Here is a 55,219-nt window from a genome sequence, read left to right as displayed (position 1 = left end):
CCGGGCCCGGCGGCCTCGGCGGACGGGGCGGGGACCGCCGCCCCCGTCCAGGCGCAAGCGCACACGCAGGCGCGGATCCACGCGCCGGCAGCGCAGCGTCCCACCCCGCCCGCGCCCGAGAAGGAGCCCAACGCGTGGGCCCAGGCCGTCGCCGCCGTGGCGGTGTTCGCGGCGCTCGGTGCCGCGGTGTGGCTGGGCCCGCGTCTGCAGCCCTCCGAGAACGACAGCACACCGCGGGCCGCCTCGTGTCCGAGCGGGGAGGGGGAGGAACTGCCGGGCGCCTACGCGAAGAACCCCGAGGCGGTGACCGGCGACGAGCTGTGCAAGGCGCTCAACACGCCCGACCTCGCCCAGCTCCTGGGCACACCCGCCGAGACCGCCACCGTGGCGTCCGGCACGAGCAACACCGCGCCCCTGACCGACGGGAGGGTCGCCCAGCCGGAGGCCGAGGTCCAGTTCGACACCTACACCGTGAACGTCTCGGCCACGTACAACAAGCTGTCGATCGCCCAGTACGTGAACCTGATGAAGTACGGGCAGGAGACGGACGTCAGAAGGGTCGTGGTCCTCGGCCGGCCCGCGGTCCTCGCCTCGGACCACACCATGAGGATCGAGATCGATCTCGGGAGCGGCGGATCCGGTGGACCGGTCGAGCAGGGCCCACTGGCCAGAACGCTGTCGGTGGCCTTCGACGCGACGGACCGGGGAGGCTACTTCGACGTCACGGTGTGGAGCACGACCGGAGCCCTCCCGGACGACAGCGCCCTCCTCGACATCGCCGAGAAGATCCTCCCGACGATCCCCGGACGGAGCGTGTGAGAGCCGGCACCCGGAAGGCGAGTGTTCTGCGTCCTCGGCCGGGCCTCACCGGGCTCCTCAGTCCACCCTGCCTGCCCGAACCTCATGTGTGAGAAAAACCTGACAGTGTCAGGTAAATCTCGCACTGCCAAAGCTCCTTGCCGCCTGGATACCTTCAGGGCCACATCCCCACCACCCGCGCGGGCCCAGGGTTCACGCCGTCAGAATGCAAGGAGAGAGTGCGTGTTTGAACGCATAGCCGAATGGGCGATCCGCCGGTCCCGGCTGGTACTCGTCATCACCGCCGTGGCCGTGGTCCTCATGGGAGTTCTGGGCGCCGGCGCGTTCGGCAAGCTCCTGCCCGGTGGCTTCGACGACCCGTCCTCCCAGTCCAGCAAGGCCAAGACGGTCATCAGCGACAAGTTCGGCGGGGAGTCCAACCTGGTCCTGTTGGTCCGGGCCCCCGAGGGCGGCGTCGACGCCGAGGCCGTCAAGCGGCAGGGCACGGAACTGGCGGCCGGCCTCAGGAAGGAGGACACGGTCGCGAACGTCGTCTCGTACTGGGACACCGGCAACCCGGACCTCCGTTCCGAGGACGGCAACCAGGCGATGGTGCTCGCCCATGTGAAGGGCGGTGACACCGAGGAGCGGGCGAACGCCAAGGAGATCATCGACGAGTACACCGGTGCGAAGGGCGCCGGGCTCACCGTCGAGGCCGGCGGCACCGCTGCCGTGGGTGACGACATGGGGACCTACTCCTCCGAGGACCTCGTCCTTGCCGAGGCGATCGCGCTGCCCCTGACCCTCCTGCTGCTCCTCTTCGTCTTCGGCAGTGTGGTCTCGGCCCTGCTGCCGCTGGTCATCGGGCTCATCGCGATCGTGGGTACGTTCGCGGAACTCTTCCTCCTCGGCAGCGCCACCAGCATCTCCATCACCGCCACCAACCTGACCACCGCCCTGGGACTCGGCCTCGGCATCGACTACGCGCTGCTGATGGTCAGCCGGTTCCGCGAACAGCTCGCGAAGGGCGCGAGCGTGGACGACGCCGTCCGGCACACCGTGCACACCGCGGGCCGTACCGTCGCCTTCTCCGCCGCCACGGTAGCGGTCGCGCTCGCCGCTCTGCTGGTGTTCCCCCAGTACTTCCTGCGCTCGTTCGGGTACGCCGGGGTCGGTGTCGTCGCCATCGCCGCCATCAGCACCCTGTTCGTGATGCCGGCCCTGCTCAAGGTCCTGGGGCACCGGGTCAACGAGGGGCAGCTGCCGTGGGCGAAGAAGGCGGAGCGGGACGACGGCTCCAGGGTCCCCTTCTGGGGTCGGCTGGCCCGTACGGCCATGCGGCGTCCCGGCCTCACCGCGCTGCCGGTGCTCGCGGTGCTGCTGCTGGCGGCGAGCCCACTGCTGGGCATCACCATCGGTATCGCCGACGAGCGCTCCCTGCCCGAGGACGCCAAGAGCCGCCAGGTCTCGGCCGAACTGGAGAAGAACTTCAACGGCAGCGACGCGGCGGCCATCCACGTGGTCATGGACAAGGCGGTCGACAGGGCACCGCTGGACTCGTACGCGGGCAAGCTCTCGGAGCTCGACGGCGTGGTCCGCGTCGAGGCGTCCACCGGGACCTACACCGACGGCCGGGCCGCGGCGCCCGGTCCGCGCAACGCCGCGCTCGGCCGCCCCGAGGCGCAGCGGATCAACGTGGTGAGCGACCTGACACCGATGTCGGACGCCGCCCAGGACCTGGTCAAGGACGTGCGAGCGGTCGAAGCGCCCGAGGGGACGGACGCCTTGGCCGGCGGCCGGGACGCCGCACTGGTCGACTCCAAGGACTCCATCATCAGCCTGATTCCGCTGGCCGGCGGCCTGATCGCCCTCACCACCTTCATCCTGCTGTTCCTGTTCACCGGCAGCGTGGTGCAGCCGCTGCGGGCGCTGGTGCTCAACATCGTCAGCCTGGGAGCGGCCCTCGGCGTCATGACGTGGATGTTCCAGGACGGCCACCTCTCCGATCTGTTCGGCTTCACGCCGCAGCCGATGGAGGTGTCCATGACGCTGCTGATGTTCTGCATCGCCTTCGGCCTCTCGATGGACTACGAGGTGTTCGTCACCAGCCGGATCAAGGAGCTGCACGACGAGGGCGCGGACAACGAGACCGCGGTGGTCAACGGGCTCGGGCACACGGGACGCATCGTCAGCGCGGCGGCCTGTCTGCTGGCGGTGAGCTTCTTCGCCTTCGGGACGGCCGGCATCAGCTACATGCAGATGTTCGGTCTGGGCAGCGGACTGGCCATCCTCATCGACGCCGTCGCCGTCCGCGGCGTGCTCGTGCCCGCCGCGATGCGCGTGCTCGGCCGCTCGGCCTGGTACGCGCCACCCCTCCTGCGCAAGGCGCACGACCGCTTCGGCCTCAGCGAGGGCGGCCACGAGCCGGCGCCCCTGGCACAGCGGACGTCCGAGAAGGACCCCACGGGAGTCTGATCCCGGCGACGGTGATCACCCCAGCGGTGCCCGGTCCCGGCGGTGACAGTCGTGTCACCGCCGGGACCTTCGCCGTCCGCGTCCGCGGGGCGTGTGCGGGCAGCGGATGCGTACCCCGGGTGTCTGCAGGAACCTGGAAACATGACAGAACCGCTCGTGCCCCCCGGGGAGACCCCTCCCGTCGAAGGCTCCACGGCCGAGGCCCACGAGGAGCGCCCCGACGGCGGCATCTGGGAGCACCCCCGCATCTGGACGTGGATCATCCTCATCGGTGCGGCGATCGTCGCCTGTTTCTTCGTCGCCCGCGCCGTGTCACTGATGTGACCGGCTCCGTCCGTCAGCCGAAGTCGTCGGGGACGATCTGGAGCTTCTGCGCGATGCGTGCGAGGGCCTTCTGGTCCGTGGCGTTGAGCGAGTCGAGGACGGTCCGGCGTACGGAGCGCAGGTGGGTGGGGGCTGCCTGGTGCACGGTGTCGAAGCCGGTGTCGGTGAGTTCGGCGAGCGTGTAGCGGCCGTCGGCCGGGTCGGGGGTCCGTACGATCCAGCCCCGCTGTTCACAGCGTTTGACGACGTTGGACAGGCGGGAGAGCGACCCGCTGGCGAGGAAGGCGAGCTCTCCCATGCGCAGCGTGCGCTGCGGAGCCTCGGAGAGGTGGCTGAGTACGAGGTACTCGAACAGGGTGAGGCCGTGCTCCTGCCGCAGCGGTGACTCCAGCTTGCCGGGCAGCAGCAGGACGAGGGAGATCAGCCCCGTCCACGCCGCCTTCTCCTGCTCGTCGAGCCATCGCGGCTCCTGATCGTCCTCGTGTTCTCCGGTGCCGCTCACGGGCCCTCCCGTCATCACTTTGCGCTTGAAGTCATCACTTGCTACTCTCACTTTACGCGTGAAGTCATGTAACGGGAAGCGCGGCCCTGCGGACAGGAAGAGGGACCACCATGAGCACCGTCACTTTCGGCGTCACTCCGGGCTTCGGTGAGAGGCTCCACGAGGCCCTCGGCTACAGCGGAGCCGTCCGCGTCGGCGACCGGGTGGAGATCTCCGGCCAGGCCGGGGTGGACGACGAGCTGGTCATCCCCGACTCGCTGGAGGACGAGATCGTCCAGGCCTTCGACAATGTGGAGCGCACGCTCGCCACGGTGGGCGCCACGTGGAAGGACGTCATCCACGTCAACTCGTACCACAAGGTCGCACCGGGGGACGACGCCATCGGCGACGACCACAACAGGGTCATGGCCGAGCAGTTCCGCCGTCGCCTCGACGGCCGCGCGCCGATCTGGACCGAGACCGGCGTCACGGTCCTCGGTCTCGCCGCCATGCGCGTGGAGATCCGCGTCACCGCCATCGTCGGATCCGGCAGCTGAACGGTGAGGCACCGCATCAAGCGTGCTGCTCGGTGTAGTGCCTCCGGAGCAGGTCCGCTCCCCAGTCGTGGCGGATGTGGCGCCAGACCGAGTGGGCGTGGTTGCCGTCGTCCTGGGTGTTGTCGTACTCGATGAGGAAATCCGGGGCCCGGACACAGTAGTAGTGCCGGTCTCCGGGGACGAGGCCGCCGGCCCAGGCGAAGGAGACCGAACCCAGTCCGCGGGTCACCGCGTCCGACCAGCACTCCTGTGCGTACGCCGCGGGCGCGCGGTCGAGGTAGCGGCGCACCAGGGCCTCCAGGAGGCGCTGCTGACCGGGCGTCATGCGGTCGTGGGCCAGGCCGTCCGGCAGGACGGCCGGATCGGCGAACGGATCGTCCCGGGTCAGGATGTCGTCCGGCGGCGTGGCGGCGAAGACCGCCTCGGCCCGCGCACCGCCGTCCAGGCCCGTGACCAGCTCCCTGGCCAGGTCCTCCTCCGGGCCCAGGAGCCGGAGGCCCGCTTGGGGGCCGCTGCCGATGCGAGCCGGTTCCGAGCCGACGAAGTGCGGCGTCACCCGGATCCCGGCCGCCGTGACCAGGACGTGCACCGCGAGGTGGTGGCCGTTCATCCGCCAGCCCCACGGTTCGTCGCCGCCCGGGTCGCCCAGCAGTCGCACCCAGTAGCGGTCCGCGCCCACGGACCCCTGCTGGGCGCGGCGATGCCGTTCCACCTCGATCGCCCCGCGCGCCAACTCCGCTCCCGGCACGCTGTGCGCCGTGGCCAGGAGCGCGTCGACCGCCTCACGCTGCCGGGCGTCGAGCCCCTCGGTGGAGAGTCCGGGGCGGGGGCCGGGCAGGTAGGTCCACTCGCGCAGCTCCGGCGCGTCCAACCGGTCGGGCGCTGAGCGCAGTTCACGCACCTGCTCCGGCTCCAGGGCGGCCAGCAGCGCATGTGCCGCCTCCCGCATCCCGGCGGCGATGTGCTTCGACGGAATCTCGCCCACGCTTCTCCTCCCGCTGACGGCCACTCGGCCGGCAGCGGGTTTCATTCTGCGCGCGGAATCCCGTACCCGCGTGGCTTCGCGGAGGGCCGGACGCGTTTCCGTCCACCTATTGCACATATAGTGCAGATGCAGAGTCTTCGCAGAAGGAGATGGGCCCGATGGGCGGACCAGTGGTACTCGGGATCGAGTCCTCGTGCGACGAGACCGGAGCCGGGATCGTCCAGGACGGAAGGCTGCTCGCCCACGTCGTGGCGTCGAGCATGGACGAGCACGCCCGCTTCGGCGGGGTCGTGCCCGAGATCGCCGCCCGGGCGCATCTCGAGGCGTTCACCCCGGTCGTGCGTGAGGCCCTCGACCAGGCAGGGCTGGGACTCGGCCGGATCGACGCCGTCGCCGTCACGACCGGCCCCGGGCTCTCCGGCGCCCTCCAGGTCGGCCTGGCCGGAGCCAAGTCGCTCGCCTACGGGGCGGGGGTGCCGCTGTACGGGGTCCATCACCTGGCCGGACACGTCGCCGCGGACACACTGGAGCACGGGCCGCTGCCCACTCCGTGCGTCGTGCTGATCGTCTCCGGCGGACACACCTCGCTGCTCCTCGTGCGAGACCTGGTGCGTGAGCCGATCCTGCACCTCGGGGACACCCTCGACGACGCGGCGGGGGAGTGCTTCGACAAGGTCGCCCGCATCCTCGGCCTGCCCTATCCGGGCGGGCCCGCGATCGACCGCGCGGCACGGGAGGGCGACCCCCGCGCCGTCGACTTCCCCCGCCCCCTCACGCGCCCCGGCGACGATCCGTACGCCTTCTCCTTCTCGGGGCTCAAGACGGCCGCGGCCCGATGGGTGGAGAGGCAGCGGCTGCGCGGCGAGGAGGTGTCGGTGGCCGACGGCGCCGCCGCCCTGCAGGAGGCCGTCGCGGACGTGCTGACCCGCAAGGCGCTCGCCGCCTGCCGTGCCCACGACGTGCGGACACTGATCGTGGTCGGCGGTGTGGCCGCGAACTCCCGGGTCCGGGGCCTGGCCGAGGAACGCTGCGCCGCGGCCGGGATCGAGCTGCGAGTGCCGCCCATGACGCTGTGCACGGACAACGGCGCCATGATCGCGGCCGTCGGTGACCTCCTCGTCCGTGCCGGCGCCGAGCCCGCGCCACTGGAGGTGTCCATCGATCCATCGGCGCCGCTGGAGTACGCCTCCCTGACGCCGCTCCCGGCCCTCGCACCGCAGATCGCCTGATGCCGGCCGGCGCCGCACCCGACACCCGGCGCGCACACCCGGCCGGCGCCCCTTTCTCACCCTCGACCGGAGGCATGGTCCATGGGGGGCGCCCGGACGGGCGCGTCCAGGGCGCGCTTCCCGGCGGCGAGGGCGCGGGGCGGGCGGCGGCCAGGATGTGGTCGTAGCGGCCCGGGAGATGTGCCTGCCGGCCTCGTACGACGGCCCTGGCCGACGCAGGGTGCCGGGCACCCGCCCAGCCCCCTGCCGGTTGGGGTGAGCGCTGAACCGGGCCGGGTGTCAGTGCCTTCGGCCATACTCGTGCCGCGGCGCCACCCGGGCACCGCGGCACGAGGGGAGTGACATGGCTGAGGTGCTGGTCTTCCACCACGGACACGGTCTGACCGCCGGCGTCCGCGAGTTCGCGGAGCGGTTGCGACAGGCCGGACACACCGTCCACGCCCCGGACCTGTACGAGGGACAGGTGTTCGGCACCCTTGAGGAGGGCATCGCCTACGCCGGAAGCACCGGCTTCTCCACGATCACCGCGCGCGGAATCGCCGCCGCCGAACAGCTGCCGCCTGAGCTGGTCCATGTCGGCTTCTCACTCGGCGTCCTGCCGGCACAGAAGCTGGCCCAGACCCGCCCCGGCGCGAAGGGCGCGCTGCTGCTCGAGTCGTGCGTCCCGGTCGCCGAGTTCGGCGGCGCCTGGCCCCAGGACGTCCCGGTCCAGATCCACGGCATGGACGCGGATCCCTACTTCGCCGGGGAGGGCGACGTGGACGCCGCCCGCGCGCTCGTGGAGACGGCGACGGACGGCGAGCTGTTCCTCTATCCGGGCGACAGGCACCTGTTCACCGACAGCAGCCTGCCCTCCTACGACGAACGGGCCGCGGAGCAGGTCGTCCACCGGGTGCTCGGCTTCCTCGACCGCGTCAAGTAGGGGACACCTCGCGGACCGCGTGTGCGGCGTCGAGCTTGCCGTCGAGGTGCAGGAACGCGAGACCGTGGACCAGGACCCGGACCGTGGTCGACAGGGCGTCCGCGTCCCCGTGTCGAGGGCGAACCGGACGTAGGCGAGGTGACCGCGGACCCGGGACGGCATCGACGTCGCGCTCCATAAGCGCTTTCCGCACAGCCCGCCGGCGGTGATCATGGGTGGCATGAACCGCCCTGCGCACATCAGTAGGTTCGCCCTGAGACACGCGATACCGCATCCCCTGGCGATGGAGCAGTGGGCGGAGGTGCGCCCACTGATCGACGGCCGGGACGTGCTCGCCGCGATCCATCCCGCAGGGGTGGCGAGTTGCTCGCGCCGCGCGTGGTTCGGGTCGGCCGAGGAATGGCCACTGGCGGCGCTGGAGGAGCCTCGCCGGATCGAGTTGTCCAACAACGACTGTTACACGGGCTGTTGCGGGGGAGTCTTCGTCACCATCCACCGCCAGGGTGACCTGGTGGTGTGGTCGGCCTGGCAGAACACCCACGACAACCGGGTGCCGGTGCCTGCGGACGTCCGTTTCGATGCGGCTCAGTACGACGCCGAATTGGCGCGTGCCGTTGCCGACACCAGCTGGGAAGAGCCCGTGGACACGGTCGCGCGCCTGCTGACCCGGGAGTTCGGGAAGAGCGGATGGTTCGAACGCTGGGATTGCGCAGTGGAACAGGTGGAGCTCCGGCGGGAAGTGCCCGAAGGGGTGGAGGTGTACTTCGGCCGTCGCAGGGACGACGGGGCGTACGGCGCTGAGTTCACCTTCGACCTGCCTGTCACCCGGCACGAACCGCCGGGAGAACAGGCCCGGCGATTCATCGATCTGATCACATCCGACGACCCCCGCAAGACCGCCGGACCTCTGTGAGGCAGTGCCGCTCCCGGAGCCCGATGCGGCCGGTCGATGAGTTCCGGGCCCTGTCGGGGTCAGGATTCGCAGGACCGCTGACAGACTTGCGCGCCCGTACCGAAGGAGAGGCATGGCAAAGCTCATCTACTCGATGGTCACCTCGCTCGACGGCTACGCCGAGGCGGCCGAGGGCGATCTCGGTACAGGGGCCGAGGACCCGGAGGTGCACACGTTCATCAACGACCTCTTCCGACCCGTCGGCACCTACCTGTACGGCCGGCGGATGTACGAGACGATGGTCTACTGGGAGACCGCGCACACCGAGCCCGGCCAGCCGCCGCACATCCTGCAGTACGCCCGCGACTGGCAGGCCGCCGAGAAGGTCGTGTACTCCACGACGCTCGAGTCGGTGTCCAGCGCGAAGACCAGGATCGAGCGGACCTTCGATCCGGAGGCGGTGCGCCGGCTCAAGGCCGAGGCCGAGGCCGACCTCACCGTCGACGGCCCCAACCTCGCGGCCCAGGCGATCGCGGCCGGACTGGTGGACGAGTACCACCTGTTCATCACCACTAGCGTGGTCGGCGGCGGCAAGCGGTTCTTCCCCGACGGCGTACGCCTCGATCTGGACATGGTCGAGGAGCGTGCCTTCGACAGCGGACTGATCTACGCGCGCTACCGGACCCGCTGAATCGAGGAAGCGGTCGCACGGTGCGCCGGTGCCGCGGTCTGATCCTGTGCCTGGCCTACCGCCAGGCGTGGGCGCCCACGAGTTCCTCGGAGATCCGCCAGACGCGCCGCGCGTCCTGCGTACCGCGCAGGCGGCCGTACAGCTGCTGCTCCGCCGGCGGGCCGCCCAGGTGTCCGGGCCCGCTCGGTCCGTAGAAGCCGCCGCCCGTGGCCTCGGGTTCGGGGGCCGTGGCGGCGTGCAGAGCGGGCAGCTGTGCCGTGTGCACCGTTCCGACGACGACGCCGCGGGCGGACAGGGCGCGGATCAGGCGGACGCCCAGCGTGTCCTGGGCGCGGCCGACCTCGGGTCGGGCGGCGAGCAGGCTCGTCGGTGCGACTCCCGGATGGGAGAGGTTGCTGGTGATGCCCCAGCCCGCCGCTTCGCTGCGCCGGTGGAGTTCGAGGCCGAAGAGGCCGAAGGCGATCTTCGACTGGCTGTAGGCGCGCATGCCGTCGTAGGAACGCTCCCAGTTCAGGTCGTCCCAGTTGATGGCGTTGCGGTTCGCCGCGACGCTGATCTGGGACGTCACACGGGCCCGCCCGGCCCGTAGCAGGGGGAGGAGGTGGTTGACCAGGGCGAAGTGCCCCAGGTGGTTGGTGCCGAACTGCAGCTCGAAGCCGTCGGCCGTCGTCCGCCGGTCGGGCGGGGTCATGACGCCGGCGTTGTTGACGAGGAGGTGGATGGGGCGGTCCTCGTCCAGCAGCGTCCTGCCCAGCTCCGCGACGGAGGCGAGCGAGGAGAGGTCGAGGGCGCGCAGCGACACGTCCGCGCCGGGGATCCGCTCCCGGATTCCGGCGGCCGCCCGTTCGCCCTTGCGTGGATTGCGGACCGGCATGACGACCTGCGCGCCGGCGGCGGCCAGACGCGTCGCGATGCCGAGCCCGATCCCGTCACTCGCTCCGGTGACGACGGCGCGCTTCCCGGTCAGGTCGGGAACGGTGATGTCGATGTCCTTGCGTGGCATGTCTGCTCCCCACGATGTCGTTGGCTCCAGCGTCACCCCGGCGACCGGGCCCATCCAGGGACTCCCGATCCACCGATGCGCGCGGTCGCGCGGCGTCGGAGGAGAGGGGGATCGGCGGACCGTGGATAGGCGCGGAGGGGCGCGCTAGAAAGGGACCGGCACGAGAGGGAGACAGCGCATGGAGATCGACCGGGCCGGGCTCGCGGCGTTCCTGCGGCGCCGCCGGGAACTGCTGCAACCCGAGGACGTCGGCCTCCCGCGCGGACGGCGGCGCAGGACCGGCGGGTTGCGCCGCGAGGAGGTCGCCGAGCTGTGTCACATGTCGACCGACTACTACGCCCGGCTGGAGCGCGGGCGCGGCCCACGGCCGTCCGAGTCGATGATCGCCTCGATCGCGCAGGGGCTGCACCTCTCCCTCGACGAGCGGGACCACCTGTTCCGCCTCGGTGGCCACGCTCCGCCCGTCCGGGGCACGGGCGCCGTCGACGAGCACATCAGCCCCGGCCTGCTGCGCATCCTCGACCGGCTGGACGACACGCCCGCGGAGGTCGTCACCGAACTGGGGGAGACGCTGCGCCAGACACCGCTCGGCATCGCCCTCACCGGCGACACGACCCGCTACACCGGCCCCGCGCGCAGCATCGGCTACCGCTGGTTCACCGACCCGGCCACCCGCGGGCTCCACGCGCCGGAGGATCACGCGTTTCTCTCCCGGATGTTCGCGTCCGGGCTGCGTGAAGTCACCGCCTTGCGCGGCCCCGGCTCCCGGGCCGCCCACTACGCCGAGCTGCTCCTCGCCCGGAGCGACGAGTTCCGCGCTCTGTGGGACAAGCAGGAGGTCGGCGTCCGGCCCCACCACGTCAAGCGCTTCAGCCATCCGGAGGTCGGCGCCCTCGAACTGAGCTGCCAGACCCTTCTCGACCCGTACCAGTCACACCGCCTGCTCGTCTACACGGCGGTCCCGGGCAGCGAGAGCCACGACCGGCTGCGCCTCCTCGCGGTCATCGGGCCGCAGGCGCGGGCACTGCGCTGATCGGCGCACGGCCCGTGTCGGCTGCCGTGGCGACGGTCACCGTCACAGGAACCGGCGCAGGGGCTGGACGGCCGCCTCGCGGGCGCGCTGGAGCACCGAACGCCGCTTCCAGACACCCTTGCGGATCGGCTCGGCCGTCGCCTTGTCGGCGTCGAAGTGGGCGTCCAGGGCGGCGGTGAACTCCTCGTCCAGGACGGCCAGCATGACTTCCTCGTCGTGGTCGAGGGAGCGCCGGTTGAAGTTGGTCGACCCGACGAGGGCGGCCGTGCGGTCCACGGTGATGACCTTGGCGTGCATCATGGTCGGCTGGTACTCGTAGACCCTCACCCCGCAGGCGAGGAGATCGTCGTAGTAGTGCTGCCCGGCCAGCCGGCAGACGCGCTTGTCGGTGTGCGGGCCGGGCAGCAGGATCTCCACCTCCACGCCGCGCCGTGCGGCGGCGCACAGGAGTTCGATGAAGTAGCTGTCCGGGGAGAAGTAGGCGGTGGTCAGGCGGAATCGCTCCTCGGCGGACTCGATCATGACCCGGATCAGGGTCTGCATGTCCTGCCAGCCGAAGCTGGCCGAGCCGCGCACCACCTGCACCACCGCGTCGCCGTGGGGACGGTGGGGGGTGAAGCGGTCGCGGTCGTCGAAGAGCTCGTCGTGGCACTCGGCCCAGTTCTGCGCGAACGCGGCCGCGATGCCGTCCACGGCCGGTCCCCGCACCTGGACGTGCGTGTCCCGCCACTCACCGGGGTTGCGGGCGTCGCCGCACCACTCCTCGGCGATGCCCACGCCGCCGGTGAAGGCCACCTGCTCGTCCACGACCAGGACCTTGCGGTGGCAGCGGTGATTCTGCTTGAGCGGCGACAGGTGCGCGGGCTTGCGGAACCAGGCCACCTGGACGCCGACCCGGTCCATCTCGGCGAGCAGGTCGGAGTCGATGAGCCGGCTGCCGAAGCCGTCGAGGAGCAGCCGCACGCGCACCCCGGCCCGGGCCCGCTCCGCGAGGGCGTGCGCGAATTCGCGCGCGATCTCGCCCTTCCAGTACACGAACGTCATCATGTCCACGGTGTGCTCGGCGGAGCGGATGGCGTCGAGCATGGCCGGGAAGATCTCGTCCCCGTTGCGCAGCGGAAGCAGCGCGTTGCCCTCGGTCGCCGCGATGCCGATCAGACGCTCCAGGCGGCGCCGTATCCGCACGGCTCGTTCCGTCACACCACCGTCGTCCGCCGCGCGGGCGGAGGCCGACGGGACCTCCTGGACACTCGTCATCCCTGTTTCCTTTCGAAGCGCGCAAGGGGAAGCGACAGTTCCCGGTGAACCCGCCCCTGAGCCGTCGGCCGACGCCGACGACGCTGCGTCTGCCCTGTCCGCCGCCGTGCATGCGCGTCGTCTTGTGTGAGGCGTCGCCGCCGACCGGGCCGCCGCAATAACCGGAGGCGTGGCGACCGCGGCACGGCTAGCATCCGCTGTCGGACTCCCGCCGCCGACCGATCAAGGAAACCAACCGCCCATGTCGCGCCGCCCGACCGTGTCGATCACGGAGTTCTCCGTCTCCGGCCCCGACGCAGGTCCCTACGGGATCACCGCCGGACCCGACGGCGCCGTGTGGTTCACCATGGTCCACCACGGGCGGATCGGGCGCCTCACCCCCGACGGCGCCACCGACTCCCACGCCCTGGAACCGGACTCCGGGGGACCGTCGACCATCACGGCGGGGCCCGACGGCGCGCTGTGGTTCACCGAGTTCCGCGGCCACCGGATCGGCCGTGTCACCACGGCCGGGGAGGTCACGTCGTTCCCGCTGCCCACGCCGGACGCCGGGCCGTTCGGGATCGTGGCGGGCCCGGACGGCGCGCTGTGGTTCACGGAGGCGAGCGCCGACCGCATCGGCCGGATCACGACCGGCGGTCGGGTCACCGAGTTCCCGCTCCCCGTCTCGGGTGCCTTCCCCTCGGGCATCGCCGTCGGCCGGGACGACCGGCTGTGGTTCACCATGAACCGGGCGAACGCGATCGGCGCCATCTCCCTCGACGGCGCCGTCGACGTCCACCCGCTGCCGACACCGGACGCCGCGCCCGTCGGCATCGCGGCCGGGGCCGACGGCGCCATGTGGTTCGTCGAGATCGGTGCCGGGCGGATCGGGCGGATCACCCCGGACGGCACGATCGACGCATTCGCCCTGCCCGACTCCGGGTCGCGCCCGCACGCCATCGCCGCCGCCACCGACGGCGGCTGCTGGTTCACCGAGTGGGGAGCCAACCGGGTCGGGCGGATCACCCCCGACGGCGAGATCGACGAGTACGACCTCCCCACCCCGGACTCGGAACCCCACGGCATCGTCCAGGGACCGGACGGCGCGATCTGGACCGCCCTGGAGAACGGGACGATCGCCCGCCTGACGACACTCTGACCAAAGGGCCCCAGAGACGCGCCTCGTGGACCGCCGCGGCGCCGATGACTTTCCGTCCCGCCGCCGGTCACCACTCTTACGTACACGTGTGGCAAGGAGGAGAGACCGATGTCAAGCCTCATGGTGGACTTCATCATCTCGCTCGACGGCTACGGGGCCGCGGAGGGATGGCCGGGCTTCTGGGGCATGGAGGGGCCCGAGTACCTCGCCTGGCTGGAGGAGGACTCGCACAAGGAGTACACGACCCTCATGGGCGCCACGACGTACCGGCTCATGTCCGGGTTCGCCGCCCAGATGCCCGACGACCCGGGGATGACCCTCCTGGCCGCGACGCCCAAGGTGGTGTTCTCCTCGACCCTTCAGGCGCCGCTGTCGTGGTCCGCTACGGAGCTGAACCGCGAGGAGCCCGTGGCGGCCGTGCGGGAGATGAAGCGCGACGGGCGCCCGCTGCGCACCCTCGGCAGCCTCACCCTGTGCCGGTCGCTCATCGCGGCGGGCGTGGTCGACCGCTTCCGCGTGGTCGTCTTCCCGGTCATCACCGGCGCCACCGGGAAGGACCGCATCTTCGACGGCTACCCCGACCTCGCCCTCGACATGGTCGAACACCGCACGTTCGACGGCGGGCTCCAGTTGCTCGAGTACGTTCCCAGGGTCCTCGACGGGCCGCCCGGCACCGGCGACTAGGACCGGCCCGGGCCGAGCGCGAGCATCGCCCCGGCGACCTCGTCGGCCGACGCGTCGGGGATCGCGGTCGCCGCGTCCTCCAGGACGAGCAGCCGGGCGCCGGGGATCTCGCGCGCGATCGCCTCGGCGTTGCCGACGGGGAAGAACGGGTCGCGGCGGCCGTGGACGACGAGCGTGGGGACCGTGATCCCGGGCAGCCGCTCCCGCCAGCGGGGCGCGCAGTCGAGCGCGGAGAAGACCATGCCGAGCTGGTTGGCCAGCTGCACGGGAGGTGCGGTGCCGGGCGTGCGGTCCCAGACGCGCGCCGCCGTCGTGCGCGCGGCGTCGGGGTCGTCGCCGAGGATCGCCGCGCCGGCGGCGGCGAACTCCGCCACCGCCTCCCGGTCGGTCCAGTCCGGCATGGGATGCGCGAACAGGCGGCTCATCGTCGCCGCGTCGTGGTCGGGGAGGTCGTCGTCGGGCGGGCCGGGGGCGACCGCGCGGGTACCGGCCAGGGTGAGCGCGGAGAACTCCTCCGGATGGTCGAGGGCGGCCACCTGGGCGACCATCCCGCCGACGCCGATCCCCGCGAGATGCGCGGGCCCGCCGCCCAGGGCGTGCGCGAGCGCCGCCGCGTCGGAGGCGAGGTCCCGCAGGGTGTAGGCGGGCGCCTCCGGATCCGCCGTCGTCGACTCGCCGCTGTCGCGCAGGTCGTAGCGGACCACGCGCCGACCGCCGGCGGCCAGTCGCTCGCAGAGCGCGTCGGGCCAGGACAGCATCGTCGTCCCGCCCGCGAGCAGGACGAGGGGCGCGTCGTCGGCACCGAACGACTCGACGCCCAGGGTCACTCCGTTGGCGTTGACGGTACTCATCGGACCACCGTATCCGGCGTTGGGCGAGCGGGCCGGTCCGACCGGCGAGGGGGAGGGGCCTACACGGTCGCGTCGTCCCGCGCAGGCCGAGGGAGGGCCATAATCCGTGCGTGACCCTCACCCCGCGACGCCTCGCCCTGGCCACCCTGGACCGGCAACTCCTGCTCGAACGCGAGCGCCTGGACGTGGCGGAGGCGGTGCGCCGGGTCTGCGCGCTGCAGGCGCAGTCACCGGCGTCGCCGTACCTGGCGCTGTGGAACCGGGTGCGGGACTTCGCGCCGGAGGACCTCGACGCGGCGTTCGCGGAGCGCCGGATCGTCAAGGCGAGCCTGATGCGGATCACCCTGCACGCCGTGCACGCCGAGGACTACGCGCCCTACCGCGCGGCCATGCTGAGCACCCTGCGCGCCTCCCGGCTGTACGACCGCCGCTTCACCTCGACCTCGCTGACCCCCGCCGACGCCGACGGACTGCTCCCGGAACTCGCCGGGTTCCTGGACCGGCCCCGCACCGGCGCCGAGGTGGAGAGGGAGGTCACCGCGCGCTTCGGCGAGGACGCGCACCGCGTGTGGTGGGCGCTGCGCACCTACGCGCCGATACATCACGGGCCGACCGGCGGGCCCTGGTCGTTCACCGCGCGCAACGCCTACCTGGCCGCCCCGGCCGACGCCGAGAACGGTCCGGGAGAGGCGGCCGCGGGGGTACGGCGGCTGCTGCTCTCCTACCTGCGGGCGTTCGGGCCCGCCACGGCCCAGGACTTCGCCCGTTTCACCCTGCTGACGCGCGGCGCCGTCGACGGGGCGCTGCGCGGACTCGGCGACCGGGTGGTGCCGGTGGCGGGCCGGGGCCGCGCCGCCCTGTTCGACCTGGCGGACGCCACCGTGCCGGCCGAGGACACCGAGGCCCCGCCCCGGCTGCTGCCGATGTGGGACAGCACCCTGCTCGCGCACGTCGTACCGGGACGGTTCCTGCCTCCCGAGTACCGCCCGGCGGTCGTCCGCCGCAACGGTGACGTGCTGCCCTGCCTGCTGGTCGACGGCCGGGTCGCCGGGGTGTGGCGCGCGGTCGACGGCGGACTGGAACTGACCGCCTTCCACAGACTCGGCAAGGCCGCGTGGCGCGGGGTGACCGAGGAGGCGGAGAAACTGTCGGCGCTTCTCGCCGACCGTGATCCGGCCGTTTACCGACGCTACGGACACTGGTGGGAAAAAGGGCTCCCGGGTGCCGAACACGTGACCGTGAAGGGCTGATCCCGGGCGGGGTCGGATTTTCCGGGAAGCAGGTAAAATTACTCCAAAGGCGCCTGTGTGGGTGCCTTGATCACTACTTGATCAACAGACCGCTCTTTTCGCATCGTCCGGGAGGGGTCGCCATGGATCCTTGGCTGATCTGGTTGATCGTTTCGGCGGTCCTGATCGTGGCGGAGATCTTCACGCTGACCGCCGCGCTCGGAATGCTGGGCGCGGCCGCGCTGATCACGGCGGGATCCGCCGCGGCCGGCCTTTCACCGCCTTTCCAGTTCCTGCTGTTCACCGTCGTCGCCACGGTCACCCTGCTGTTCGTGCGCCCCGTCGCCGTACGCCATCTCCTGCAGCCCCAGACCGCGAGGTTCGGCGTGGAGGCGCTGGTCGGCAAGGCCGCGTACGTCGTCTCCGAGGTGACCGGCATGGACGGCAGGGTCCGCATCGACGGTGAGGAATGGAGCGCCCGTTCCTACGACGAGACGCTGGTGATTCCCCGCGGGGCGACGGTCGACGTACTGGAGATCAGCGGCACCACCGCATTCGTCTATCCCCGGGAGTGACCATGGAAGTCTCGGCGTTCCTGATCGCCGGTGTGATCGTCGCCCTTCTCGCGGTGTTCACCGTGGTGCGGGCGGTTCGCATCGTGCCCCAGGCCCGTGCCCGCAATGTCGAACGGCTCGGCCGCTACCATCGCACGCTGAAACCGGGGCTCAATCTCGTCATCCCCTACATCGACCGGGTCTATCCGGTGATAGACCTGCGCGAACAGGTCGTCTCCTTCAAGCCGCAGCCGGTCATCACCGAGGACAATCTCGTCGTCGAGATCGACACCGTGCTGTATTTCCAGGTGACCGATCCACGCGCGGCCTTCTACGAGATAGCGAACTTCCTCCAGGCGGTCGAGCAGCTCACCGTCACCACCCTGCGCAACGTCGTGGGTTCGATGGACCTGGAGAAGACCCTCACCTCGCGCGACACCATCAACAGCCAGCTCCGCGGCGTACTGGACGAGGCCACCGGCAAATGGGGGCTGCGCGTGAACCGGGTGGAGATCAAGGCCATCGACCCGCCGCAGACCATCAAGGACGCGATGCAGAAGCAGATGCGGGCCGAGCGCGACAAGCGGGCCGCGATCCTCGGCGCGGAGGGCCAGCGCCAGTCGCAGATCCTCACCGCCGAGGGCGACAAGCAGGCCGCCGTGCTCCGCGCGGAGGGCAACCGCACCGCCGAGATCCTCAAGGCCGAGGGGCAGTCCCGGGCCATCGACGAGGTCTTCCAGGCCGTGCACCGCAACGACCCCGACCCCAAGCTCCTGGCCTACCAGTACCTCCAGGTGCTGCCGCAGCTCGCCCAGGGTTCGGGCAGTACCTTCTGGGTCATCCCCAGCGAGGTCACCTCCGCGCTGCAGGGCGTCTCCCGCGCCTTCACCGAGGCGCTGCCCCAGTCACCCGCCACCCGCGAGAGCCGCTCGGACGACGGTGCCGCCCAGGCCGCCAACGACACGGCCCAGGCCGCGGAGGCCGCCGCCGAGGCCGTCGCCGACGCCGCCCGGGCCGACCGGGTGGCCTCCGAGGCGATGCGCGCCCCCGTGACCGAGGACCGATGAGAACCCCGCCCGTCCATGCGAGGCCCCCATGTTCGATGTGCCCTTCTGGCTCTGGATAGCCTTCGCCGCCACCGTCGTCGTGTCGCTCGCCGTCGACCTCCTGGCCCACCGCAGCGCACACGTCATCGGATTCAAGGAGGCGGCCGCCTGGAGCGGCCTGTGGGTGGGCCTGGCGCTCGTCTTCGGGGCGATCGTCTTCCTCGTCCTCGGCCCGACCGCGGGCACGGAGTACACCACCGCGTGGCTGCTGGAGAAGAGTCTCTCGGTCGACAACCTCTTCGTCTTCGCCCTGATCTTCGCCTACTTCAAGGTGCCACGGGCCTACCAGCACCGCGTCCTCTTCTTCGGCGTCATCGGCGCGCTGGTGTTCCGTGGCATCTTCCTCGCCGCCGGCGTGGCCGTGGTCAACCGCTTCACCGCCGTGCTGTTCGCCTTCGCGGCCATCCTCTTCTGGAGCGTCTACAAGATCCTCAAGGGTGAGGAGGAGAGCTTCGACCCCGGCAAGAGCTTCGCCGTCCGGCTGCTGCGCAAGGTCATCCCCGTGCGGGACACGTACGCGGGCCCCAAGTTCTTCGTGAAGGAGGCCGGCAAGCACGTGGCGACGCCGCTGCTCGCGGTCGTCGCCGCGATCGAGGCGGCGGACCTGATCTTCGCCGTGGACAGTGTGCCCGCCGTGCTCGCGGTCAGTGACGACACCTTCATCGTCTACACCAGCAACGCCTTCGCCATCCTCGGCCTGCGGGCCCTGTACTTCATGCTCTCCGGGCTGCTCGACCGCTTCCACTACCTGAGCAAGGGACTGGCGGTCATCCTGGGGTTCATCGGCGTCAAGCTCATCCTCCAGGCGACCCACAAGACGGTCAGCCCCTCCGTGCCGGAGATTCCCTCGCCCGTGAGCCTGGCGGTCATCGTCGTGGTCCTGGCGGCGTCGGTGTTCCTGAGCCTGCGGCGCCCACCCGACACGGACGACGGGGACACGGGCGGTCCCGGCGAGGAAGTCCTGACCTCACCCGAACATAAGAACGTAAAATAGGGGTAAAGTCCCTCACAACCTCCCAAATCCGTTCCCAGTGCGGACGTGAGAACCATGAGCAGTCACACGCAGCAGAAGAAAGAGACCCGCACCGCACCCCGGCAGGCCGACTCGCAGCGCCATGACATCTGCCCCACCTGCGGTCACTCCGTCCCGGCGGAGATCACCCGACACAAAACCCTCGGGATCTACGTCCCGGTCTGGGGGCCGGGCACCTGCCGGAACCCCGACTGCGGCACCGACGCAACCGGCCCCCGCCACTGACCCCGTAGCGGCACCGACCCGTTCCGCCACCGGCACGCGGCGCCGAGGGGCCCGGCGCCCGCCCGGACTCAGCCGACGGCGGGCCCGGTGACGGGCCTGCCCTCGGCGTCGTAGGGCCAGACGTTGGTCCGGCAGCCGTGCAGCCCCTTGATCTGCTGCATCATCACCGGTGCCGGCCGCCCCGCCCCGGGGCACCCCTCGTGGCCGTGGCCCAGGAAGTGCCCGACCTCGTGGTTGATGATCAGCGCCCGGTACGACGTCACGTCGTCCGCGTAGCACTGCGTGGCCAGCAGCCACCGCTTGAGGTTGACCATGACGTCCTGACCGACGTTGCAGTTGACCTCGCCGCCCGTGTCCAGGCCGTACCGGCCGCAGACCGTGTCCACCGTCCCCGCCGTGGCGAGCCGTACCCGGAAGTCGGAGGCGCCGCCCGTCACTCGCCGGAACCCCACGATTCCGTCCGCCGTCCAGCCCCGCTCGTCGGCGAGGATCCGATCGACCTCGGCCGCGACGTCCCGGGCCGGGATCCCGATGCCGTCCTCGACCTGGACCACGTAGGTCAGCGTCCGTCCGCTCCCGCCGACCCGGTCCCCGCCGCCACCCGCGGTGGCGAACGTCCCCGGGCCGGACGACGGGATCGAGCCGGGGCCGCGCTCCCTCCCCGTCCCCTCCGTCCCGCCGGCCTTCTCCGTCGCCTCGGCCCGCTCCGTCTCGACGGCCCGCTCCGTCTCGACGGCGTCGCGCGGCCCGGGCCGCGCGGACGCGGTGGACGACGCGGAGGGGGCCGGCGAGCCCGCCGGGCCGGTGGCGCCGGCGGAGCGGTCCGCGGCGGCTTCCCCGCCCTCCCGCAGGGCCAGACCGCCGGCGAGCACCAGTACCGCCCCGGCCGCGAGCCCCGGCCACAGCAGACGCGACCTGACGCCCCGGCGGCGGCGCGCACCGCCGCCACGGCGGCCGCGGGGCCCGGGGCGGTGCCGCCGGTCGGCCGCGGAGAAGGACGAGGGGATCGATCGGCGCTCGTTCATGATCACGAAGCGTGCCGCGACGGTGTGATCGCCCGTGGACCGCTGTTGGACCGCTGTGTAACAGCCGTCACCCGCGCGGGGCCGCCCGCCCGTTCATACGCATACTGAGACCCATGCCACGGGTCCTGATCATCGAAGACGACCGCGCCGTCCGCGACGGCCTGCGCCTCGCCCTGCGCCGCCAGGGGCACGAGGTCGCCGCCGCCGCGACGGGCGAGGAAGGGCTGGAGCTGCTGCGGTCGTTCCGGCCCGACGCCGTCGTCCTCGACCTGATGCTGCCCGGCATGTCCGGCCTGGAGGTGTGCCGCCGCGCACGCGCCCACGACCAGGTGCCGATCATCATGGCCACCGCCCGCGGCGACGACACGGACATCGTCGTCGGCCTGGAGGCCGGAGCCGACGACTACGTGGTCAAGCCGGTCCGCGCCCGGGTCCTGGACGCACGCATCCGCGCGGTGCTGCGCCGTGCCGGCGGCACCTCGGACGACCAGGGCACCCCGCGCCCGGAACACCACGGCGACCTGGTCATCGACCGCGCCGGACTGACCGTCACCCACCAGGGCCGGCCCGTCGCCCTCGGCCCCTCGGAACTGCGGCTGCTGCTCACGCTGTCCGCGTCGGCGGGCCAGGTGTTCAGCCGCCAGCAGCTCCTGGAAGCCGTGTGGGAGCACAGCTACCACGGGGACGCCCGGCTCGTGGACGCCTGCGTCAAGCGCCTGCGGGCCAAGATCGGCGAGCCCGCGGGGAGCCCCCGCCACGTCCACACCGTGCGCGGCTTCGGCTACCGGTTCGGGGCCCGGTGAGGGTTCCGCGGGCGCTGCGCGCGCTGAACGGACTGCGCGTGCGGCTGGTGGTGGCCTTCACCCTCGTCGCCGTCGTGGCCACCGTGACCACCGGCGCGCTGACCTTCCGCGAGGCACGCAACGGGGTCCTCCAGCAGAGCCAGGACACCGTGATCGAGGACTTCCGGCACCGGGTCAACACCCTGGTCCCCAACTACCGCTTCCCGCCCGACGCGGCCGATCTCCAGGCGTTCGCCGCCGACGTGGCGCGCGGCGGCCGGTCCCAGACCTGGCGGGTGCTCGCCGCCTACCGGGACGCCGACGCCACCTCGCGCCCCGGGGACGCCTTCCGCGAACTGTCCCCGGAGATGCGCGAGTCCGTGCGCTCCCGCCGGGCCACCGTGTTCCAGCGGGTGTCGCACGACGGCCGGTCCGCACTCGTCGTCGGCATGCCGGTCACCTTCAGCGGCCCGTACGCCACCGCGGAGCGCGCCTCCGGCCTGGAGGTCTACCTGACCGTGCCCCAGCAGGAGGAACAGGGCTACGTCGACGCCCTGGTCACCGCCATCGAACGGGCCACCGTGCCGGCGCTGGCGCTGGCCGTGCTGATCGCGCTGCTGGCCGCGCGCGGGGTGCTGCGCCCCGTGCGGGCACTGCGCCGGGCCACCCGCAGCATCGCCGAGGGCCGCCTGGACACCCGGCTCGCGGTGCAGGGCTCCGACGAACTCGCCGACCTGTCCCACACCTTCAACGAGACCGCCGCCGCCCTGGAGGGCTCGGTGGCGGAGCTGCGGCGCATGGAGGCCGGCGCCCGCCGTTTCGCCGCGGACGTCTCGCACGAACTGCGCACCCCGCTCGCGGCGATGTCGGCGGTGACGGACGTACTCGACGAGGACGCCGCCGGACTGGACGAGGACACGGCGACGGCGGTGCGCCTCATCAGCGAGGAGACCACCAAGCTGGCCGCCCTGGTGGACGACCTGATGGAGATCTCCCGGTTCGACGCGGGGGCCGCCGCCCTGCACCTGGACGAGATCGACCTGGCGGAGTCGGTACGGCGCACGCTCGCCTCCCGCGGCTGGCTGGACTCGGTGACGGCAGGCCTGCCCGGACCGGGCGAGCTGCGCGGCCGGGTCGACCCGCGCCGCCTCGACGTCGTCGTCGCGAACCTCGTCGGCAACGCCCTGCGGCACGGCGCGCCCCCGGTCCACGTCGGCCTGAGCGCGGGGGGCGGGACCCGCACCGGGGAAGAGGCGGTCCTCACGGTACGCGACCGGGGCGACGGCATCCCCGAGAGCGTCCTGCCGCACGTCTTCGACCGCTTCTACAAGTCGGACGCCGCCCGCACCCGCAGCGAGGGCAGCGGCCTGGGGCTGGCCATCACCGCGGAGAACGTACGCCTGCACGGCGGCACCGTCCGGGCGGCCAACGACCCGGACGGCGGCGCGGTCTTCACGGTCGTCCTGCCCCTGCCGCGCGACGGGGCGCGGGACAGGGCGACGGACGCGGCCGAGGAGGACCGGACATGAGACCGACGATGACACCACGGACCGCCCGACGCGCCCTCCCGCTCCTGCTCGCGGCGCTGCTCCCGCTGGCCGGCTGCGGCATCCCCGAGACCGGCGTGGTCGAGGCGGGGGAACCCGCCACCGGCGTCCTGGATCCGGGTGCCGCTCCCAGCCCGTCCCGGGCACAGCCCACGCCGGTGCCCGTCGCGGCCGTGCCGCTCTTCTTCGTCGACGACGGCGCCCTGTCGCCGGTGACCCGGACGGTGCCCGGGGCCACCGATCCCGGCACCATCGTCCTCATGCTCTTCAAGGGCCCGGACGACCAGGAGCGGACCAGGGGACTGACGACCGAACTGCCGCCCACCGCCGCCGCGCCCACCGTCCGCGTCGACGGGGCGTCGGTCACCGTGCTCCTGCCGCGCGGCACCAGCAGCCTCAGCGACACCGCCGTGGACCAGCTGGCCTGCACGGTCGCCGCCGCCCGGCTGCGTCAGGACCCGGCACTGGACCGGGCGCAGGTGACCGTGGAACAGCCCGGCGGCCGGCTCGAGGGCCGCTCCAGCGACGACTGCCCGGCGGGCGCGGAACCGGCCCGGGCGGGGACGGGCGGCACCGGAACCGCCGCGCCCCGCGCAAGCGGCACCGGTGTGCCCGGCGAGGGTGGCACCGGCGCGCCCGACGAAAGCGGAACCGGCGCCCCCGGCTCATCCGGTGGCACCGGCGGTGGCGGCTGACGCACCCGCGTCAGCGTCGTCCGCCCTGCCCTCCGCTGCCGAACGCACCGCTGCCGCCCTCGTCCCAGCGGGGCCGCTCCTGCCCGGCGGCGGTGCGGCTGCCCTGATGGCCGAGGTCGTGCGGCAGCATCCGTTCGTCGCTCTGCGGCATCTCGTCGGGCTCCCGCCGCTCCCGTACCTCGCGCACGGGCCCGTCGTCGGGCAGACGGGGCTGCTCCTCCGGCAGCGGCGGGGGAGACTCACGGCGCTTCTGACGGCTGCCGAAGGCGAACGCGCCGATCAGCACGGCCACCACCACGACGGCGGCCACGATCAGTCCGACGCCGAGCCCGCCCACGCTCGCGGCCAGTTCCATCCCTGTGTCGTTCATGGCGGCCGGGTACCCGGAAATCCCGCCAGAACCCTTGGAAACACCCGGGCCCGCCGGTTTGCCGTCGCCCGCGGCGGCAACCCGCCCGGTGTGACATCGACGACGACTTCACAGCAGGAGCTGTTCCGCTTCCTCGAGGACCGCTTCGCGTGCGCACAGGCGTGCACCGAGTGCGCCAGGGCCTGCGCCCTGCGAGCGAGCCTCGTGGACCCGGACGGAACCGAGAACCAGGAACTCGTGCGGCGCCGGGGCATCATGTGCGCGGAGGTCTGCGACGCGACCTGCCGGGTGCTGTCCGAACAGAACCAGGTGGACGAGGACGCCATCCGCGTCCAGCTGGAGTGGTGCCGGCAGGTGTGCCTGGAGAGCGCCCACGTCTTCGACGCGCACCCGGGCGCGGAGGAGAGCGCGCAGGCGTGCCGCGACTGCGCGCGGGCCTGCGGAGAGTTCCTGGCCACCCTGCACTGACGCCCGGGAGCGGTCGCCCCTGGGATCCGGCCGCGCGGGGCGTTAGCCTCGCTCCATGGCGGCGACGCGTTCCCACACGGACCCGGGGCTGTTCGGCCCGGACTCGGTGACCTGGCAGGCGCACGGCGACCCGATGATGTGGATCGCCGGCATCCGCGCCCTCTACCTCCAGGCCCTGCACCCCCGCGCCGTACGGGGTGTCACGCAGAACAGCGACTTCCGGCGCGACGCCTGGGGCCGCCTGATGCGCACCGCCGGATTCGTCGGCACCACCACGTACGGCACCACGGAGGCCGCCGAGCGGGCGGGCGCCCGGGTCCGGAAGATCCACACCATGCTCGGCGCGACCGACCCCGGCACGGGGGAGCGGTACGGCGTGGACGAACCCGCGCTGCTGATGTGGGTGCACTGCGCCGAGATCGGCTCCTACCTGCACGTGCTGCGCCGCTCCGGCTACCCCCTCACCGACGCCCACGCCGACCGCTACCTCGCCGAGCACCGGCACAGCGCCCGCCTCGTCGGCCTCGACCCCGAAGCCGTACCCGGCGACCGGTCCGAGCTGGCCGCCTACTTCGAACGGGTACGGCCCGAGCTGGCCGCCGGCGCCGAGGCACACGAGGTGGACGACTTCCTGCGCGAGCCGCCCGTCCCGCCCCTGCTGGTCCCGGCCCGCGCACTGCTGTGGCGGCGGGTCGCGCATCTGGCGTACGACTCCCTACCGCCGTACGCGCACGAGCTGTACGGCAGACCGGCGCCCCCACCCGCCACCGTCACGCGGCGGCTGCGCGCCACGGGCACCGTGCTGCGCGCGATTCCCGCACGTCTGCGCTGGCAACTGCCGCCCAAACACATCCTGAGCGCGATGGCACGGCTCGGTCCGGCCGCGCGCCCGGCACCGTACAGACTCGGACGATAAGCCGCCATACTGGACCGGCCAGGGGAGGGCGCGGACTGCTACGGGGGCGGGCGGCGAGATGGGGGACACCACGCTGCTCCAGGGCCGGTACCGGCTGCTGGAGCGGATCGGGCGCGGCGGCATGGGCGAGGTCTGGCGGGCGAAGGACGAGTCACTGGGCCGTCGCGTCGCCGTCCAGTGTCGCAAGCCGGGCCGGGTGCCCGTCGCCCGAGGTCAGGGCGTGCTGCGCCCAGGGCCGGCTGGAGGAGGTGGCGCCGTCCGTCGCGGCCCGTCCCCGGGGCCGTTCCGGCGAGACGCACGACGTCCACGCCCGCGCCCTCGCCGGTCTCCCCGGGCCGCGCGAGGTCCGCACCGCCCGGCTGATGCGCACCTTCCGGCGGGCCGGACGCCCCGTGGGCGCCGCGGGCGGCCCGGTCACCGGCGGGCTCTTCCACCGGCCGGCCCCGTGAGCCACCCCTGGCCGCCCCGGACCACCCCGTGTTACCAAGAGCCATGACCCCGACCAGCACACCCCCCGCCTCCCGCACCTACGACGCCGTGATCGTCGGCGGCGGCCACAACGGCCTGGTCGCCGCCGCCTACCTGGCCCGCGCCGGCCGCTCCGTGCTGGTACTGGAACGGCTGGACCACACGGGCGGCGCGGCTGTCTCCACCCGGCCGTTCGCCGGGGTCGACGCCCGGCTGTCCCGGTACTCGTACCTGGTCAGCCTGTTGCCGGAGAAGATCGTGCGGGACCTGGACCTGGACTTCCGGGTCCGCGGGCGCACGGTCTCCTCGTACACGCCCGTCGAGCGCGACGGCCGCCCCACCGGGCTCCTCGTCGGCGGCGGCGAGCGGCGGACCCGGGAGTCGTTCGCCCGGCTCACCGGGTCGGACCGGGAGTACGCGGCCTGGCAGCGGTTCTACGCCATGACCGGCCACGTCGCCGAACGCGTCTTCCCGACCCTCACCGAGCCCCTGCCCACCCGCGACGAGCTGCGCCGCCGGATCGACGACGAGGTGGCCTGGCGGGCCCTGTTCGAGGAACCGGTCGGCGTCGCCATCGAGGAGCACTTCGCCGACGACACCGTCCGGGGCGTCGCCCTCACCGACGCCCTGATCGGCACTTTCGCCGACGCCCACGACCCCTCGCTGAGCCAGAACCGGTGCTTCCTGTATCACGTGATCGGCGGCGGCACCGGCGCCTGGGACGTGCCGGTCGGCGGCATGGGCGCCCTCACCGACGCCCTGGCCGGCGCGGCGCGCGCCGCGGGCGCCGAACTCGCCACCGGCCACGAGGCGGTGCGGATCGACACCGACGGACACGCGGCCGAGGTCACCTACCGGTCCGCCGACGGCGAGCACGTCGCCGCCGCACGGCACGTCCTGGTGAACGCCTCCCCGCGAGAGCTGGCCGCCCTGACCGGCACCCCCGCGCCGCCGCCCGCCGAGGGCGCCCAGCTCAAGGTCAACATGCTGCTCGACCGGCTCCCGGCGCTGCGCGACCCCGACGCCGACCCGCGCGAGGCGTTCGCCGGGACCTTCCACATCGCCGAGGGGTACGAGCAGTTGGCCGCCGCCCACGCCCAGGCGTCCGCGGGGGCACTGCCCGCCGCCCCGCCCTCCGAGATCTACTGCCACTCCCTGACCGACCCCACGATCCTCGGCCCCGGCCTGGACGGCCTGGGCATGCACACCCTCACGCTCTTCGGCCTGCACACCCCCGCCCGGCTCTTCGCCGGGGACAACGACGCCGTACGCGAGGACCTGCTGAAGTCGACCCTCGCCCAGCTCGACGCCCATCTCGCCGAGCCGATCGCCGACTGCCTGGCGACGGACGCCGACGGGAGGCCCTGCATCGAGGCCAGGACGCCGCTCGACCTGGAGCGCGACCTGCGCCTGCCCGGCGGCAACATCTTCCACCGCGACCTGTCCTGGCCGCACACCCGGGACGGCACCGGCCGCTGGGGTGTGGAGACCGCGCAGGCCAACGTCCTGCTGTGCGGGGCGGGCGCGGTGCGCGGGGGAGGGGTGAGCGGCGTGCCGGGACACAACGCGGCGATGGCGGTACTGGAGGCGGACCGGTGACGGGCGCCCGGGCCGGCCGGCCCGCCCGGGACTAGTCGGCCGACGCCGTCCACCCCGCCGTCTCGACGCGCGCCGCGTCCGCCGGGCGCGCGTCGTGGAACAGGACGTCGCCCGCCGCCTCCGCCCGCAGCCCGTCGACGTACGCGCCGCGGCCCACGTACAGCCGGTCGGTGGTGTACCGCCATCGCAGGGTGAGCGCGCGGGCGGCCGGCAGCCCGGCCGTCAGCCGGTGCCAGACACGCCCCGACCAGCCGGTGACCGAGCCGTCCTCGTGCGCCACGGGTCCGTCTCCGCGCCGAGTGGTCGTGAACGGGACGGGCCGCCAGGCGGCGCCGCCGTCCGTCGACGCCTCCAGGACGAGGGCGTCCGACCCGGGTTCGGTGTCCCACCACAGGTCACAGCGCAGCCCCGCCCGCCCGGCCGACGTGTCGAGCGCGGGCAGCGTGAGCGTGGCCGTCGCGGAACTCGCCGTCCCCGAGAACCACGCCGTGCGCCCGTGCGCGGGCCGGACCGCCACCGCCCGCGCCATGTGGGTGCCGGCCGCCACCCGGGGCGCGGACCCCGAGCGCCAACTGCGCACCGGGTGAACCGAGTTGCCGAGCACGACCAGGAACGAGTCCGTCGTCGGGTCGAGCACCAGCGAGGTACCCGTGAAGCCGGTGTGCCCGGCCGTGCGCGGCGTCGCCATGGCGCCCATGTACCAGTGCTGGTACAGCTCGAAGCCCAGGCCGTGCGCGTCCCCCGGGAAATCCGTGTTGAAGTCGGTGAACATCAGCTCCACCGACTCCGGCCGCAGGACGCGCGCCCGGCCGTAGGAACCGCCGTTGAGCAGGGTGCGGCCGAGCACCGCCAGGTCCCAGGCGCAGGAGAACACCCCGGCGTGACCGGCGACGCCGCCGAGGCTGAACGCGTTCTCGTCGTGCACCTCGCCCCACACCAGACCGCGGTCGAGGCCGGACCAGGGCTGCCGGGCGTCCTCGGTGGCCGCGATGGACGGCCGCCAGGACGCGGGAGGGTTGTAGCGGGTGCGGCGCAGCCCCAGCGGGCGGGTGATCTCGTCGCGCAGCAGGACGTCCAGCGCGCGGCCGGTGACCTTCTCCAGCACCAGCTGGAGCGAGATCATGTTCAGGTCCGAGTACAGGTACGCCGTGCCCGGCGCGCTGACCGGGGCCTCGTCGTAGATGAGCCGCACCTTCTCCTCGTAGGTGGGTGCGCGGAACAGCGGGATCCACGCCCGGAACCCGGAGGTGTGCGTGAGCAGCTGGCGGACCGTCACCCCCTGCTTGCCGGCCCGCCCGAAGTCCGGCAGGTACGACGCGACCGACGCCTCCAGCTCCAGCACACCCCGCTCCAGCTGCTGCACGGCGAGGATCGAGGTGAACAGTTTGGAGATGGACGCGAGATCGAACACGGTGTCGCCGGCCATCGGGATCTGCTCCGCGGCCGGGAACTCGACGCCGGTGTCGGTCGCCTCGTCGTACGCCCGGTAGCGCACCGCCATGCCGATCGGCTCGTGCAGCGCGACCGTGCCGCCCCGGCCTGCCAGCAGCACGGCGCCCGCGTACCACGGGTGCTGCGGAGAGGGCCCGAGGTAGGTCTCCGCGTCGCTGACGAGCCGTCGCAGATGCCCCGGGAGCAGCCCCGCGCGCTCGGCGGAGCCGCGCCGGAGGGTGGGCCGGCGGCCCCGGTCCGCGACCGCCTCGGCCGGCCCGGCGGCGAACGGCGCGATGGCCAGGGCACCGCCCAGGGCCAGGGCGCCGGCGCCCAGTTGACGCCGTGTGAATCCGCTGGTCGCCTGTCCGGCCATCGAAGAGTCTCCCGCCACCGAAGCTGAAAGTATCTTTCCCGGATCGCCGTGCGGAGTGAAACTTTCCTGTCATGACGGGGTCGTGTCAATGGGGCGTGCGCGGTCGCGGACCGGACGCACGCCGCTTGACCCGCCCCGGCGGGCGGCCGAGGATCAGGTCATGAAGCCCGGACACGGCAGCACGGTCGACGGGGTGCTGCGGCGCAGCGCCCGACGCACTCCGGCACGCGTGGCGGTCGAGTACCGCGACCGCACCTGGACGTACGGCGAACTCGACACCGCGGTCTCCCGCGCGGCCGGCGTCCTGCTGGCCGAGGGAGTGTCCCCCGGCGACCGGGTCGGCGCCTACGGCCACAACTCCGACGCCTACCTGATCGCCTTCCTGGCCTGCGCCCGGGCCGGGCTGGTGCACGTCCCGGTCAACCAGAACCTCACCGGCGACGACCTCGCCTACCTCGTCACCCAGTCCGGCAGCTCCCTGGTCCTCGCCGACCCCGGCCTCGCCGACCGGCTGCCGGACGGCACCCGCGTCCTCGCGCTGCGCGACGCCGACGACTCCCTCCTCACCCGCCTCGACGCGGCACCCGCGTACGACGGCCCCGAGCCGGCCGGCGACGACCTGGTGCAGCTCCTCTACACCTCCGGCACCACCGCCCTGCCCAAGGGCGCGATGATGACCCACCGGGCCCTGGTGCACGAGTACCTCAGCGCCATCACCGCCCTCGACCTCGGCGCCGGCGACCGCCCCGTGCACGCCCTGCCGCTCTACCACTCGGCGCAGACCCACGTCTTCCTGCTGCCCTACCTCGCCGTCGGTGCCACGAACATCATCCTGGACGCCCCGGACGGCGACCGGCTCTTCGACCTCGTCGAAGCCGGCCGCGTGGACAGCGTCTTCGCGCCGCCCACCGTGTGGATCGGCCTCGCGAACCGCGCCGACTTCGCCACCCGCGACCTCGGCGGCCTGCGCAAGGCCTACTACGGGGCGTCGATCATGCCCGTGCCCGTCCTGGAGCGGCTGCGCGAGCGCCTGCCCGCGCTCGCCTTCTACAACTGCTTCGGCCAGAGCGAGATCGGCCCCCTCGCCACCGTCCTCGGCCCGGACGAGCACGAGGGCCGGATGGACTCCTGCGGGCGGCCGGTCCTCTTCGTGGACGCGCGCGTGGTCGACGAGGACGGCGCGGAGGTGCCCGACGGCACCCCCGGCGAGGTCGTCTACCGCTCGCCGCAGCTGTGCGAGGGCTACTGGGACAAGCCCGAGGAGACCGAAGCCGCCTTCCGCGACGGGTGGTTCCACTCCGGCGACCTCGCCGTGCGCGACGCGGACGGCTACTACACGATCGTCGACCGCGTGAAGGACGTCATCAACTCCGGCGGCGTCCTGGTCGCCTCCCGCCAGGTCGAGGACGCCCTCTACACGCACGACGGGGTCGCCGAGGTCGCGGTGATCGGCCTGCCCGACGAACGCTGGATCGAGGCCGTCACGGCCGTCGTCGTCCCGCGCGGCGAGGTCACCGAGGACGCGCTGATCGCCCACGCCCGGGACCGGCTCACGGCCTTCAAGGCACCCAAGGCGGTACGGTTCGTGGACGCGCTGCCGCGAAACGCCAGCGGGAAGATCCTCAAGCGCGAACTGCGGGACCGCTTCGCCGGGTCCTAGCTCCACAACTCCGTTGCGGCGCCCGCCCCCGGCAGCCGAGGATCGGCGCCATGGGCACCTTCACCGCGTACGACGGAACCGAACTCGCCTACCACGTCCGGGGCCGCGGCGCCCCGCTGGTCGTGCTGCCGGGCGGGCCCATGCGGGCCTCCTCCTACCTCGGTGACCTCGGCGGTCTGACCGCGCACCGCCGGCTGGTCCTGCTCGACCTGCGCGGCACCGGCGACTCCGGCGTCCCCGCCGACCCGGCGACGTACCGCTGCGACCGGCTCGTCGACGACGTGGAGGCGCTCCGTGTCCACCTCGGCCTCGACCGCATGGACGTCCTCGCGCACTCCGCCGGCGGCAGCCTCGCCCTGCTGTACGCCGCCCGCCACCCGGCGAGCGTGCGACGCCTCGCCCTGATCACCGCCACGCCCTGGGCGCTGGACATGCCCGCCACGCCGGAGGACCGAAGGGCGGCCGCCCTCCTGCGCCGGGACGAACCCTGGTTCGAGGAGGCGTACGGCCCCTTCGAGGCGTGGCTGGCCGGCACCGGCGACTTCGACCCGGTGTTCCTCCCCTTCTTCCACGGCCGCTGGGACGACGCCGCCCGCGACCACGTCGCCCGCGGTGACCAGGAGTCCAACTACGAGGCGGGCGACGTCTACCTCTCCCCGGACGCCTTCGACCCGCCCGCCACCCGCGCCGCCCTCGCCCACAGCACCGCCCGGGTCCTGGTCCTCGCCGGTGAACTCGACGGCGGTCCCCGGCCGGAACTCGCCCGCCCGCTGCGCCGCCGTCTTCCCGCACGCCGAGGCCGTCGTCCAGCCGGGTGCCGGGCACTACCCCTGGCTCGACGACCCCGAGTGGTTCGTACGGTGTGTCGCCGCGTTCCTCGAAGGGCAGCCCTCACGTGGCCTGTCGGCGGTCGGAGCCGGTCGCTAGGCTGGCCGCGAACGACGAGACCGGGAGGAGCACGGACGTGGCCGAGAGCACCACCCACCAGCGCCCGATCATGGGCTGGGACAAGCCGGAGCTGGACCTCAGCGACGCGCAGTGGCAGTCGAGCAGCCGGGGCCTGGGGGATGTCCAGATCGCCTTCGTCGAGGGGTTCATCGCCATGCGCAACAGCGGCAGCCCGGAAAGCCCCTCCCTGATCTTCACCCCCGCGGAATGGGGCGCGTTCGTGTCGGGGGCGCGGGAAGGGGAGTTCGACCTCACCTGACCCGCCGGGTGCGGTGAGCCGACCGGCCGAACCGGGGTGTCCCGTCCCGCGCCGGGGGGAAGGCCGTACTCCGGAGGTGAGGCCCCCATGAGCACCCTGCCGGTCATCGCGGCCGTCGACGGTTCCGACGACAGCCTGCGCGCCCTGGACTGGGCCCTCGACGCGGCGCACCGGCGCGGGGCGCCACTGCGGGTGGTGCATGTGCGCCAGTACGCCACCTGGGCCCAGACCGACGTCCTGGTCGCGGGCGAGCCGGACACCGGCGACGACCCGGTGCTCGACCAGGCCCGCGCCCACCTCCAGGGACGTGCCTACGCCGTGGCGACGGAGTACGTCGGCATGGAGGGCGTGCCCGGCGCCGCGCTGCCGGAACTGGGCGTCGACTCCCAGCTGCTGGTGCTCGGCTCCCGGGGCCGCGGCGGCTTCGCAAGCCTGCTGCTCGGCTCCAACGGCATGGCCGCCGCCCGCGACGCCGAGTGCCCCGTCGTCGTGGTCCCCCGCCCCGGACGCGAGGTGCACGGCGAGGCGCCGGCCGAGGAGGGGCCCCGGGTGGTCGTCGGACTGCACGTGGACAGTCCCGACGAAGCCACCCTCTCCTTCGCCTTCGCCGAGGCCGAGCTGCGCGGCGCCCGCCTCCAGGTCGTCGCCGCCTACCCGTGGCCGGTGCAGACCTGGGCCGCCGCCGGGCAGATCATGCCCCCGGTGATCGACGAGGTCTCCATCGAGAGCGAGACCCGGGTCCTGGCCGACGGCTTCCTGACCCCGTACCGCGAACGTCATCCCGACGTCCGGGCCGAGCCGTACGTCGCGCCGGGCGACGCCGCCGGCCACCTCGTCGCCGCCTCACGCGACGCCCAGCTGGTGGTCGTCGGCCGCCACCGCCGCCGCCTGCTGGCCCCCGCCCGCATGATGGGCTCGGTCACCCACGCGGTCCTGCTCCACGCGGCGTCCCCGGTCGCGGTCGTACCACCGGCCCCACCGGAGGGCTGAGGAGGGACGCCCCGTCGTCCGCTCTCCCGTACCAGGTCGCGGACCCGGCGCACCTGCCCTGCCTATCATCGGCCCCATGCAGGACTCACCCAGCAGGGACGCCCGGATCGCCCTCGACCTCGCCCTGACCGTCCGGCACGACGGGCACGGCGGGGTGGCCGACGACCTCGCCGACCCCGCCGGGCTCGCCGCCTGGGTACGGGCCCACCCGGACCTCGCGGCGGATGCCGGGGCCGCCGACCCGGCCGCCGTCCGGGAGGTGCGGGCCGCCGCCCGTGCCCTCTTCGCCCGCGCCGTGCGTCCCGGCGAGCCGAGCCCCGCCGACGCTGCCCGGCTGCTGCCCGTACCCGAAGCCCTGCGCCGCCTCAACGAGGCGGCCGCACGCACCCCCACCGTCCCCGTCCTGCACTGGTCCGACACGGGCACCCCCGTCGTGCGCACGGCCCCCGCGCCCGGCGCCCGGCCGGACCTCACCGCCGCGCTCGCCCAGGCCGTGATCGGCTTCCTCGCGGGACCCGACCGGCAGCGGCTGCGGGCCTGCCACGCACCGCGCTGCGTGCGGTACTTCCTCAAGGACCACCCCCGCCAGGAGTGGTGCAAACCGTCCTGCGGCAACCGGGCCCGGGTCGCCCGCCACCAGCAGCGGCGGCGACGGACCGCCGAGCCTCGGCCGTAGGCCCTGGACGGCCGCCCGCCCGAACGCCGTCCGCGGGGTCCGGCCACGTACCATGGCGGCATGTCGTTCCTCCGCCGCCGCAGCGCCACGCCCGCCGGGCCCGACTTCGACGTACTGGCCATGGACCCGGGCGACTGGCCCGGCAATCTGGGCGCCGGCCTGCTGCCCGCGCCCGACGGCAGCTGTCAGGGCGTCTTCCTGCGCTACGACCTGTTCGGCGGCCGCGGCCCCGCGATGATCATCGGCAACCTGCCGGCCGGCTCCCCGGCCCGCGAGGTCCCCGACGGCGAGATCCCCTTCGAGGTGGCCCAGCTGCTGCTCGCGCTGGAGAACGACGAGGAGATCACCGTCGTCGGCGCCGAGGACGTCCCGGTGATGCAGGGCGACAACCTGCTCATCGTGCGCCGTCTCAAGCTCTCCGAGGGCCGGATCTCCTGCGTGCAGTTCGACCGCAGCGACGGCGTCCTGGTGACCATCGCCGCGTGGGACCGCCCGATCACCGACGACCTGTACGCCCTGCTGAAGCCGCTCCCGGCGGAGCTTTTCCAGCAGGGCTGACGCGGCGGCTACCGCACGGTCGAGAGCGTGACGTCGGCGGCGCGCACGTACCCGACCCGGTGGCCGTACTGGATCTCGTAGTACTGGTCCTCGCCCCGCACCACCCGGTGGGAGGCCGTGTCGAACCCGACGGCGTAGTAGTACTCGCCGGGAACCTTCTCCCCGACCACGTACTTCTGCCCCTTGCCCAGCGTGTACGGCAGCGGCGAGACGGTCTGGGCGGGCACGTCCGCCGGGTAGGCGGCCTTCTCCGGGTACGCCCTTCCGTACACGGGGACGCTGTCCAGCCCCTTCCTCGGGGTGATCACCCGGCCCGACGCGGGCACCGCCGCCGGGTTCTTCGCCGGATCGTGGAACCAGGCCTTCTGGCCCAGGTACCAGATGGCCGTCCAGTCACGCCACCGCTCGGCCACCGCGTACTGCTGCCCCGTGGAGACCCGGGACGACAGGTCGTTCACGCCCGTCGTCGGGGCCGAGCCGAGGCCGATGTCCTTGATCAGCGGCGCGTTCACGTCATGGTCGGAGTAGAGCCGCACCGCGCTGGAGCCGTGCGTCGTACAGGGCTCGCCCGCCTTCTCGCAGCCGGTGTACTCCGGGCGGTTGGCGGAGTAGTCGGGGCGGATCGTCACCAGGCCGGAGTTCCGGCCCGCGGTCGGCTCCAAGGGGCGGCCGAGCAGCCGGAAGTAGTGCCGCCAGTCCCAGTACGGGCCCGGGTCGGTGTGCATGCCCGGGATCGTCGCGGTGGTGGTGCCCGGGACGGTGTCGTGACCCAGGATGTGCTGCCGGTCCAGCGGGATGTCGTACTTCCCCGCCAGGTACTTCACCAGCCGCGCCGAGGAGCGGTACATGGCCTCCGTGTACCAGGCGTCGGGCTCCGCCAGGAAACCCTCGTGCTCCAGCCCGATCGACTTGGCGTTGACGTACCAGTTGCCCGCGTGCCAGGCCACGTCCTTCGCCTTCACGTGCTGGGCGATGTGCCCGTCGGTGGAGCGGAGGGTGTAGTTCCAGGAGACGTAGGCGGGGTCCTGGACCATGTTGAGGACGCCGTCCCAGGCGCCTTCCGTGTCGTGCACGACGATGTACCGGATGCGCTGCGAGGCCGGCCGGTTCCCCAGGTCGTGGTTGCCGTAGTCGCCGTCGCCGAACTCCTCGTACGGCGCCGGGATCCACTCGCAGGACACCGACTTCGGGCACTCGGTGCCGGCGGCCGAGGAAGTGCGCAGGCCCGCGTCGCCCAGCTGCTCGGTGTCGGGGGCCACGCCCGGACGGGCGGCCAGGGTGACGAGCTGCCCGGCGTCCGTGGTCCGTCGCTCGCCCGCGCGGATCACCTCGAACACGTCGTTCGCGTACGCCGCCGCCGTCGCCGAGTCCTCCGCGCCCGAGAAGCGGGCCACCGCCCCGTACCAGTCCGCCGGGTCGGCGCTGAGCGGCTCGCCGAGTTCCCGCTGGGCGGCGGCCAGCAGTGCGGCACCGCCGGACACGTTCGCGGCGGGGTCGGTGCGCAGGACCTCGGGGCTCAGGCCGGTCAGCTCGGCCGCCTTCGGCAGCGTCGTCAGCCGGTCCGGCAGGGCGGCGGCGCGCGTGGCCCCGGCCTTCGGGTGCAGCGGGGCGCGGGCGTCGTCACCGCGCGGGTCCTCGGTGCCCTCGTCGTGGTGCGAGGTACCTTCCAGGGCCGTGCGGGCGTCGGTCAGGTGCAGCGGTCCGTAGCCGCCGGTCACGCTGGGCGCGCCGCCGTGCGCGTCCCAGCGGGACTGGAGGTAGGAGACGCCGAGCAGGACGCTCTGCGGCACCCGGTACTCGGCCGCCGCGGTGGCGAACGCCCGCTGGAGGCGGTCCGTGGCGGGCGGCGCGTCGGAGGGGCCGGCGGCGGACGGTGCCGCGCCGAGCAGTGGCAGCAGCAGCGCGGTGCCGGCCAGGGCGGGCACCAGGGGGGACCTTCGCAAAGCGGCCTCCTGTGACGGTCGGACGTGTGGGGGACGTGCGGGGCCGGGCGTGGGTCAGTGTTACCCGGCGGTCCGATGATCCGTCAATCATGCCGTCGTGGCGGCGATTTCCCACGTCAGCACGGTGCCCGGCGAGTTTCGTGGCGGCGGGGTACCGGCCTGCGCGGCGTCAGTGGCGTACACCAATGGCCCCTGCATGTACCTGGACACACAGAATCCGCGGTGCGCCCCGAGGGGCACACCGCGGACGTCGTCCTTCCCGTCAGCGCGTGCCGACCGCCGCCCGCACGGCCCGGCGGGCCATCTGGCAGTCGTCGTGCAGCCGGCGCAGCAGCAGCCGCTGCTCCTCGCCGGTCGGCGTGGCACCGGGGTGGGCCGGCGCGGCCGACGGGGCCGGGGCGGGGTCGTGCATCGAACGCTGCACGGCCGTCTCGTAGGTACGGATCTCCCTGGTCAGTACGAGCATCAGGTTCACCAGGAAGGCGTCGCGCGCCGCGGTGCCCGTCGACTGGGCGATCTGGCTGATCTGACGGCGGGCCACCGGGGCGTCGCCGAGGACGGCCCACAGCGTCGCCAGGTCGTAGCCGGGCAGGTACCAGCCGGCGTGCTCCCAGTCCACCAGGACCGGGCCGACGGGTGACATGAGGATGTTGGACAGCAGCGCGTCACCGTGGCAGAACTGCCCCATGCCCTGGCGTCCGCTCGCGTGGGCGATGCCGTGCAGCAGTTTCTGCAGGTCGCCCAGGTCCCGGTCGGTGAGCAGCCCCAGCTCGTGGTACCGGGAGATCCGGGCCGCGTAGTCCAGTGGGGCGTCGAACGCCCCGGCTGGCGGCCGCCAGGCGTTCAGCCGGCAGACCGCGCCCAGCGCCGCCCTGATGTCCGCGCGCGGCGGGGCCTCCACGGGGTGCCGCTGCAGTGCGGCCACCCGTCCCGGCATCCGCTCGATGACCAGCGTGCCGTTGTCCGGATCCGCCGCGATCAGCCTCGGCACCCGCACCGGAGGGCGCTGCCGGACGAACGAGCGGTATGCCCCTATCTCGTGCCGGATCCGCTCCGACCACACCGGTGAGTGGTCCAGTAAGCACTTGGCGACCGCCGTGCTGCGGCCGGTCGTCCCGACCAGGAGCACGGAGCGCCCGCTGCGGCGCAGGACCTGCACGGGGGAGAACTCCGGGCAGATGCGGTGCACGGAGGCGATCGCCGTGCGCAGTTGGGCCCCCTGGGGGCCGGACAGGTCGATTCTTCCGCTGAGCGGCTGCGTGCCGGGCCCCGCGCCGCGCCGCGCCCTGCCCGCCCCGAGCACCGGGGCCGCCGGACGCGCGGGGGCGAGATAGGGGCCGCCGCCCGCCGCCGGGCGGGGGTGCAGCGAGCGCTGCGGGGCGGACACGGAGGACGATGCTGCGTACATGGGCGAGACAGATCCCTTCGTGTGCCTGCTGTGCCTGCCTGAAGACCGGCGCCCGTCCGTGGTGTCCGGAGGAGCGCGTCTTCCGTAAGCCGTCGCGCCGCCCGACCGGCCGCCCGGGGTCACCCTGGGGAGTAACTCCACGGCAACCGGGTCGGGGTGGCGCATTCCTACCTGACACCCGGTCGCCCCTGGCACACCATCTGGCGCACCCTGGCGAACGGTGGCGAATAGTCGCCCGGCAACCCGCACCGGGCTACTGTCAACTCAGCCGAGAACCTGGGGGCTTGACGTGAGCGGAGAACCCAACACCCGTCTGTCGGACCTGTTCGGCCTGGCCGGCTGGTCCAAGGGCGAGCTCGCGAGGCTGGTCAACCGGCAGGCGGCGGCCATGGGCCACCCCCAGCTGGCGACCGACACCTCGCGGGTGCGGCGGTGGATCGACATGGGAGAGATCCCGCGCGATCCCGTGCCGCGGGTGCTGGCGGTTCTGTTCACCGAGCGACTCGGCCGTGTCGTGACCATCGAGGACCTCGGTCTGGTCCGGCACGGGCGCGCGGGGAAACGGCAGGGCGGCGGGAGCGAGGAGCATCCCGACGGAGTGCCGTGGGCGCCCGAGCGGACCGCGGCGGTCCTCACCGAATTCACGGGAATGGACCTCATGCTCAACCGACGCGGCTTGGTGGGCGCGGGCGCCGCGCTCGCCGCGGGCTCCGCACTCAGCAGCGCCATGCACGACTGGCTGCACACCGACCCGGCCCTCGCGGCCGACGCCCCCGACCTCCGCCAACCCCTGCACGCCGACCCCGCCGGGTTCGACCGCTACGAGGCCGCCCCCATCGGGTCGCAGGAAGTGGAGGAACTGGAGCGCTCGGTCGAGGTGTTCCGCGCCTGGGACGCCGCCCGTGGCGGCGGGCTCCAGCGCAAGGCCGTGGTGGGCCAGCTCAACGAGGTGGGCGGCATGCTCGCCTACCACCACCCACCCCATCTCCAGCGGCGCCTGTGGGGCGTCGCCGCCAACCTCGCCGTCCTCGCGGGCTGGATGTCGCACGACGTCGGCCTGGAACCCACGGCCCAGAAGTACTTCGTCATCGCCGCCCACGCCGCACGCGAGGGCGGCGACCGGCCCCGGGCCGGGGAGGCGCTCTCGCGGGCGGCCCGCCAGATGGTGCACCTGGGCCGGCCCGACGACGCGCTCGACCTGATGAAGCTCGCCAAGTCCGGTTCCGGCGAGCAGGTGCTGCCGCGCACCCAGGCCATGCTCTGCACCATCGAGGCTTGGGCACAGGCCTCCATGGGCAAGGGCCAGGCCATGCGCCGCACCCTCGGGCGGGCCGAGGACCTCTTCGTCTCCGACAAGGCCGAGGTGCCGCCGCCGGACTGGATGCAGACGTTCAAGGAGGAGGACCTGTACGGCATGCAGGCCCTCGCCTACCGGACGCTCGCCGACTTCGAGCCGGGGGCGGCCGCGCACGCCCAGCACTACGCGGAGAAGGCGCTGGCCCTGAGGATCGACGGCCGGCAGCGGTCGAAGATCTTCGACTATCTGTCCATGGCCTCCGCCTGCTTCATCGCCGACGACCCCGAACAGGCGGACCGGTACGCGCGCCTGGCCCTGGTGTCGATGGGGTCCAACTCCTCCCAGCGGACCTGGGACCGGCTGCGGCAGATGTACCGGCTCACCACCGAGTACGCCGGATACCCGAAGATCCAGGAACTGCGCGAGGAGATCGAACTGGCGCTGCCCAAGGGCAAGTCGGCCAAGGGAAAGGGGAAGGGCGGCAGCGTCGCACCGGCGTAGCGGGCGACGCGTCGTTCAGGGCGTCACCCGGGCCACCAGCACACAGGCGTCGTCCATCGGCGCCGGGGACGCGGCGAGTTCACCGGCCGCGATCCTTACACCGTCCCGCGCCGAGTCCGCCCTGTTCAGCCGGGGGGCCAGGGAGAGGAGGTGTGCCACGGCCGCGGGCTCCGTCGCGCCGGTGTGCAGGAGCAGCAGGTCGCCCGGTTCCAGGGTCGCCTCGCCCTCTCCGGTCAGCGCACGTCCCGCTCCCGCGCGGAACAGCAGTGGCGGGACCGGGTGCCCGGACCCGGCCCAGGTCAGGACTCGGGTGCGGGGCGCGTAGCCGCAGTACACGGCGGAGCGGACGGGCGGCAGGGCGGTGGCCTCGAGTAACCCGGCCAGCCGTTCGGGGAGTCGCTCGGGACGGATCCCCGCCAGCGCTAGGCCCCGCAGGGCGCCGATCAGCATCACCGGGCCCTGCGCCCCGTCGGTGTCCACGCCGGGGAGGTCGCCGGCGGCGAGGAGGGTCTCGTCGCCGGTGAGCGGGCACGCGTCGTACCAGGCGCTGTGCCGGGGCGCGTGGTCCGACGAGGGCAGGTACCCGGCGGCCAGGTCGAGGCCCGGCCGTCCCTGGTGCGGGAACCGCAGGAGGCCGTGCCAGGGCGCGGATGCGGCCTCCCGCGGTTCGACCGCGGCCCGTGACCCGGTGTCCGCGGTCGGCGGGCGGTGACGGAGCGAGTCACGGGTCTCGCTCACCGCCCGCTGGCTGCGGCGCAGTTCGCTGACGTCCCGCAGCACCGCCCACATCGAGGCGGTGCTGCCGTCGGCGTCGAGCACGGGCTCGCCCATCATGTGCACGGTGCGCACGGTGCCGTCGGGGCGCACGACGCGGAACTCCCCGTCGATGGGCCGGCCGTCGACGAGACAGTCCGTGACCATCGCGGTCAGCTTCGGGCGGTCCTCGGTGGGGACCAGGGACGGGAGTTCGTCGAGGCTGAGCGGGGTGGAGGCGGGGTCGCGGCCGAGGATCTGGAACAGTTCCCCGGACCAGTCGGCCTCGTCCGTCAGCAGGTTCCACTCCGCGCTGCCGACCCGGCTGAGCAGCGAACCGGGCCGTGCAGCGGGCGCCGGGCCGTCCCGGAGCTGCGCCAAGTGCGCGTCCAGGTCGGTGAGTTGGTGCAGTGCCAGGTCGTACAGCGCGCGTTGCCACCGTCCCCGGGGGTCCGCCGTCTCGCCCTGGGTGTCCCGGCGCACCGCGTCCACGTCGCCCCGCAGCCGCCGCGCCTGCGATATGAGCGACTCGACCGAGCCGCGTCCCGGCGGCTGGGCGGCGGGGTGGTCCGCGGAGAGATGGGGTGACATGACGCACTCCGATGTGCAGACGGTACGACCTGGGTGAACCGGGGCCGGCGGAAGGACCGTTACGACTGTTGCACAGCCCGCGACGGCTCGTAAGGGATTCGGCGACACACGATACGGTGGTGCTTCCGGCATATGCCAGCGTCTTGGCGGAGTGACGTGGGTACGTACGCGGCGTACGTGCGGCGGAGCTCAAGTCGTAGAGTCACTAAGGGACTTGGCGGGTGCCCTGGCCCGGAGGCATCGTCGCCCTGATGTTCGGTGGACTCTTGTTCTATGCCGGGTCGTGGAGGGCCGGCCGCGGTGCCAGTTCGACCGGCGTGCGCTCACCCGTCTCCAGCGCCCGGACCCCGGCCTCGGCGACCGCGGAGGCGGCGTACCCGTCCCAGGCGCCGGGACCGGTGACCCGGCCGCGGCGGGTGGCGTCCACCCAGGCCTGGACCTGGCGGTCGTAGGCGTCGGCGAACCGTACGAGGTAGTCCTGCGGCACCTCCTCCCGGGCGCCGCCCGCGGCCGTCACCAGCATGCCGTGCGCCTCGCCGATCCGGGCGCCGCCGGCCTCGCAGACGGCCTCGCAGCGCACCTCGTAGCCGAAGCCGCAGTTGACGAAGACCTCCACGTCCACGAGCGCGCCGCCGTCGGTCTCGAACAGCACCAGCTGCGGATCGAGCAGGCCCTCGGGCGCCCCCGCCGACGGCCGCGGCCGGAGCACGGTCACCGCGGCCAGCTCCTGTCCCAGCAGCCAGCGGGCCGCGTCGATCTCGTGCGAGACGGAGCTGTTGACCAGCATCGCCGAGGTGAAGTGCGGCGGCGAGGAGACGTTGCGGTGGACGCAGTGCAGCATCAGGGGCCGGCCCAGCCGCCCGCCGTCCAGCAGCGACTTCAGCTGCCGGTACTCGCTGTCGTACCGGCGCATGAACCCGACCTGCGTCAGCCGCCTGCCGAGCCGCGCCTCCGCCTCCACCACGCGCAGCGCGCCCGCGGAGTCCGGCACCATCGGTTTCTCGCACAGCACCGGCAGCCCCCGCTCGAACGCGGCCAGCAGGGCCTCCTCGTGCGCCTCGCCGGGCGAGGCGATCAGGACCGCCCGGACGCCCGGTGCGTCGAGCGCGGCGACGGCGTCCGTGTGCACGAAGACTCCGTCGATGCCGCCCACGGCCTCCTTCGCCCGTTCCCCGTCGGGGTCCGCGACCGCGGCGACCCTGGCGCCGCTCACCACCGCGTCGAGGCGCCGTACGTGGTCGGCGCCCATGTGTCCCGCGCCCAGGACCGCCACACCCAGAAGTTCGCTCACGCTCCGCCGGCTCCTTCCCCGTCCGCCGCGCACCCGCGGGCGGCGGGCGCGTGTACGGCGAACAGGGTTTCATGGTCGTCACCGTCGTCAAGAGGGGACGGCCCGCGAGGGGCGAGCGCCGGCGTCAGTAGCGCAGCACCCCCGCGATGCCGTCCGCGTCCGCGAGCGCGCCGTCCGGCACGAAGCGGACGTCGGCACCGGTCTCCAGGCACTGCTCCACGATCTCGTCCACGATGTCCTCGCGGGCGTCGAGGTCCCCGTCGATCGCCGGGAGCAGGTGCTCCCCGTCGTCGCGCATGGTGACCTTGAGGTTCTCCTCGACGGCGAGCAGCCGGACCCGGCCGCTGTGGGCGCTCTCCCACAGCTCGTCGACCCCGGCCGCGAAGTCCTTGCGCCCGCGGGCCGCGTCCAGCTCCCTGGCCACCGCCGCCACGGACCCCTTCGCCTCGTCGTCGAGCACCTGCCGCACGGCCTGCCACACGGCCTCGGGCGTGCCGTGCGCGAGGCCGCCGTGCGGGACCAGCACCGCGCCCGCGGCGAGGGTGCCCGCCTCGTCGAACAGGGACAGCGCGGGCTCGGGCCCGGTGACGTACAGCGGCCGGGGATGGGTGCGCAGGATCCTGCCCATCGCGGTGTCGGCGTCCCGCAGGAACCGGCGGGTGCCCTCGTCGCGGAAGGTGCTCGGCGCGTCGCCGATCCGCTCCTGGCGCTCGGGGTCGAAGTCCTCGGCGGGCCGGTCGAACGGGAAGCCGCCGAGGTGTTCCTCGACGACCCGGTCCGCGCCGCCGCTCCACAGCTTGACGCGGTCGGCGGCGACCGACAGCACCCAGAACGGCCGCTCGGCCGCCTGCGCGGCGACGAGGTTGCGGGTCAGGAAGGTGTCCGAGAGGACCACGCGCTCGGGTACGGAACGGGCCAGTGTCCAGACCTGGTGCTCACCTGGAGCGGCGAAGATCGCCAAGCCGTCCTCGGCGTAGGTCAGATCGACCTCGGCGAGGGCCCGGTCGAGCTCCCGAGCGACGTCGGTACGGCGCTCGCGGGTCACCGCGGGATCGTCCTCCAGCTGTTTCTTGGCCGCGGCGACCATGTTGCGCAGCCGGACCCGGTCCTGGGCGTTGTCCGGTTCGCGGCGGTGGGTCGGCGTCAGCACGGACACGGCCGGATACGGCCGGGGGCGCCGCAGCTCGGCGAGGGTGGCGGGACTCAGATCGTGCTCCATGTCAGCACGATAGGACCGTTGGACGGATAGGGCATATCGATCACATCGGACAGTCGGTGCGGTCGGTGCGGCCGGGTGCTCAGCCGGTCTCGCCCTCCCCGTTCTCCGGACCGCAGGAGCTGCCGTCGGGCGGCAGGGAGCCGTAGAGCAGGAAGTCGTCGACCTTGCGGTGCACGCACTCGGAGGACGCGTACCCGGTGTGTCCCTCGTCCCGGTTGTCGAGGACCACCGCCGAGGACCCCAGTCGCTCGGCGGTCTCCGTGGTCCAGCGGTACGGCGTGGCCGGGTCGCCCCGGGTGCCGACGAGCAGCATCCTGGCGGTGTCGAGGTCCTTCACGTCGTCGCGGATGAAGTCGGTGCCCCGAGGGCGTCCGTAGCACATGAGCACCTGGGTGAGGCGGTACCGGCCGAAGACCGGCGACGCCTCCTCGTACCGCGCGCGCAGCCGGTCCAGGGACCCCGTGACCTCGGCGGCCGAGGGGCGGTCGGGGTCGTCGGCGCAGTTGACCGCCATCAGCGCGGCCGGGAGGTTGTCCATGGGTATGTCCTCCTCGTCCGTGAGGCCGGCGTCCTCGGGCTCCCGGCCCGCCGCGGCCGACCCCGCACGGACCGGGAAGGTGACGCCGCCGGAGGAGAAGCCCTCCAGGCCCCGGGTGTCGCCGTCGTCCAGCAGCTGCGCCAGCGCCCGCTGCAGCGAGGGCCACAGCTCCTGGCTGTACAGCGCCTGGCCTATGGCGCCCACCATGTCCTGACCGGAGAAGGGCTCCCCGAAGGCCGACGGCACCGGATCGGCGTCGAGCGAGGCGACGAGCCGCTCGATCTGCTCCCGGGCGGCCCGGGCGTCCTGGCCGAACGGACAGGCGATGTCCTCCACGCACCAGTCGAGGAAGTTCTCCAGCGCGGTCTGCTGCCCCCGCGCCCCCGCCAGCCCCTGCTCGGCCAACGGCTCGGTCAGTGTGTCCACGCCGTCCAGCACCATCCGGCCCACCTTGTCCGGGAACCGGGCGGCGTAGACCGCGCCCAGCCGGGTGCCGTAGGAGAAGCCCAGGTAGTTGAGCCGGCCGTCGCCGAGCGCGCCGCGCATCACGTCCATGTCGCGGGCGGCGTCGACCGTGCCCATGTGGTGCAGCACGGGTCCGGAGTACTTCGCGCACTCGGCCGCCGCGTCCCGCAGCCGTCCGAGCACGTCCTCGGGGTCGGTGACCGGCTCGTCCCCGCCGGTCGCCTCGATGATCTTCAGGGTGGCCGGGCCGCAGGTCACGGGGGAGGACCGGCCGACTCCGCGGGGGTCGAAGGTGACCACGTCGTAGCCGTTGGTGAGATGCATGAAGTCCTTGCCGCCGAACGAGAGTTCGCTGACCCCCGAGCCACCGGGACCGCCGAAGTTGAGCAGCACCGAGCCGCGCGAGTCGCCGGTCGCCCGGTACCGGGCCAGCGCCAGGTCCAGGGTCTCGCCCTTAGGCCGGTCGTAGTCGAGGGGGACGGTGACCTTCCCGCACTGGAGGTCCTTCGGCATCTCCATGCCCTCGCACGCCGACCAGGTGATCTTCTGATCGTAGAACCGGGACAGATCCGGTCCGGTGTCCCGTGCGGCCGCCGCGGGCAGCCCCGCGCCCAGCAGGGACAGGCCGAGCGCCCCGCTGACCGCGCAGCGCCGGACCGAGGGCCGAGTCGACGGCTTGGCCTGCATCGATGCCTCCCGGGCGCCCTGTCGCGGACCCGTGGTCGGCGCCACTCGATCACCATAAGCGGGCCGCGCACCCGGCGCCTCCGGGCGCGGACGGTCCCGCGGGACCCTGCGCGGGCGCCCGGAACACCACACCGTTTGTTCGATGAACCGTCCACTCGATGGGGTGAAAGGCCGATGAGCCATAACTCGGATGGTGCGCCCGCGTTTTAACCGGTGCGGGCGAGTGCCCGCGACCATGTCTGGAAGGCAGGGAACCGCATGAGAAGGGTTACCCGAAACGGTGTGCTCGCCGTCGCCGCCTCCGGCGCGCTGGCGGTGACGATGCCGGCGTACGCGGCGTTCGCGTCCGACGGTGCCACCGCCGACGGCTCCTCGGCCGGTTCGCCGGGTCTGATCTCCGGCAACACCGTCCAGCTCCCGGTGGACGTACCGGTCAACGTGTGCGGCAACACCGTGAACGTGGTGGGGCTCCTCAACCCGGCCGCGGGCAACGGCTGCGCCAACACCGGGAAGGGCGGCGCGGCCCACGAGTCGGACAGGGCGCACAAGGGGACGGGCGCCGCCGGCACGTCGGGCGGCGCGCACGCCGAGGGGAGCGGAAAGGATTCACCGGGCGTGCTGTCCGGCAACGGCGTCCAGTTGCCGGTGCATCTCCCGGTCAATGTCAGCGGCAACAGCGTCAATGTGGTCGGCATCGGCAACCCGGCCGTCGGCAACGAGTCGACGAACGGCTCCGACGACGACCCCGAGCCCCCGCCGCGGGCCCCCGCCGAACCCGAGCCGTCCGCGCCCGAGAAGGAGCGCGCGCAGCCGGATCCGGTCCCGCACGCCGCACCGCCGCGCGAGTCGGCGGCCCTCGCCCACACCGGGGCGGATCAGACCCTGCCCGTGCTCGCGGGCGGCGCGGCGCTCGTCCTCGGCGGCGCCGTCCTCTACCGGCGCTTCCGCCCGGGTGCCGAGAGCTGACCGGGGCCCGGTCGTACATTCCGGGGCGCCCCTCCGTGCGGAGGGGCGCCCCGTCCGTTCACGGGGCCCGCGCGCTCAGCGGCGCCCTTCGTAGAACCGCCGGTGCAAGGCGTGGATCTCCTCGGTGAGTTCCGGTACCGGCCCGTCCACGGCCACGCCGGGCGCCACCTCCCGCACCGCCAACGGCCGCACCGGCGGCGCCGGGACGCCCAGCTCCGCCAGCCAGCCGCCCAGCTGCTCGGACGAGGCGACGTACACGATGCGCCCCAGGCCCACCCAGGCATGCGCGGCGGCGCACATCGGGCAGTGCTCCCCGGACGTGTACACCGTGGCCGCGGCCCGCTCGCCGGGGGTGAGGTGGGCGGCGGACCAGCGGGCCAGCTCGAACTCCGGGTGACGGGTGCGGTCGCCGCCGGCCACCCGGTTGCGGTCCTCGGCCAGCACCGTGCCGTCCGCGCCGGCCAGCACCGACCCGAACGGCTCGTCGCCGGCCTCCAGTGCCCGCGCCGCCAGCTCCACACAACGGCGCAGATGCGGCAGTTCGACGTCCTTCACGACCATGGCGTACGGCCTTCCTCGCGACGTGGCCCGTCCATCAGCCTATGTCCGCCCGGCTTCCGGCGTCCTTGCTATCGCCTTTCGTGGGCGTTACAGTCTCTAACGAAAGCAAGTATCCATAGCAATGCAAAACGATGTACTGGAAGAGGAGCGCCCCATGCCCGCCGTCCCTCCGCAGTCGCAGGCCCCGCACACCGTCCTCGGATCCGGCCCCGCCGGGACCGCCCTCGCCGGTGAACTGGCGCGCAGGGGGCACCCCGTCCGCCTGGTGGACAGGCGGGGCGAGGGCCCTGCGGTCGAGGGCGTCGAGCGGTTCGCCGCCGACGTCGGCACGGTCGAAGGCGCCCGGGCCGCCATAGCCGATGCGGCGGTGGTCTACCACTGCGTCAACGTCGCCTATCACCTCCAGGTCGAGGTGATGCCCCGCGTCCAGGAGGCCGTTCTGGCCGCGGTCGAGGAGACCGGCGCCCGCCTCGTCGTGCTCGACACGCTCTACCCGTACGGCGAGACCGGGGGAGCGGTGATGACCGAGGACAGCCCCTGGCAGGCGACGAGCCGCAAGGGCCGGATGCGCGCCGAACTGGACGAGCGGTACCTCGCCGCACACCGGGCCGGCCGGGCCCGTGTGGTCCTGGGCCGCAGCGCCGACTTCGTCGGTCCCGGCGTACTCAACTCGTCCCTCGGCGCGGCCGTCTTCCCCGGCGCGCTCACCGGCACGGAGGTCGTGGGCTTCGGCGACATCGACCTGCCGCACAGCTACACCGGCATCGCGGACGTGGCGGCCGGTCTCGCGACCCTCGGTGAATGCCCGGAGGGCGACGGCCGGGTCTGGCACCTGCCCACCGCGGCGGCCGTGACCACGCGCGAGATCCACACGATGATCGAGAAGCGGGTGGGCCGGCCGCTGAACGTCGTGCTGCTCGCCCGGCCCCGCGCCTTCGGCCCGTTCGATGAGCGGTTCATGGCCGAGTACGAGGAGATGTTCTACCAGCACACGGAGCCGCAGATCGTGGACTCCGGCGCCTTCGAGCGGTTCTTCGCGGTGGCCCCCACGCCGCTCGCGGACACCTTGGACGCGACCGTCACCTGGTACGAGGCGTGGCTCGCCGACCGGTGACGGTCGACGCCTCAGCGGCCGGGTCGCGACCGGGACCGGTCCAGCGCGGCCACGCCGACCGCGGCCAGCCCGATCTGGATGAGCCATTCGATCCAGTCCACGCCGTCGGTGTCGGCCACGTCGAACGCCGAGGCGACCGCCGACCCGAGCAGCGCGGCCAGGATGCCGACGGCGATCGTCCACAGCACGCCGATGCGCTGGCGCCCCGGGACCGCGAGGCGGCCCAGGACTCCGATGACGATACCGATGACGATGGCACTGATGACCCCGTCGATCTCCATCTCCACCCCACTTCGTCAGGTCCCCCGCTGTAGTGCTTCTGCCCACTGCGGACAGCCGCAGTCCGCCACGCTCCGACCTGCCCCGGGCCGGGGTACGGGGGACTGCTCCGGACACGGGCGGGCCGGCCCGCGGATGAGCGGGCCGGCCGTGCGGCTCCCTTCCGGGTGTCTAAGTCCGGGTGTCTAACTCTTGGGGGCGCTCCGCGCCGCCGTACCGGCGCAGACCATGCCCAGGACCAGGGCGAGTGCGCCGATGATGATGTTGTTCCAGATGACGCCGGCGTCCGGGCTCGAGCCCACGATCCACGGCGAGATGATCATCCAGACGCCCATCGCGCACATGGCCCAGCTCAGGCCGTACATGCGCTCCGGGGCGCGGGTGAATCCGAGGGCCAGCAGGCCGATGGCGATGCCCACGATCAGGTTGTGGGCCACGAGCGACGGCTGGCTGGTGGTGAAGTGGAGTATCCACGGTGACACGGCGCAGTAGAGGCCGAGCAGGAACACCGGCCCGTCCACGAGCGCCACGTCACGACCACCGAGCATGCGCGCGTAGCGTTCTTGCATTTCCGGGGCGTCGGGGTGGCTGGTGATGTCACTTCTGGAGTGCGAGACGTGGGCCATGGTCGTCTCCTTCGACTTGCAGGGCCAACCGCTTCGGTTGCGGTGTGCGGTAGCGCCGCATAAGAGCATTCTGCTCTTATTTTTCCCTTATGTGTAGTCGGGAATCCCCTCTGTCGCGCCCGTGTGAAATCCGCGTCCGCGGGACGAGACCGACTGGACGGAGGCCAGCGCGGCCAGGTGGGCCTCGCGCACCGTGGCCGTCTGGCCCTGGATCAACAGGAACACCGCCTCCCGCGCGAGCCGCCCGGCCGGGCTGTCCACACGCGTGGCCCGCCCGCCCCCGGCCACAACCGCGGCGGTCGTGGCCGCCCGCAGCAGCTCGTACGCCCGCGTCCGCAGCGCCAGCCGCTCCTCGACGTGCTCGTGCGGGACGGGGTGGTCGGCTAGCGCGTACGCCCGCTCCCGCACCTCGTCCAGCCGCGCGCGCAGGGCGTCGCCCGCGCCGCGCTCGGCGGGGGAGGGGCCGAGCAGGTCCAGCGCGGCGTACCCGAGGCCGAAGACGGCCGGAGACGTGTTGGTGCTGCGGGGTACGTCGACGCGGGCGAACTCCTCGCGCGGGGTGCGCAGTACGACCGACTCCTCCGGCACCCACAGGCCGTCCAGCGTCAGCGACACCGTGCGGGCCGCCGTCAGCGCCACCAGCCGCATCGGCGGCGACGCCCGCAGCCCCGGCTGCTCGCGGGCGTCGGCGAAGGCGAACACCACCTCGTCGGAGTCCGTCACGCCCGCGAGCAGCATCAGGTCGTTCAAGCCCCAGCCCGTGTACCAGGGCACGGTGCCGTCGAAGCGCACCCCTCCCCGCTCGGCGGTGGCCCGTACCGGGACCCGGGGGTGGGCGCGGACGTGCGCGTAGGCGATGCCCGCGAGCAGTTCGCCGGTGGCGAGCGGGCGCAACAGGCGTTCGCGCACGGGGAGTCCGGGCTCCGCCTTCGCCAGCAGCCGTACCGGCGTGTGGTGCTGGGTCTGCACGAACCACGTGGAGCAGCACGCCCCGGCCAGGATCTCGGCGGTCTCCCTGGCGACCCGGTCCGGGGCACCGGCCCCGCCGTACTCCCCGGGCGCGCTCACCCCGAGCAGCCCGGAGCGCCGGACCGCCTCGATGTGGCTTGTGGGCACGACGTCCTGGTCGACGCGCTGGGCGGACGGGGCGAGCAGGTCGTCGGCGAGGCGGTGCGCCTCGGTGACGAGCGGGTGGGTCGTGGTGGTCATACGGCGATTGTCCCGACCGGTTCCGGACGGTGACGAGCGGGCACGGTACGGCGAGTCCCCGCCAGGCCGGAAACCGGCCCGAGTCCGACTGGTCTACACCCTTGACTGGTACAGACCAACGCGGTTGAGTGTGCGTCACACCCCCCACTACGGCCGCCCCCGACGCCGTGACCGGCAAGGCCGGCGCGTGCGCGCAAGGCATCGCCCCGGCCTGCCTTGTGCGGGAGCGGCCGTGCCCGTCAAAGGAGGAAGTCCTGTGTCGAGGCGCCGTATCTCCGCCCTGGTGGCCGTGCTCGCCCTCGCGGGCGCCGTGCCCACCCTCCTGCCCGCCACCGAGGCGTCCGCCGCCGCGTGTTCGAGCTACCCGGCCTGGACGGCGGGCAAGAACTACAACGCCGGCGACATCGTCCGCTACACCGACGGCAAGGCGTACATCGCCGAGCACGCCAACCCGGGCTACGACCCGGTGATCAGCACCTGGTACTGGGAGCCGTACGCCTGCAGCGGCGGCCCGGGTACGCCGGTCGGCAACTTCGTGGTGAGCGAGGCCCAGTTCAACCAGATGTTCCCGGGCCGGAACTCCTTCTACACCTACAGCGGCCTCACCGCCGCGCTCAGCGCCTACCCCGGCTTCGCCAACACCGGCGGCGACGCCACCAAGAAGCAGGAGGCCGCGGCCTTCCTCGCCAACGTCAGCCACGAGACCGGCGGACTCGTGCACGTCGTCGAGCAGAACACCGCCAACTACCCGCACTACTGCGACTGGAACCAGCCCTACGGCTGCCCGGCCGGCCAGGCGGCCTACTACGGGCGCGGGCCGATCCAGCTCAGCTGGAACTTCAACTACAAGGCCGCGGGCGACGCGCTCGGCATCAACCTGCTGGGCAACCCCTGGCTGGTGCAGAACGACGCGGCCGTCGCCTGGAAGACCGCACTGTGGTACTGGAACACCCAGTCCGGGCCGGGCAGCATGACCCCGCACAACGCCATGGTCAACGGCGCCGGCTTCGGCCAGACGATCCGCTCCATCAACGGCTCCCTCGAGTGCGACGGAAGGAACCCGGCGCAGGTCCAGAGCCGCGTCACCAAGTACCAGCAGTTCAGCCAGATCCTCGGTGTCTCCCCGGGCGGCAACCTGTACTGCTGACCCGCCCCGGGGCCACCACCCCTCGGCCGCGTCCCGCTCCGGCAGGACGCGGCCGACTTGGCGTTCGGGAGTTTTACGTATAACCTCTCCCGTCAATCGTCCGTCCGGAAGGGTCCCGATGACACGTATCGCCCTGGTCGCCCTCGTCGTCGACGACTACGACGAGGCGATCCGCTTCTACACCGAGGCCCTCGGCTTCCGGCTGGCCGAGGACGCGCCCCGGCCCGACGGTTCCCGCTGGGTGGTCGTCGAACCCGGCATCCCCGGACAGGGCACCGCGCTGCTGCTGGCCCGCGCCAAGGGCGAGGCCCAGCGCTCCCGGATCGGCGACCAGACCGGCGGGCGGGTCGGCTTCTTCCTGCACACCGACGACTTCGCCCGCGACCACGCCCGCATGACCGCCGCCGGCGTGACCTTCCTGGAGGAGCCCCGGCACGAGCCCTACGGCTCGGTCGCCGTCTTCCAGGACCTCTACGGCAACCGCTGGGACCTGCTCCAGCCCGCCGCCTGAACCCTCCCGATCGTCCGCTCAGACCCCGCCGAGGAACCACCGCACATGACATCTACGCGCATAGACGCCGAAGCCCTCCGCCGCCTCCCCAAGGCCGTGCTGCACGACCACCTCGACGGCGGCCTGCGCCCCGCGACCGTCGTGGAGCTGGCCGCGGCCGTCGGCCACACCCTGCCCACCACCGACCCCGACGAGCTGGCCGCCTGGTACTACGAGGCCGCCAACTCCGGTGACCTGGTGCGCTACATCGCCACCTTCGAGCACACCCTCGCCGTGATGCAGAACCGCGAGGGGCTGCTGCGCACCGCCGAGGAGTACGTCCTCGACCTCGCCGCCGACGGCGTCGTCTACGGCGAGGTCCGCTACGCCCCCGAGCTGATGACCGGCGGCGGTCTGACCCTCGCCGAGGTGGTCGAGACCGTCCAGGAGGGCCTGGCCGCCGGGATGGCCAAGGCCGCCGCGGCCGGCACCCCGGTCCGGGTCGGCACCCTGCTGTGCGGCATGCGGATGTTCGACCGCACCCGCGCCACCGCCGACCTCGCCGTGGCCTTCCGGGACGCCGGGGTCGTCGGCTTCGACATCGCCGGCGCCGAGGACGGCTTCCCGCCCGCCGACCACCTCGACGCCTTCGAGCACCTGCGCCGCGAGAACGTGCCCTTCACCATCCACGCCGGCGAGGCGCACGGCCTGCCCAGCATCCACCAGGCCCTCCAGGTGTGCGGCGCCCAGCGCATCGGCCACGGCGTGCGCATCACCGACGACATCCCCGACCTCGCCTCCGGCAAGCTGGGCCGCCTCGCGGGCTGGGTCCGCGACCGCCGGATCGCCCTGGAGATGTGCCCGACCTCCAACCTCCAGACCGGCGCCGCCACCTCGATCGCCGAGCACCCCATCACCGCGCTGAAGGACCTCGGCTTCCGCGTCACCCTGAACACGGACAACCGCCTCGTCTCGGGCACCACGATGACCCGCGAGATGTCGCTGCTCGTCGAGCAGGCCGGCTGGAGTGCCGAGGACCTGCGCACGGTGACGGTGAACGCCCTCAAGAGCGCCTTCATCCCCTTCGACGAGCGCAACGCCCTGATCGAGGACGTCGTCCTGCCCGGCTACGCGGCGCTCTGAACCTGGGGCCTGTCCGGCGGATCATGCCGCAGACGCGGGGGCTGGCACGCCCGTCTGCGGCGTTGTCGTCGATCGCCGACGCTCCGCGTCGACTCCCTCCTCCGCCTTGCAGCCAGACGCACCAGCCCCCGCTCACCTGTGCTGATCAGGCACCGCTACTTTCCTGCGACCTGATCCGCCGGACAGGCCCCAGCCCCCGCACATAGGCGGCCTGTCCGACGTGCTGGAGATCGTCGGACAGGACGCTGACCAGCCGCGCGCCCAGGGCGACCGGCGGGTCCCAGTTGTCGTCCACGATCCGCTCCAGGTCCTTGGCGGCCAGGGAGCGCAGGGCCCCGAGCGTCTGCGCGTGCACGGCGTCGTAGTAGCCGGTCAGCAGGTCGCCCGAGTCGACGCGCACCTTCGCGACCTCGGCGGGACTGTGGCGGTACCCGGTGTCCCGGCGGGGCAGACCGAGGCCGAAGCGCTTCTCCCAGTCGCCGGTCAGCCAGACCTGGTCGAGACCGAAGGCGTCCGCGACGTGGTCGTCCTGGACGCGGGTGAGATGCCAGACGAGCCAGGCGACGGAGTTGGCCTCGTCGGCGGGGCGGGCGTTCAGGCCGTCGGGGCCCAGGCCCTCGACGGCGGCGTGGACTTCTTCCTGGATACGGGCGTAGCCCTCGATGAGGATGTCCTTCGCATGCATACGTCCACCATCGCGCAGTCCGCCCTCACCCGCTCCCCGTTTCCAGCAGCCCCATCAGTGCCCGCGCCGCGGGGCTGGTCGCCTGGGCGGGCGGCAGCAGCGCGATGGTCTCGTACTCCGTCTCGTCCGCGTCCTTCAGCGGCAGCGAGGTGAGGGCGGCCCGCTTGTGCCGGAAGTGCCGCGGCACCACCGCGATACCGAGGTTCTCGTCGATCAGGTCGAGCAGCCCGTGCACGTCGTTCACCTCCAGCGGCACGGTCCGCCGTACGCCCGCCGCGGCGAAGACGGCGTCGGTGACCCGGCGCGGACCCCAGTCCGGGTGGAAGTCGACGAAGACCTCGTCGGCGAGATCGTGCGGGGTGAGCACCGCGCCGTCCGCCGCGAGCCGGTGGCCGGGGTGGCACAGCACCGTCATCGGCTCGCCGGACAGCGGGACCGAGCGCAGCTGATCGGTGTCGGCCTGGGTGCGGTAGGCGAAGGCCAGGTCGAGCCGCCCGGCCGCCACCTCCTCGGCCAGCTCGCCGGAGCCCGCCTGCCGCAGCCGGATCTCCACGTCCGGGTGGAGCCGCCGGAACGCCGCCAGCAGCCCGGCCACCGGTACCCCGGCGATGCACTGCTCGGCACCCAGCGAGAGCGTGCCGCGCAGCACCCCCTGCACGGCGGCCACCGCCTCGTGCGCCGACCGCACCTGGGCGAGGATCCGCTCCGCCTCGCCCAGCAGCGCCCGCCCGGCCTCCGTCAGCGTCACCCGGCGGGTGGTCCGCACGAAGAGCGGCGCCCGCAGTTCCCGCTCCAGCGCCCGGATCGACGCCGACAGGCCCGACTGGGACACCAGCAGCCGCTCCGCCGCACGGGTGAAGTGCTGGTCCTCGGCGACCGCCACGAAATGCTGAAGATGACGCAGTTCCATGATTGAGAAGCGTAGCCGCGCAATCCCATCGGATTCTTCTGTTGGACCACTGCACGCAGGTCAGGCCAGAGTGGGGGGCGGTTCCAGCCGGATCCACCCCTACCCGTACCCGGGTGCCCAACCCCCTCTGGAGTCGCGTTGTACACCGCACACCCCGACCGCTACGCGGACCTGCCCTACCGGCGCACCGGACGCAGCGGCCTGAAGCTCCCCGCGCTCTCGCTCGGCCTGTGGCACAACTTCGGCCCGGACCGCCCCGCCGAGACCCAGCGCGCCATCCTGCGCCGCGCCTTCGACCTCGGCGTCACCCACTTCGACCTCGCCAACAACTACGGCCCGCCGCCCGGCTCCGCCGAGTCCGCGCTGGGCGAGGCGCTGACGGCGGACTTCGGGCCGTACCGCGACGAGCTGGTCATCTCCACCAAGGCCGGCTACCTGATGTGGCCCGGCCCGTACGGCGAGTGGGGCTCGCGCAAGTCCGTCCTGTCCTCCCTCGACCAGAGCCTGACCCGCATGGGCCTGGACTACGTCGACATCTTCTACTCGCACCGCCCCGACCCGGAGACTCCCCTGGAGGAGACGATGGGCGCCCTGCACACGGCGGTGCAGCAGGGCAAGGCGCTCTACGTGGGCGTCTCGAACTACTCGGCGGAGCAGACCCGCGAGGCCGCCCGCATCCTCGGTGAGCTGGGCACCCCGCTGCTGATCCACCAGCCGCGCTACTCCATGCTCGACCGGCGCCCCGAGACCGGCGGCCTGCTGGGCGCCCTCGACGAGCTGAAGGTCGGTTCCATCGCCTACTCCCCGCTGGAGCAGGGCCTGCTCACGGGCCGCTACCTCGACGGCATCCCGGAGGGCTCGCGCGCCGCGAGCGACAGCCCGTTCCTCAAGTCCGAGGCGGTCACCGAGGAACTGGTCGGCCGGCTGCGCTCCCTGGACGAGATCGCGAAGTCCCGCGGCCAGTCGCTGGCCCAGATGGCCCTGGCGTGGGTGCTGCGCGGCGGCCGCGTGACCTCGGCGCTGGTCGGCGCGAGCAGCCCGCAGCAGCTGGAGGACAGCGTCTCGGCCACCAGGAACCTCGACTTCGACTCCGGCGAACTGGCCCGCATCGACAAGATCGTCAACAAGTAGGGCGCGGTCACCGGACACCCGGGTCCC

Annotated in this window: 55 protein-coding genes and 2 pseudogenes (1 of these 57 cut by a window edge); 36 read left to right on the top strand and 21 right to left on the bottom strand. The window is 72.9% G+C overall.

The genetic code is table 11. The features are described from left to right. From ACFW01_RS12845 to ACFW01_RS12835, 3 genes are all read left to right on the top strand, one after another. Positions 1 to 819, top strand: the 3' portion of a protein-coding gene (locus ACFW01_RS12845) for a DUF6215 domain-containing protein (protein ID WP_384503463.1). 204 nt of this gene lie to the left of the window's left edge; the window shows 819 of its 1,023 coding nt (coding positions 205-1,023); its start codon lies beyond the left edge, outside the window; its stop codon occupies positions 817 to 819. Between the two features lie 222 nt (positions 820 to 1,041). Next, the gene (locus ACFW01_RS12840; RefSeq protein WP_384503461.1) at positions 1,042 to 3,273 is read left to right on the top strand and encodes an MMPL family transporter; all 2,232 of its coding nucleotides are present in this window, start codon (positions 1,042 to 1,044) and stop codon (positions 3,271 to 3,273) included. Between the two features lie 141 nt (positions 3,274 to 3,414). Next, positions 3,415 to 3,597 carry a DUF6480 family protein gene (locus ACFW01_RS12835; RefSeq protein ID WP_234959229.1) on the top strand — a complete coding sequence of 61 codons (183 nt, stop codon included), beginning with the start codon at positions 3,415 to 3,417 and terminating at the stop codon, positions 3,595 to 3,597. 13 nt (positions 3,598 to 3,610) lie between these two features. On the opposite strand, the gene ACFW01_RS12830 is transcribed toward ACFW01_RS12835, so the two are convergent. Next, positions 3,611 to 4,114 (bottom strand): MarR family transcriptional regulator, encoded by a 504-nt coding sequence (locus ACFW01_RS12830; protein WP_234959230.1) that lies wholly within the window; start codon positions 4,112 to 4,114, stop codon positions 3,611 to 3,613. A 95-nt stretch (positions 4,115 to 4,209) separates the two neighbouring features. Between ACFW01_RS12830 and ACFW01_RS12825 the strand changes: the two genes are divergently transcribed. After that, complete coding sequence (locus ACFW01_RS12825) at positions 4,210 to 4,635, top strand: Rid family hydrolase (protein ID WP_384503459.1); 426 nt, start codon at positions 4,210 to 4,212, stop codon at positions 4,633 to 4,635. A gap of 16 nt (positions 4,636 to 4,651) precedes the next feature. Here ACFW01_RS12825 and ACFW01_RS12820 read toward each other — a convergent pair whose 3' ends face one another. After that, a complete protein-coding gene (locus tag ACFW01_RS12820) occupies positions 4,652 to 5,620 on the bottom strand; it encodes a DUF3500 domain-containing protein (protein ID WP_384503457.1) in 969 nt (322 codons plus the stop codon). A gap of 158 nt (positions 5,621 to 5,778) precedes the next feature. Here ACFW01_RS12820 and tsaD point away from each other — a divergent pair, with 158 nt between their 5' ends. Beyond that, a complete protein-coding gene (gene tsaD / locus ACFW01_RS12815; RefSeq protein ID WP_384503455.1) occupies positions 5,779 to 6,849 on the top strand; it encodes a tRNA (adenosine(37)-N6)-threonylcarbamoyltransferase complex transferase subunit TsaD in 1,071 nt (356 codons plus the stop codon). Between the two features lie 343 nt (positions 6,850 to 7,192). Next, positions 7,193 to 7,771, top strand: coding sequence for a dienelactone hydrolase family protein (locus tag ACFW01_RS12810; protein ID WP_234959234.1), 579 nt, complete (start codon positions 7,193 to 7,195; stop codon positions 7,769 to 7,771). Here ACFW01_RS12810 and ACFW01_RS12805 read toward each other — a convergent pair. After that, positions 7,764 to 7,877, bottom strand: a pseudogene (locus tag ACFW01_RS12805) (TetR family transcriptional regulator); the annotation flags it as partial. The gene ACFW01_RS12810 and the pseudogene ACFW01_RS12805 sit on opposite strands and share 8 nt — an antisense overlap. Positions 7,878 to 7,991: 114 nt before the next feature. Between ACFW01_RS12805 and ACFW01_RS12800 the strand changes: the two are divergent. Further along, positions 7,992 to 8,684 carry a hypothetical protein gene (locus ACFW01_RS12800; protein WP_384503453.1) on the top strand — a complete coding sequence of 231 codons (693 nt, stop codon included), beginning with the start codon at positions 7,992 to 7,994 and terminating at the stop codon, positions 8,682 to 8,684. 112 nt (positions 8,685 to 8,796) lie between these two features. Continuing rightward, positions 8,797 to 9,354, top strand: coding sequence for a dihydrofolate reductase family protein (locus tag ACFW01_RS12795; RefSeq protein WP_234959236.1), 558 nt, complete (start codon positions 8,797 to 8,799; stop codon positions 9,352 to 9,354). A gap of 55 nt (positions 9,355 to 9,409) precedes the next feature. Here ACFW01_RS12795 and ACFW01_RS12790 read toward each other — a convergent pair whose 3' ends face one another. After that, the gene (locus tag ACFW01_RS12790; protein WP_384503451.1) at positions 9,410 to 10,357 is read right to left on the bottom strand and encodes an SDR family oxidoreductase; all 948 of its coding nucleotides are present in this window, start codon (positions 10,355 to 10,357) and stop codon (positions 9,410 to 9,412) included. 178 nt (positions 10,358 to 10,535) lie between these two features. Here ACFW01_RS12790 and ACFW01_RS12785 point away from each other — a divergent pair, with 178 nt between their 5' ends. Further along, complete coding sequence (locus ACFW01_RS12785; RefSeq protein WP_384503449.1) at positions 10,536 to 11,390, top strand: helix-turn-helix transcriptional regulator; 855 nt, start codon at positions 10,536 to 10,538, stop codon at positions 11,388 to 11,390. 42 nt (positions 11,391 to 11,432) lie between these two features. Here the strand turns inward: ACFW01_RS12785 and ACFW01_RS12780 are convergent, their stop codons facing one another. Beyond that, positions 11,433 to 12,647 (bottom strand): phosphatidylserine/phosphatidylglycerophosphate/cardiolipin synthase family protein, encoded by a 1,215-nt coding sequence (locus tag ACFW01_RS12780; RefSeq protein WP_384503447.1) that lies wholly within the window; start codon positions 12,645 to 12,647, stop codon positions 11,433 to 11,435. Between the two features lie 241 nt (positions 12,648 to 12,888). Here ACFW01_RS12780 and ACFW01_RS12775 point away from each other — a divergent pair, with 241 nt between their 5' ends. Both ACFW01_RS12775 and ACFW01_RS12770 read left to right on the top strand, forming a co-directional pair. After that, positions 12,889 to 13,788: a virginiamycin B lyase gene (locus ACFW01_RS12775; RefSeq protein WP_384503445.1), complete on the top strand. Its 900-nt coding sequence runs from the start codon at positions 12,889 to 12,891 to the stop codon at positions 13,786 to 13,788. A gap of 108 nt (positions 13,789 to 13,896) precedes the next feature. Continuing rightward, positions 13,897 to 14,472 carry a dihydrofolate reductase family protein gene (locus ACFW01_RS12770; protein ID WP_384503443.1) on the top strand — a complete coding sequence of 192 codons (576 nt, stop codon included), beginning with the start codon at positions 13,897 to 13,899 and terminating at the stop codon, positions 14,470 to 14,472. Here ACFW01_RS12770 and ACFW01_RS12765 read toward each other — a convergent pair. Continuing rightward, a complete protein-coding gene (locus tag ACFW01_RS12765; protein ID WP_384503441.1) occupies positions 14,469 to 15,323 on the bottom strand; it encodes an alpha/beta fold hydrolase in 855 nt (284 codons plus the stop codon). The genes ACFW01_RS12770 and ACFW01_RS12765 overlap by 4 nt on opposite strands. Before the next feature lie 110 nt (positions 15,324 to 15,433). On the opposite strand from ACFW01_RS12765, the gene ACFW01_RS12760 reads away from it, so the two are divergent. The 5 genes from ACFW01_RS12760 to ACFW01_RS12740 all read left to right on the top strand — a co-directional run bounded on the left by ACFW01_RS12760 (position 15,434) and on the right by ACFW01_RS12740 (position 19,470). After that, on the top strand, positions 15,434 to 16,573 hold the full coding sequence (locus ACFW01_RS12760; protein ID WP_384503439.1) for a winged helix DNA-binding domain-containing protein: 1,140 nt from the start codon (positions 15,434 to 15,436) through the stop codon (positions 16,571 to 16,573). Between the two features lie 122 nt (positions 16,574 to 16,695). Beyond that, entirely contained in the window at positions 16,696 to 17,127 is a 432-nt protein-coding gene (locus ACFW01_RS12755) for an NfeD family protein (protein WP_234959244.1), read from the top strand. 2 nt (positions 17,128 to 17,129) lie between these two features. Further along, positions 17,130 to 18,173 (top strand): SPFH domain-containing protein, encoded by a 1,044-nt coding sequence (locus tag ACFW01_RS12750; protein WP_234959245.1) that lies wholly within the window; start codon positions 17,130 to 17,132, stop codon positions 18,171 to 18,173. Positions 18,174 to 18,201: 28 nt separating this feature from the next. Then, positions 18,202 to 19,206 carry a TerC family protein gene (locus ACFW01_RS12745; protein ID WP_384503436.1) on the top strand — a complete coding sequence of 335 codons (1,005 nt, stop codon included), beginning with the start codon at positions 18,202 to 18,204 and terminating at the stop codon, positions 19,204 to 19,206. 54 nt (positions 19,207 to 19,260) lie between these two features. Next, positions 19,261 to 19,470, top strand: coding sequence for a hypothetical protein (locus tag ACFW01_RS12740; RefSeq protein WP_234959247.1), 210 nt, complete (start codon positions 19,261 to 19,263; stop codon positions 19,468 to 19,470). Positions 19,471 to 19,538: 68 nt separating this feature from the next. Here the strand turns inward: ACFW01_RS12740 and ACFW01_RS12735 are convergent, their stop codons facing one another. Continuing rightward, on the bottom strand, positions 19,539 to 20,495 hold the full coding sequence (locus ACFW01_RS12735; RefSeq protein WP_384503434.1) for a DUF3152 domain-containing protein: 957 nt from the start codon (positions 20,493 to 20,495) through the stop codon (positions 19,539 to 19,541). A gap of 113 nt (positions 20,496 to 20,608) precedes the next feature. On the opposite strand from ACFW01_RS12735, the gene ACFW01_RS12730 reads away from it, so the two are divergent. Genes ACFW01_RS12730 through ACFW01_RS12720 form a run of 3 tightly spaced genes read left to right on the top strand, consistent with a single transcriptional unit; the run spans position 20,609 to position 23,519 of the window. Next, a complete protein-coding gene (locus ACFW01_RS12730; protein WP_161330062.1) occupies positions 20,609 to 21,298 on the top strand; it encodes a response regulator transcription factor in 690 nt (229 codons plus the stop codon). Further along, positions 21,295 to 22,806, top strand: a complete 1,512-nt coding sequence (locus ACFW01_RS12725; RefSeq protein WP_384503432.1) for an ATP-binding protein — start codon at positions 21,295 to 21,297, stop codon at positions 22,804 to 22,806. The genes ACFW01_RS12730 and ACFW01_RS12725 overlap by 4 nt, the downstream gene beginning before the upstream one ends. Next, entirely contained in the window at positions 22,803 to 23,519 is a 717-nt protein-coding gene (locus ACFW01_RS12720) for a hypothetical protein (RefSeq protein ID WP_384503431.1), read from the top strand. Before ACFW01_RS12725 ends, ACFW01_RS12720 begins: the two co-directional genes overlap by 4 nt. Positions 23,520 to 23,529: 10 nt before the next feature. On the opposite strand, the gene ACFW01_RS12715 is transcribed toward ACFW01_RS12720, so the two are convergent. After that, positions 23,530 to 23,889 (bottom strand): DUF6479 family protein, encoded by a 360-nt coding sequence (locus tag ACFW01_RS12715; RefSeq protein WP_384503429.1) that lies wholly within the window; start codon positions 23,887 to 23,889, stop codon positions 23,530 to 23,532. Between the two features lie 90 nt (positions 23,890 to 23,979). Here ACFW01_RS12715 and ACFW01_RS12710 point away from each other — a divergent pair, with 90 nt between their 5' ends. From ACFW01_RS12710 to ACFW01_RS12695, 4 genes are all read left to right on the top strand, one after another. After that, positions 23,980 to 24,357 carry a four-helix bundle copper-binding protein gene (locus ACFW01_RS12710; RefSeq protein ID WP_234959252.1) on the top strand — a complete coding sequence of 126 codons (378 nt, stop codon included), beginning with the start codon at positions 23,980 to 23,982 and terminating at the stop codon, positions 24,355 to 24,357. A 55-nt stretch (positions 24,358 to 24,412) separates the two neighbouring features. Continuing rightward, positions 24,413 to 25,273, top strand: coding sequence for an oxygenase MpaB family protein (locus tag ACFW01_RS12705; RefSeq protein ID WP_384503427.1), 861 nt, complete (start codon positions 24,413 to 24,415; stop codon positions 25,271 to 25,273). A 248-nt stretch (positions 25,274 to 25,521) separates the two neighbouring features. Further along, entirely contained in the window at positions 25,522 to 25,722 is a 201-nt protein-coding gene (locus tag ACFW01_RS12700) for a hypothetical protein (protein WP_384503602.1), read from the top strand. A gap of 43 nt (positions 25,723 to 25,765) precedes the next feature. Then, entirely contained in the window at positions 25,766 to 27,340 is a 1,575-nt protein-coding gene (locus ACFW01_RS12695; RefSeq protein WP_384503425.1) for a phytoene desaturase family protein, read from the top strand. Between the two features lie 31 nt (positions 27,341 to 27,371). Here the strand turns inward: ACFW01_RS12695 and ACFW01_RS12690 are convergent, their stop codons facing one another. Beyond that, positions 27,372 to 29,147, bottom strand: a complete 1,776-nt coding sequence (locus ACFW01_RS12690; RefSeq protein WP_384503423.1) for a serine hydrolase — start codon at positions 29,145 to 29,147, stop codon at positions 27,372 to 27,374. A 160-nt stretch (positions 29,148 to 29,307) separates the two neighbouring features. Here ACFW01_RS12690 and ACFW01_RS12685 point away from each other — a divergent pair, with 160 nt between their 5' ends. The 6 genes and pseudogenes from ACFW01_RS12685 (at position 29,308) to ACFW01_RS12660 (ending at position 34,238) form a co-directional block, all read left to right on the top strand. Beyond that, positions 29,308 to 30,807, top strand: a complete 1,500-nt coding sequence (locus tag ACFW01_RS12685) for an acyl-CoA synthetase (protein ID WP_384503421.1) — start codon at positions 29,308 to 29,310, stop codon at positions 30,805 to 30,807. A gap of 50 nt (positions 30,808 to 30,857) precedes the next feature. Next, positions 30,858 to 31,734 (top strand): annotated as a pseudogene (locus ACFW01_RS12680) (alpha/beta fold hydrolase). 37 nt (positions 31,735 to 31,771) lie between these two features. After that, a complete protein-coding gene (locus ACFW01_RS12675) occupies positions 31,772 to 32,014 on the top strand; it encodes a DUF397 domain-containing protein (protein ID WP_122618732.1) in 243 nt (80 codons plus the stop codon). Between the two features lie 87 nt (positions 32,015 to 32,101). Continuing rightward, a complete protein-coding gene (locus tag ACFW01_RS12670; RefSeq protein WP_234959258.1) occupies positions 32,102 to 33,004 on the top strand; it encodes a universal stress protein in 903 nt (300 codons plus the stop codon). 76 nt (positions 33,005 to 33,080) lie between these two features. Next, positions 33,081 to 33,680: a CGNR zinc finger domain-containing protein gene (locus tag ACFW01_RS12665; protein ID WP_234959259.1), complete on the top strand. Its 600-nt coding sequence runs from the start codon at positions 33,081 to 33,083 to the stop codon at positions 33,678 to 33,680. Positions 33,681 to 33,740: 60 nt separating this feature from the next. Continuing rightward, a complete protein-coding gene (locus ACFW01_RS12660) occupies positions 33,741 to 34,238 on the top strand; it encodes a hypothetical protein (protein WP_234959260.1) in 498 nt (165 codons plus the stop codon). 8 nt (positions 34,239 to 34,246) lie between these two features. Here the strand turns inward: ACFW01_RS12660 and ACFW01_RS12655 are convergent, their stop codons facing one another. Continuing rightward, on the bottom strand, positions 34,247 to 36,181 hold the full coding sequence (locus ACFW01_RS12655) for an N-acetylmuramoyl-L-alanine amidase (RefSeq protein ID WP_384503418.1): 1,935 nt from the start codon (positions 36,179 to 36,181) through the stop codon (positions 34,247 to 34,249). Between the two features lie 262 nt (positions 36,182 to 36,443). Next, positions 36,444 to 37,589, bottom strand: a complete 1,146-nt coding sequence (locus ACFW01_RS12650; RefSeq protein WP_384503416.1) for an aminoglycoside phosphotransferase family protein — start codon at positions 37,587 to 37,589, stop codon at positions 36,444 to 36,446. 289 nt (positions 37,590 to 37,878) lie between these two features. Between ACFW01_RS12650 and ACFW01_RS12645 the strand changes: the two genes are divergently transcribed. Further along, positions 37,879 to 39,387 carry a hypothetical protein gene (locus ACFW01_RS12645; RefSeq protein ID WP_384503414.1) on the top strand — a complete coding sequence of 503 codons (1,509 nt, stop codon included), beginning with the start codon at positions 37,879 to 37,881 and terminating at the stop codon, positions 39,385 to 39,387. Positions 39,388 to 39,402: 15 nt separating this feature from the next. Here ACFW01_RS12645 and ACFW01_RS12640 read toward each other — a convergent pair whose 3' ends face one another. From ACFW01_RS12640 to ACFW01_RS12625, 4 genes are all read right to left on the bottom strand, one after another. Next, the gene (locus ACFW01_RS12640) at positions 39,403 to 40,731 is read right to left on the bottom strand and encodes a PP2C family protein-serine/threonine phosphatase (RefSeq protein ID WP_384503412.1); all 1,329 of its coding nucleotides are present in this window, start codon (positions 40,729 to 40,731) and stop codon (positions 39,403 to 39,405) included. Positions 40,732 to 41,002: 271 nt separating this feature from the next. After that, complete coding sequence (locus ACFW01_RS12635; RefSeq protein WP_234959265.1) at positions 41,003 to 42,022, bottom strand: Gfo/Idh/MocA family protein; 1,020 nt, start codon at positions 42,020 to 42,022, stop codon at positions 41,003 to 41,005. Positions 42,023 to 42,146: 124 nt separating this feature from the next. After that, entirely contained in the window at positions 42,147 to 43,241 is a 1,095-nt protein-coding gene (locus tag ACFW01_RS12630) for a chemotaxis protein (RefSeq protein WP_384503410.1), read from the bottom strand. A 79-nt stretch (positions 43,242 to 43,320) separates the two neighbouring features. Next, on the bottom strand, positions 43,321 to 44,931 hold the full coding sequence (locus tag ACFW01_RS12625) for an alpha/beta hydrolase (protein WP_384503596.1): 1,611 nt from the start codon (positions 44,929 to 44,931) through the stop codon (positions 43,321 to 43,323). 258 nt (positions 44,932 to 45,189) lie between these two features. Between ACFW01_RS12625 and ACFW01_RS12620 the strand changes: the two genes are divergently transcribed. After that, entirely contained in the window at positions 45,190 to 45,897 is a 708-nt protein-coding gene (locus tag ACFW01_RS12620; protein ID WP_384503408.1) for a chaplin, read from the top strand. Positions 45,898 to 45,972: 75 nt separating this feature from the next. Here the strand turns inward: ACFW01_RS12620 and ACFW01_RS12615 are convergent, their stop codons facing one another. Continuing rightward, positions 45,973 to 46,458 carry a nucleoside deaminase gene (locus tag ACFW01_RS12615; protein ID WP_384503407.1) on the bottom strand — a complete coding sequence of 162 codons (486 nt, stop codon included), beginning with the start codon at positions 46,456 to 46,458 and terminating at the stop codon, positions 45,973 to 45,975. A gap of 154 nt (positions 46,459 to 46,612) precedes the next feature. Here ACFW01_RS12615 and ACFW01_RS12610 point away from each other — a divergent pair, with 154 nt between their 5' ends. Continuing rightward, entirely contained in the window at positions 46,613 to 47,572 is a 960-nt protein-coding gene (locus tag ACFW01_RS12610) for an NAD-dependent epimerase/dehydratase family protein (protein ID WP_384503405.1), read from the top strand. Between the two features lie 11 nt (positions 47,573 to 47,583). On the opposite strand, the gene ACFW01_RS12605 is transcribed toward ACFW01_RS12610, so the two are convergent. From ACFW01_RS12605 to ACFW01_RS12595, 3 genes are all read right to left on the bottom strand, one after another. Further along, on the bottom strand, positions 47,584 to 47,853 hold the full coding sequence (locus tag ACFW01_RS12605) for a GlsB/YeaQ/YmgE family stress response membrane protein (RefSeq protein WP_234959270.1): 270 nt from the start codon (positions 47,851 to 47,853) through the stop codon (positions 47,584 to 47,586). A 183-nt stretch (positions 47,854 to 48,036) separates the two neighbouring features. After that, complete coding sequence (locus ACFW01_RS12600; RefSeq protein WP_122618665.1) at positions 48,037 to 48,477, bottom strand: SPW repeat protein; 441 nt, start codon at positions 48,475 to 48,477, stop codon at positions 48,037 to 48,039. A gap of 87 nt (positions 48,478 to 48,564) precedes the next feature. Then, positions 48,565 to 49,686 carry an acyl-CoA dehydrogenase family protein gene (locus tag ACFW01_RS12595; RefSeq protein ID WP_234959272.1) on the bottom strand — a complete coding sequence of 374 codons (1,122 nt, stop codon included), beginning with the start codon at positions 49,684 to 49,686 and terminating at the stop codon, positions 48,565 to 48,567. Between the two features lie 256 nt (positions 49,687 to 49,942). Between ACFW01_RS12595 and ACFW01_RS12590 the strand changes: the two genes are divergently transcribed. From ACFW01_RS12590 to ACFW01_RS12580, 3 genes are all read left to right on the top strand, one after another. After that, a complete protein-coding gene (locus tag ACFW01_RS12590) occupies positions 49,943 to 50,833 on the top strand; it encodes a glycoside hydrolase family 19 protein (RefSeq protein WP_234959273.1) in 891 nt (296 codons plus the stop codon). Positions 50,834 to 50,951: 118 nt separating this feature from the next. Further along, entirely contained in the window at positions 50,952 to 51,344 is a 393-nt protein-coding gene (locus ACFW01_RS12585; RefSeq protein WP_234959274.1) for a VOC family protein, read from the top strand. A gap of 45 nt (positions 51,345 to 51,389) precedes the next feature. Then, a complete protein-coding gene (locus tag ACFW01_RS12580; RefSeq protein WP_384503401.1) occupies positions 51,390 to 52,466 on the top strand; it encodes an adenosine deaminase in 1,077 nt (358 codons plus the stop codon). 145 nt (positions 52,467 to 52,611) lie between these two features. On the opposite strand, the gene ACFW01_RS12575 is transcribed toward ACFW01_RS12580, so the two are convergent. Further along, a complete protein-coding gene (locus tag ACFW01_RS12575; protein WP_384503399.1) occupies positions 52,612 to 53,151 on the bottom strand; it encodes a DinB family protein in 540 nt (179 codons plus the stop codon). A 25-nt stretch (positions 53,152 to 53,176) separates the two neighbouring features. After that, positions 53,177 to 54,061: a LysR substrate-binding domain-containing protein gene (locus tag ACFW01_RS12570; RefSeq protein WP_234959277.1), complete on the bottom strand. Its 885-nt coding sequence runs from the start codon at positions 54,059 to 54,061 to the stop codon at positions 53,177 to 53,179. A 138-nt stretch (positions 54,062 to 54,199) separates the two neighbouring features. Here ACFW01_RS12570 and mgrA point away from each other — a divergent pair, with 138 nt between their 5' ends. Further along, positions 54,200 to 55,192, top strand: a complete 993-nt coding sequence (mgrA, locus tag ACFW01_RS12565; protein ID WP_234959278.1) for an L-glyceraldehyde 3-phosphate reductase — start codon at positions 54,200 to 54,202, stop codon at positions 55,190 to 55,192. The last annotated feature ends 27 nt before the right edge of the window (positions 55,193 to 55,219 follow it).

The organism is Streptomyces sp. NPDC058985, from assembly GCF_042740985.1.
Taxonomy (GTDB): domain Bacteria; phylum Actinomycetota; class Actinomycetes; order Streptomycetales; family Streptomycetaceae; genus Streptomyces.
Note: the sequence above shows the minus strand (reverse complement) of the source record. Positions and strands in the feature narration are given on the sequence as shown.

Coding starts and splice junctions, on each gene's coding strand:
- ACFW01_RS12835 (WP_234959229.1), top strand. CDS start 3,415: ATGACAGAACCGCTCGTGCCCCCCGGGGAGACCCCTCCCGTCGAAGGC.
- ACFW01_RS12830 (WP_234959230.1), bottom strand. CDS start 4,114: ATGACGGGAGGGCCCGTGAGCGGCACCGGAGAACACGAGGACGATCAG.
- ACFW01_RS12825 (WP_384503459.1), top strand. CDS start 4,210: ATGAGCACCGTCACTTTCGGCGTCACTCCGGGCTTCGGTGAGAGGCTC.
- tsaD (WP_384503455.1), top strand. CDS start 5,779: ATGGGCGGACCAGTGGTACTCGGGATCGAGTCCTCGTGCGACGAGACC.
- ACFW01_RS12810 (WP_234959234.1), top strand. CDS start 7,193: ATGGCTGAGGTGCTGGTCTTCCACCACGGACACGGTCTGACCGCCGGC.
- ACFW01_RS12800 (WP_384503453.1), top strand. CDS start 7,992: ATGAACCGCCCTGCGCACATCAGTAGGTTCGCCCTGAGACACGCGATA.
- ACFW01_RS12795 (WP_234959236.1), top strand. CDS start 8,797: ATGGCAAAGCTCATCTACTCGATGGTCACCTCGCTCGACGGCTACGCC.
- ACFW01_RS12790 (WP_384503451.1), bottom strand. CDS start 10,357: ATGCCACGCAAGGACATCGACATCACCGTTCCCGACCTGACCGGGAAG.
- ACFW01_RS12785 (WP_384503449.1), top strand. CDS start 10,536: ATGGAGATCGACCGGGCCGGGCTCGCGGCGTTCCTGCGGCGCCGCCGG.
- ACFW01_RS12780 (WP_384503447.1), bottom strand. CDS start 12,647: ATGACGAGTGTCCAGGAGGTCCCGTCGGCCTCCGCCCGCGCGGCGGAC.
- ACFW01_RS12775 (WP_384503445.1), top strand. CDS start 12,889: ATGTCGCGCCGCCCGACCGTGTCGATCACGGAGTTCTCCGTCTCCGGC.
- ACFW01_RS12770 (WP_384503443.1), top strand. CDS start 13,897: ATGTCAAGCCTCATGGTGGACTTCATCATCTCGCTCGACGGCTACGGG.
- ACFW01_RS12765 (WP_384503441.1), bottom strand. CDS start 15,323: ATGAGTACCGTCAACGCCAACGGAGTGACCCTGGGCGTCGAGTCGTTC.
- ACFW01_RS12755 (WP_234959244.1), top strand. CDS start 16,696: ATGGATCCTTGGCTGATCTGGTTGATCGTTTCGGCGGTCCTGATCGTG.
- ACFW01_RS12750 (WP_234959245.1), top strand. CDS start 17,130: ATGGAAGTCTCGGCGTTCCTGATCGCCGGTGTGATCGTCGCCCTTCTC.
- ACFW01_RS12745 (WP_384503436.1), top strand. CDS start 18,202: ATGTTCGATGTGCCCTTCTGGCTCTGGATAGCCTTCGCCGCCACCGTC.
- ACFW01_RS12740 (WP_234959247.1), top strand. CDS start 19,261: ATGAGCAGTCACACGCAGCAGAAGAAAGAGACCCGCACCGCACCCCGG.
- ACFW01_RS12735 (WP_384503434.1), bottom strand. CDS start 20,495: ATGAACGAGCGCCGATCGATCCCCTCGTCCTTCTCCGCGGCCGACCGG.
- ACFW01_RS12730 (WP_161330062.1), top strand. CDS start 20,609: ATGCCACGGGTCCTGATCATCGAAGACGACCGCGCCGTCCGCGACGGC.
- ACFW01_RS12720 (WP_384503431.1), top strand. CDS start 22,803: ATGAGACCGACGATGACACCACGGACCGCCCGACGCGCCCTCCCGCTC.
- ACFW01_RS12715 (WP_384503429.1), bottom strand. CDS start 23,889: ATGAACGACACAGGGATGGAACTGGCCGCGAGCGTGGGCGGGCTCGGC.
- ACFW01_RS12705 (WP_384503427.1), top strand. CDS start 24,413: ATGGCGGCGACGCGTTCCCACACGGACCCGGGGCTGTTCGGCCCGGAC.
- ACFW01_RS12695 (WP_384503425.1), top strand. CDS start 25,766: ATGACCCCGACCAGCACACCCCCCGCCTCCCGCACCTACGACGCCGTG.
- ACFW01_RS12690 (WP_384503423.1), bottom strand. CDS start 29,147: ATGGCCGGACAGGCGACCAGCGGATTCACACGGCGTCAACTGGGCGCC.
- ACFW01_RS12685 (WP_384503421.1), top strand. CDS start 29,308: ATGAAGCCCGGACACGGCAGCACGGTCGACGGGGTGCTGCGGCGCAGC.
- ACFW01_RS12670 (WP_234959258.1), top strand. CDS start 32,102: ATGAGCACCCTGCCGGTCATCGCGGCCGTCGACGGTTCCGACGACAGC.
- ACFW01_RS12665 (WP_234959259.1), top strand. CDS start 33,081: ATGCAGGACTCACCCAGCAGGGACGCCCGGATCGCCCTCGACCTCGCC.
- ACFW01_RS12660 (WP_234959260.1), top strand. CDS start 33,741: ATGTCGTTCCTCCGCCGCCGCAGCGCCACGCCCGCCGGGCCCGACTTC.
- ACFW01_RS12650 (WP_384503416.1), bottom strand. CDS start 37,589: ATGTACGCAGCATCGTCCTCCGTGTCCGCCCCGCAGCGCTCGCTGCAC.
- ACFW01_RS12640 (WP_384503412.1), bottom strand. CDS start 40,731: ATGTCACCCCATCTCTCCGCGGACCACCCCGCCGCCCAGCCGCCGGGA.
- ACFW01_RS12630 (WP_384503410.1), bottom strand. CDS start 43,241: ATGGAGCACGATCTGAGTCCCGCCACCCTCGCCGAGCTGCGGCGCCCC.
- ACFW01_RS12625 (WP_384503596.1), bottom strand. CDS start 44,931: ATGCAGGCCAAGCCGTCGACTCGGCCCTCGGTCCGGCGCTGCGCGGTC.
- ACFW01_RS12620 (WP_384503408.1), top strand. CDS start 45,190: ATGAGAAGGGTTACCCGAAACGGTGTGCTCGCCGTCGCCGCCTCCGGC.
- ACFW01_RS12615 (WP_384503407.1), bottom strand. CDS start 46,458: ATGGTCGTGAAGGACGTCGAACTGCCGCATCTGCGCCGTTGTGTGGAG.
- ACFW01_RS12610 (WP_384503405.1), top strand. CDS start 46,613: ATGCCCGCCGTCCCTCCGCAGTCGCAGGCCCCGCACACCGTCCTCGGA.
- ACFW01_RS12605 (WP_234959270.1), bottom strand. CDS start 47,853: ATGGAGATCGACGGGGTCATCAGTGCCATCGTCATCGGTATCGTCATC.
- ACFW01_RS12600 (WP_122618665.1), bottom strand. CDS start 48,477: ATGGCCCACGTCTCGCACTCCAGAAGTGACATCACCAGCCACCCCGAC.
- ACFW01_RS12595 (WP_234959272.1), bottom strand. CDS start 49,686: ATGACCACCACGACCCACCCGCTCGTCACCGAGGCGCACCGCCTCGCC.
- ACFW01_RS12585 (WP_234959274.1), top strand. CDS start 50,952: ATGACACGTATCGCCCTGGTCGCCCTCGTCGTCGACGACTACGACGAG.
- ACFW01_RS12580 (WP_384503401.1), top strand. CDS start 51,390: ATGACATCTACGCGCATAGACGCCGAAGCCCTCCGCCGCCTCCCCAAG.
- ACFW01_RS12575 (WP_384503399.1), bottom strand. CDS start 53,151: ATGCATGCGAAGGACATCCTCATCGAGGGCTACGCCCGTATCCAGGAA.
- ACFW01_RS12570 (WP_234959277.1), bottom strand. CDS start 54,061: ATGGAACTGCGTCATCTTCAGCATTTCGTGGCGGTCGCCGAGGACCAG.